The 54,418-nt window shown below is 68.7% G+C and carries 56 protein-coding genes and 1 pseudogene (1 of these 57 cut by a window edge); 32 read left to right on the forward strand and 25 right to left on the reverse strand.

The genetic code is table 11. The features are described 5' to 3' along the window. Positions 1 to 764: MCP four helix bundle domain-containing protein (locus tag JHD63_RS24945; protein ID WP_198969407.1), on the reverse strand; the 764-nt coding region annotated here is incomplete at its 3' end. 191 nt (positions 765 to 955) lie between these two features. Beyond that, the gene (locus JHD63_RS04015; protein WP_198969409.1) at positions 956 to 1,408 is read right to left on the reverse strand and encodes a CBS domain-containing protein; all 453 of its coding nucleotides are present in this window, start codon (positions 1,406 to 1,408) and stop codon (positions 956 to 958) included. Between the two features lie 95 nt (positions 1,409 to 1,503). Here JHD63_RS04015 and JHD63_RS04020 point away from each other — a divergent pair, with 95 nt between their 5' ends. Together JHD63_RS04020 and JHD63_RS04025 are read left to right on the forward strand one after the other, a co-directional pair. After that, positions 1,504 to 2,802 carry an O-acetylhomoserine aminocarboxypropyltransferase gene (locus JHD63_RS04020; protein ID WP_198969411.1) on the forward strand — a complete coding sequence of 433 codons (1,299 nt, stop codon included), beginning with the start codon at positions 1,504 to 1,506 and terminating at the stop codon, positions 2,800 to 2,802. Between the two features lie 17 nt (positions 2,803 to 2,819). Then, entirely contained in the window at positions 2,820 to 3,629 is an 810-nt protein-coding gene (locus tag JHD63_RS04025; RefSeq protein ID WP_198969413.1) for an alpha/beta fold hydrolase, read from the forward strand. Between the two features lie 214 nt (positions 3,630 to 3,843). Here the strand turns inward: JHD63_RS04025 and JHD63_RS04030 are convergent, their stop codons facing one another. Then, complete coding sequence (locus JHD63_RS04030; protein WP_198969415.1) at positions 3,844 to 5,097, reverse strand: YihY family inner membrane protein; 1,254 nt, start codon at positions 5,095 to 5,097, stop codon at positions 3,844 to 3,846. Positions 5,098 to 5,119: 22 nt separating this feature from the next. Between JHD63_RS04030 and JHD63_RS04035 the strand changes: the two genes are divergently transcribed. Beyond that, complete coding sequence (locus JHD63_RS04035; protein WP_198969417.1) at positions 5,120 to 5,524, forward strand: DUF2069 domain-containing protein; 405 nt, start codon at positions 5,120 to 5,122, stop codon at positions 5,522 to 5,524. Between the two features lie 84 nt (positions 5,525 to 5,608). Here JHD63_RS04035 and corA read toward each other — a convergent pair whose 3' ends face one another. Genes corA through JHD63_RS04055 form a run of 4 tightly spaced genes read right to left on the reverse strand, consistent with a single transcriptional unit; the run spans position 5,609 to position 9,691 of the window. Then, positions 5,609 to 6,586, reverse strand: a complete 978-nt coding sequence (gene corA / locus JHD63_RS04040; RefSeq protein ID WP_198969419.1) for a magnesium/cobalt transporter CorA — start codon at positions 6,584 to 6,586, stop codon at positions 5,609 to 5,611. 59 nt (positions 6,587 to 6,645) lie between these two features. Further along, positions 6,646 to 7,617 carry a tripartite tricarboxylate transporter substrate binding protein gene (locus tag JHD63_RS04045; protein WP_198969421.1) on the reverse strand — a complete coding sequence of 324 codons (972 nt, stop codon included), beginning with the start codon at positions 7,615 to 7,617 and terminating at the stop codon, positions 6,646 to 6,648. A gap of 23 nt (positions 7,618 to 7,640) precedes the next feature. After that, the gene (locus JHD63_RS04050) at positions 7,641 to 8,570 is read right to left on the reverse strand and encodes a dihydrodipicolinate synthase family protein (protein ID WP_198969423.1); all 930 of its coding nucleotides are present in this window, start codon (positions 8,568 to 8,570) and stop codon (positions 7,641 to 7,643) included. Beyond that, a complete protein-coding gene (locus JHD63_RS04055) occupies positions 8,567 to 9,691 on the reverse strand; it encodes a mandelate racemase/muconate lactonizing enzyme family protein (protein WP_198969424.1) in 1,125 nt (374 codons plus the stop codon). Before JHD63_RS04055 ends, JHD63_RS04050 begins: the two co-directional genes overlap by 4 nt. A gap of 115 nt (positions 9,692 to 9,806) precedes the next feature. Here JHD63_RS04055 and JHD63_RS04060 point away from each other — a divergent pair, with 115 nt between their 5' ends. Beyond that, the gene (locus JHD63_RS04060; RefSeq protein WP_198969426.1) at positions 9,807 to 10,697 is read left to right on the forward strand and encodes a LysR family transcriptional regulator; all 891 of its coding nucleotides are present in this window, start codon (positions 9,807 to 9,809) and stop codon (positions 10,695 to 10,697) included. A 70-nt stretch (positions 10,698 to 10,767) separates the two neighbouring features. Continuing rightward, positions 10,768 to 12,204, forward strand: a complete 1,437-nt coding sequence (locus tag JHD63_RS04065; RefSeq protein ID WP_198969428.1) for an FAD-binding oxidoreductase — start codon at positions 10,768 to 10,770, stop codon at positions 12,202 to 12,204. Position 12,205: 1 nt separating this feature from the next. On the opposite strand, the gene JHD63_RS04070 is transcribed toward JHD63_RS04065, so the two are convergent. Continuing rightward, on the reverse strand, positions 12,206 to 12,817 hold the full coding sequence (locus JHD63_RS04070) for an HD-GYP domain-containing protein (RefSeq protein ID WP_198969429.1): 612 nt from the start codon (positions 12,815 to 12,817) through the stop codon (positions 12,206 to 12,208). A 177-nt stretch (positions 12,818 to 12,994) separates the two neighbouring features. On the opposite strand from JHD63_RS04070, the gene JHD63_RS04075 reads away from it, so the two are divergent. The 3 genes from JHD63_RS04075 to JHD63_RS04085 all read left to right on the forward strand — a co-directional run bounded on the left by JHD63_RS04075 (position 12,995) and on the right by JHD63_RS04085 (position 14,867). Beyond that, on the forward strand, positions 12,995 to 13,840 hold the full coding sequence (locus JHD63_RS04075) for a thymidylate synthase (protein WP_198969431.1): 846 nt from the start codon (positions 12,995 to 12,997) through the stop codon (positions 13,838 to 13,840). Positions 13,841 to 14,000: 160 nt separating this feature from the next. Continuing rightward, positions 14,001 to 14,273: a hypothetical protein gene (locus JHD63_RS04080; RefSeq protein ID WP_198969433.1), complete on the forward strand. Its 273-nt coding sequence runs from the start codon at positions 14,001 to 14,003 to the stop codon at positions 14,271 to 14,273. A 105-nt stretch (positions 14,274 to 14,378) separates the two neighbouring features. Further along, entirely contained in the window at positions 14,379 to 14,867 is a 489-nt protein-coding gene (locus JHD63_RS04085) for a dihydrofolate reductase (protein WP_198969435.1), read from the forward strand. A gap of 63 nt (positions 14,868 to 14,930) precedes the next feature. On the opposite strand, the gene parC is transcribed toward JHD63_RS04085, so the two are convergent. Together parC and JHD63_RS04095 are read right to left on the reverse strand one after the other, a co-directional pair. Next, the gene (parC, locus tag JHD63_RS04090; RefSeq protein WP_198969437.1) at positions 14,931 to 17,279 is read right to left on the reverse strand and encodes a DNA topoisomerase IV subunit A; all 2,349 of its coding nucleotides are present in this window, start codon (positions 17,277 to 17,279) and stop codon (positions 14,931 to 14,933) included. 131 nt (positions 17,280 to 17,410) lie between these two features. Next, positions 17,411 to 19,375 carry a DNA topoisomerase IV subunit B gene (locus JHD63_RS04095; protein WP_198969439.1) on the reverse strand — a complete coding sequence of 655 codons (1,965 nt, stop codon included), beginning with the start codon at positions 19,373 to 19,375 and terminating at the stop codon, positions 17,411 to 17,413. A gap of 204 nt (positions 19,376 to 19,579) precedes the next feature. On the opposite strand from JHD63_RS04095, the gene JHD63_RS04100 reads away from it, so the two are divergent. The 6 genes from JHD63_RS04100 to JHD63_RS04120 all read left to right on the forward strand — a co-directional run bounded on the left by JHD63_RS04100 (position 19,580) and on the right by JHD63_RS04120 (position 24,675). Continuing rightward, positions 19,580 to 20,815: an MFS transporter gene (locus JHD63_RS04100; protein ID WP_198969441.1), complete on the forward strand. Its 1,236-nt coding sequence runs from the start codon at positions 19,580 to 19,582 to the stop codon at positions 20,813 to 20,815. Next, a complete protein-coding gene (locus tag JHD63_RS24530) occupies positions 20,812 to 20,946 on the forward strand; it encodes a hypothetical protein (RefSeq protein ID WP_255519249.1) in 135 nt (44 codons plus the stop codon). Before JHD63_RS04100 ends, JHD63_RS24530 begins: the two co-directional genes overlap by 4 nt. Beyond that, a complete protein-coding gene (locus JHD63_RS04105; protein WP_198969503.1) occupies positions 20,946 to 21,482 on the forward strand; it encodes a class I SAM-dependent methyltransferase in 537 nt (178 codons plus the stop codon). The genes JHD63_RS24530 and JHD63_RS04105 overlap by 1 nt, the downstream gene beginning before the upstream one ends. 128 nt (positions 21,483 to 21,610) lie before the next feature. Further along, positions 21,611 to 22,507 carry a 4-hydroxy-tetrahydrodipicolinate synthase gene (gene dapA, locus JHD63_RS04110; RefSeq protein WP_198969443.1) on the forward strand — a complete coding sequence of 299 codons (897 nt, stop codon included), beginning with the start codon at positions 21,611 to 21,613 and terminating at the stop codon, positions 22,505 to 22,507. 58 nt (positions 22,508 to 22,565) lie between these two features. Continuing rightward, positions 22,566 to 23,675 carry an outer membrane protein assembly factor BamC gene (gene bamC / locus JHD63_RS04115; RefSeq protein WP_198969504.1) on the forward strand — a complete coding sequence of 370 codons (1,110 nt, stop codon included), beginning with the start codon at positions 22,566 to 22,568 and terminating at the stop codon, positions 23,673 to 23,675. A gap of 223 nt (positions 23,676 to 23,898) precedes the next feature. Then, entirely contained in the window at positions 23,899 to 24,675 is a 777-nt protein-coding gene (locus JHD63_RS04120; RefSeq protein ID WP_198969444.1) for an MBL fold metallo-hydrolase, read from the forward strand. A 290-nt stretch (positions 24,676 to 24,965) separates the two neighbouring features. Here JHD63_RS04120 and JHD63_RS04125 read toward each other — a convergent pair whose 3' ends face one another. Continuing rightward, positions 24,966 to 26,417: an amidase gene (locus tag JHD63_RS04125; protein ID WP_198969446.1), complete on the reverse strand. Its 1,452-nt coding sequence runs from the start codon at positions 26,415 to 26,417 to the stop codon at positions 24,966 to 24,968. A 130-nt stretch (positions 26,418 to 26,547) separates the two neighbouring features. Between JHD63_RS04125 and JHD63_RS04130 the strand changes: the two genes are divergently transcribed. Further along, positions 26,548 to 27,381: an AraC family transcriptional regulator gene (locus JHD63_RS04130; RefSeq protein WP_198969447.1), complete on the forward strand. Its 834-nt coding sequence runs from the start codon at positions 26,548 to 26,550 to the stop codon at positions 27,379 to 27,381. Next, positions 27,279 to 27,665: a PaaI family thioesterase gene (locus JHD63_RS04135; RefSeq protein ID WP_198969505.1), complete on the forward strand. Its 387-nt coding sequence runs from the start codon at positions 27,279 to 27,281 to the stop codon at positions 27,663 to 27,665. Before JHD63_RS04130 ends, JHD63_RS04135 begins: the two co-directional genes overlap by 103 nt. A gap of 58 nt (positions 27,666 to 27,723) precedes the next feature. Here JHD63_RS04135 and JHD63_RS04140 read toward each other — a convergent pair. The 4 genes and pseudogenes from JHD63_RS04140 to JHD63_RS04155 form a co-directional block, all read right to left on the reverse strand. After that, a pseudogene (locus JHD63_RS04140) lies at positions 27,724 to 27,864 on the reverse strand (integrase); the annotation flags it as partial. Positions 27,865 to 28,025: 161 nt separating this feature from the next. Continuing rightward, positions 28,026 to 28,850 (reverse strand): transposase domain-containing protein, encoded by an 825-nt coding sequence (locus JHD63_RS04145; protein ID WP_198969449.1) that lies wholly within the window; start codon positions 28,848 to 28,850, stop codon positions 28,026 to 28,028. Positions 28,851 to 28,968: 118 nt separating this feature from the next. After that, on the reverse strand, positions 28,969 to 29,259 hold the full coding sequence (locus JHD63_RS04150; protein ID WP_198969451.1) for a hypothetical protein: 291 nt from the start codon (positions 29,257 to 29,259) through the stop codon (positions 28,969 to 28,971). Positions 29,260 to 29,470: 211 nt separating this feature from the next. Then, entirely contained in the window at positions 29,471 to 30,595 is a 1,125-nt protein-coding gene (locus JHD63_RS04155) for a cupin domain-containing protein (RefSeq protein WP_198969453.1), read from the reverse strand. A 58-nt stretch (positions 30,596 to 30,653) separates the two neighbouring features. Between JHD63_RS04155 and JHD63_RS04160 the strand changes: the two genes are divergently transcribed. Then, the gene (locus JHD63_RS04160; RefSeq protein ID WP_198969455.1) at positions 30,654 to 31,178 is read left to right on the forward strand and encodes an FKBP-type peptidyl-prolyl cis-trans isomerase; all 525 of its coding nucleotides are present in this window, start codon (positions 30,654 to 30,656) and stop codon (positions 31,176 to 31,178) included. Positions 31,179 to 31,243: 65 nt separating this feature from the next. On the opposite strand, the gene JHD63_RS04165 is transcribed toward JHD63_RS04160, so the two are convergent. The 3 genes from JHD63_RS04165 to coaBC all read right to left on the reverse strand — a co-directional run bounded on the left by JHD63_RS04165 (position 31,244) and on the right by coaBC (position 33,639). Beyond that, a complete protein-coding gene (locus tag JHD63_RS04165; RefSeq protein WP_198969457.1) occupies positions 31,244 to 31,756 on the reverse strand; it encodes an outer membrane lipoprotein in 513 nt (170 codons plus the stop codon). A gap of 202 nt (positions 31,757 to 31,958) precedes the next feature. Beyond that, complete coding sequence (gene dut / locus JHD63_RS04170; protein WP_198969459.1) at positions 31,959 to 32,405, reverse strand: dUTP diphosphatase; 447 nt, start codon at positions 32,403 to 32,405, stop codon at positions 31,959 to 31,961. Positions 32,406 to 32,415: 10 nt separating this feature from the next. Continuing rightward, positions 32,416 to 33,639: a bifunctional phosphopantothenoylcysteine decarboxylase/phosphopantothenate--cysteine ligase CoaBC gene (coaBC, locus tag JHD63_RS04175; protein ID WP_198969461.1), complete on the reverse strand. Its 1,224-nt coding sequence runs from the start codon at positions 33,637 to 33,639 to the stop codon at positions 32,416 to 32,418. 135 nt (positions 33,640 to 33,774) lie between these two features. Here coaBC and JHD63_RS04180 point away from each other — a divergent pair, with 135 nt between their 5' ends. The 7 genes from JHD63_RS04180 (at position 33,775) to JHD63_RS04210 (ending at position 39,679) form a co-directional block, all read left to right on the forward strand. Next, positions 33,775 to 35,445 carry a CTP synthase gene (locus JHD63_RS04180; RefSeq protein ID WP_198969463.1) on the forward strand — a complete coding sequence of 557 codons (1,671 nt, stop codon included), beginning with the start codon at positions 33,775 to 33,777 and terminating at the stop codon, positions 35,443 to 35,445. Beyond that, entirely contained in the window at positions 35,442 to 36,299 is an 858-nt protein-coding gene (gene kdsA, locus JHD63_RS04185) for a 3-deoxy-8-phosphooctulonate synthase (protein WP_198969465.1), read from the forward strand. Before JHD63_RS04180 ends, kdsA begins: the two co-directional genes overlap by 4 nt. Next, a complete protein-coding gene (locus JHD63_RS04190; RefSeq protein ID WP_198969467.1) occupies positions 36,296 to 36,586 on the forward strand; it encodes a DUF1330 domain-containing protein in 291 nt (96 codons plus the stop codon). The genes kdsA and JHD63_RS04190 overlap by 4 nt, the downstream gene beginning before the upstream one ends. Before the next feature lie 66 nt (positions 36,587 to 36,652). After that, positions 36,653 to 37,939 (forward strand): phosphopyruvate hydratase, encoded by a 1,287-nt coding sequence (gene eno, locus JHD63_RS04195; RefSeq protein ID WP_198969469.1) that lies wholly within the window; start codon positions 36,653 to 36,655, stop codon positions 37,937 to 37,939. Between the two features lie 30 nt (positions 37,940 to 37,969). Further along, entirely contained in the window at positions 37,970 to 38,245 is a 276-nt protein-coding gene (locus JHD63_RS04200) for an FtsB family cell division protein (RefSeq protein ID WP_198969471.1), read from the forward strand. Positions 38,246 to 38,381: 136 nt separating this feature from the next. Then, entirely contained in the window at positions 38,382 to 39,002 is a 621-nt protein-coding gene (gene pnuC, locus JHD63_RS04205) for a nicotinamide riboside transporter PnuC (protein WP_198969473.1), read from the forward strand. After that, entirely contained in the window at positions 38,999 to 39,679 is a 681-nt protein-coding gene (locus JHD63_RS04210; protein WP_198969475.1) for an AAA family ATPase, read from the forward strand. The genes pnuC and JHD63_RS04210 overlap by 4 nt, the downstream gene beginning before the upstream one ends. On the opposite strand, the gene hslO is transcribed toward JHD63_RS04210, so the two are convergent. Both hslO and JHD63_RS04220 read right to left on the reverse strand, forming a co-directional pair. Next, positions 39,673 to 40,662 (reverse strand): Hsp33 family molecular chaperone HslO, encoded by a 990-nt coding sequence (gene hslO / locus JHD63_RS04215; protein WP_198969477.1) that lies wholly within the window; start codon positions 40,660 to 40,662, stop codon positions 39,673 to 39,675. The genes JHD63_RS04210 and hslO overlap by 7 nt on opposite strands. A 142-nt stretch (positions 40,663 to 40,804) precedes the next feature. After that, the gene (locus JHD63_RS04220) at positions 40,805 to 41,329 is read right to left on the reverse strand and encodes a gamma carbonic anhydrase family protein (protein WP_198969479.1); all 525 of its coding nucleotides are present in this window, start codon (positions 41,327 to 41,329) and stop codon (positions 40,805 to 40,807) included. 85 nt (positions 41,330 to 41,414) lie between these two features. Here JHD63_RS04220 and JHD63_RS04225 point away from each other — a divergent pair, with 85 nt between their 5' ends. From JHD63_RS04225 to JHD63_RS04235, 3 genes are all read left to right on the forward strand, one after another. Further along, a complete protein-coding gene (locus JHD63_RS04225; protein WP_198969481.1) occupies positions 41,415 to 42,218 on the forward strand; it encodes a ferritin-like domain-containing protein in 804 nt (267 codons plus the stop codon). 50 nt (positions 42,219 to 42,268) lie between these two features. Next, complete coding sequence (locus JHD63_RS04230; RefSeq protein ID WP_198969483.1) at positions 42,269 to 43,522, forward strand: EAL and HDOD domain-containing protein; 1,254 nt, start codon at positions 42,269 to 42,271, stop codon at positions 43,520 to 43,522. Positions 43,523 to 43,584: 62 nt separating this feature from the next. After that, complete coding sequence (locus tag JHD63_RS04235) at positions 43,585 to 44,865, forward strand: EAL and HDOD domain-containing protein (RefSeq protein WP_198969485.1); 1,281 nt, start codon at positions 43,585 to 43,587, stop codon at positions 44,863 to 44,865. A 124-nt stretch (positions 44,866 to 44,989) separates the two neighbouring features. On the opposite strand, the gene JHD63_RS04240 is transcribed toward JHD63_RS04235, so the two are convergent. From JHD63_RS04240 to JHD63_RS04250, 3 genes are all read right to left on the reverse strand, one after another. Next, entirely contained in the window at positions 44,990 to 45,985 is a 996-nt protein-coding gene (locus JHD63_RS04240) for a Bug family tripartite tricarboxylate transporter substrate binding protein (RefSeq protein WP_198969486.1), read from the reverse strand. Between the two features lie 165 nt (positions 45,986 to 46,150). Continuing rightward, positions 46,151 to 47,050: a site-specific tyrosine recombinase XerD gene (xerD, locus tag JHD63_RS04245; protein WP_198969488.1), complete on the reverse strand. Its 900-nt coding sequence runs from the start codon at positions 47,048 to 47,050 to the stop codon at positions 46,151 to 46,153. 78 nt (positions 47,051 to 47,128) lie between these two features. Beyond that, positions 47,129 to 48,091 (reverse strand): tripartite tricarboxylate transporter substrate binding protein BugE, encoded by a 963-nt coding sequence (locus tag JHD63_RS04250; RefSeq protein ID WP_198969490.1) that lies wholly within the window; start codon positions 48,089 to 48,091, stop codon positions 47,129 to 47,131. A 162-nt stretch (positions 48,092 to 48,253) separates the two neighbouring features. Here JHD63_RS04250 and JHD63_RS04255 point away from each other — a divergent pair, with 162 nt between their 5' ends. Next, entirely contained in the window at positions 48,254 to 49,165 is a 912-nt protein-coding gene (locus tag JHD63_RS04255) for an AEC family transporter (protein WP_198969492.1), read from the forward strand. A 48-nt stretch (positions 49,166 to 49,213) separates the two neighbouring features. On the opposite strand, the gene queG is transcribed toward JHD63_RS04255, so the two are convergent. Next, positions 49,214 to 50,287, reverse strand: a complete 1,074-nt coding sequence (gene queG, locus JHD63_RS04260) for a tRNA epoxyqueuosine(34) reductase QueG (protein WP_198969493.1) — start codon at positions 50,285 to 50,287, stop codon at positions 49,214 to 49,216. Between queG and tsaE the strand changes: the two genes are divergently transcribed. From tsaE to JHD63_RS04275, 3 genes are all read left to right on the forward strand, one after another. Continuing rightward, positions 50,270 to 50,797, forward strand: a complete 528-nt coding sequence (gene tsaE / locus JHD63_RS04265) for a tRNA (adenosine(37)-N6)-threonylcarbamoyltransferase complex ATPase subunit type 1 TsaE (protein ID WP_198969506.1) — start codon at positions 50,270 to 50,272, stop codon at positions 50,795 to 50,797. The two genes, queG and tsaE, sit on opposite strands and share 18 nt — an antisense overlap. Next, on the forward strand, positions 50,794 to 52,197 hold the full coding sequence (locus tag JHD63_RS04270; RefSeq protein ID WP_198969496.1) for an N-acetylmuramoyl-L-alanine amidase: 1,404 nt from the start codon (positions 50,794 to 50,796) through the stop codon (positions 52,195 to 52,197). The genes tsaE and JHD63_RS04270 overlap by 4 nt, the downstream gene beginning before the upstream one ends. 110 nt (positions 52,198 to 52,307) lie before the next feature. Next, a complete protein-coding gene (locus JHD63_RS04275) occupies positions 52,308 to 52,520 on the forward strand; it encodes a glycine zipper 2TM domain-containing protein (protein ID WP_198969497.1) in 213 nt (70 codons plus the stop codon). A gap of 53 nt (positions 52,521 to 52,573) precedes the next feature. Here the strand turns inward: JHD63_RS04275 and JHD63_RS04280 are convergent, their stop codons facing one another. Next, positions 52,574 to 53,224 (reverse strand): DedA family protein, encoded by a 651-nt coding sequence (locus tag JHD63_RS04280; RefSeq protein WP_198969499.1) that lies wholly within the window; start codon positions 53,222 to 53,224, stop codon positions 52,574 to 52,576. Between the two features lie 64 nt (positions 53,225 to 53,288). Between JHD63_RS04280 and mutL the strand changes: the two genes are divergently transcribed. Continuing rightward, positions 53,289 to 54,418, forward strand: partial view of a DNA mismatch repair endonuclease MutL gene (mutL, locus tag JHD63_RS04285; RefSeq protein ID WP_198969500.1) — the 5' portion only. It continues 724 nt past the right edge of the window; 1,130 of the gene's 1,854 nt are visible here — the first part of the coding sequence; the start codon lies at positions 53,289 to 53,291; its stop codon lies beyond the right edge, outside the window.

Below are 54,418 nucleotides of genomic sequence, written 5' to 3' on the forward strand. Positions count from 1 at the left end.
AGGAAGGCGTTCATCTGGCCGAGGGCGCGCTGCAGCTCGCCGAACTCGTCGCGCCGGGTGCTGACGATCTGCTGCGTCAGGTCGCCGGCGGAGATGGCATGGGCCAGGTCCACCGAGCGCGCCAGCGGGTCGCGGATGGAGCGCACCAGCAGCGCGGCGACGGCCATGCCCAGCAGCACCAGCACCAGCGCCCCGGCGCCGCCCGCGATGGCCAGCCGCCGGCCCGCGGCGGCGGCCTCGGCCGCGACCGTCTCCGAGCGCTCCTGCCGGATGCGCACGTAGTCCTCGATGGCCGCGAGATAGGCCAGCGCCGCCGGCCGGTAGGTGCCCTGCAGCTTGCCGACGACCACGGCGCCATCGCCGTCCTCCGCCGCCGCCAGCAGGACGCCCGTGCCCTCCTTCAGTTTGGCGGCCAGTTCGTCGATGCGCGCGAGTTGCGCGCGGCCGGTCTCGGTGTCCTCGGAGGCGCCCAACTTCTCGCGCAAATTCTGCATGGCGGCGGCGGCGTGGGCCTGCTCCTCCTTGAACAAGTCCGCCACCGTCGGGTCGGCGCTGAGCGCGCCGGCCATGGTCTTGGTGATGCTGACTTCCGTCAGCCCGCGCCACTGCAGGGCCTGGGCGATCAGGTCGTAGCGGGCGGCATCGGCATTGCGGGCCTGGGTCTGCCAGTAGGTCAGCGCGGCAATGGCCAGCATGGCCGCCAGCAGCAAGACGAACGCGCCCCAGACCTTGCGGGCGACCCGCATGTTTTCAAAGAAGCTCACGGTGGGGGGGGTTGTCTTGTGGCAAATAGAGGCTGTGGCCCCAATCGTGCCATGCAAGGGACATACCCGCATGCATTCACCGGCCGGAAGGCCGGCGCGACTGTAAGGCGCGCCGGGCGCCGGTGCCAATGCCGAAGCAGGACGGATCCATGCAAAAAATGCATCGGCATTCCTCGCATGGGCGGCGCGCGTCAGCTTGGCTCTTCGGCGCCTTCGGGCCAGTCGCGGATGTAGGCCTTGAGCATCTTGTTCTCGAAGTTCTGGCTGTCCACCACGGCCTTGGCGACGTCGTAGAAGCTGATCACGCCCATCAGCATCTTGCTGTCCATCACCGGCATGTAGCGCGCGTGGCGGTCCAGCATCATGCGGCGCACCTCGTCCAGTTCGGTCTCGGAGGTGCAGGTCAGGGGGTGGTCGTCCATGGCGGAGCGGACCAGGGTGGCGCCGACGCCGCCGCCGTTCTTCACGATGGTCTGGATGACTTCGCGGAAGGTGAGCATGCCCACCAGATCGCCCAGCTCCATCACGACCAGCGAGCCGATGTCGCGCTCGGACATGATGTTGATGGCCGAGGCAAGCGGTTCGTCGGGATTGACGGTGTAGAGCGTATTGCCCTTGACGCGCAGGATGTCGCTGACTTTCATGGGGGTCTCCGTGGGATAGCGCGAATTGAATATAGCCCACAATGCCCCCAACCGCGCACCCGGCGCGCGGACACGTGATTCACGAGGAGACTGCATTGCCCGGCTATTCCGACCCCGGCTTCGACACGCTCGCCCTGCACGCGGGCGCCGCGCCAGACCCTGCCACCGGCGCGCGCGCGGTGCCGATCCATCTCACCACGTCCTTCGTGTTCGATTCGAGTGAGCACGCGGCTTCGCTGTTCAACCTGGAGCGCCCGGGACACGTCTATTCGCGCATCAGCAACCCGACCAATGCGGTGCTGGAGCAGCGCGTGGCGGCGCTGGAGGGCGGCATCGGCGCGCTCGCCACGGCCAGCGGCCAGGCGGCGCTGCACCTCTCGGTGGCCACGCTGATGGGCGCGGGCAGCCACATCGTGGCCTCGACCGCGCTCTATGGCGGCTCGCAGAACCTGCTGCACTACACGCTGCGGCGTTTCGGCATTTCCACCACCTTCGTCAAGCCGGGCGACGTCGACGGCTGGCGCGCCGCCATCCGGCCCAACACCCGGCTGCTGTTCGGCGAGACGGTGGGCAACCCGGGCCTGGACGTGCTGGACATCCCCACCGTCTCGTCGATCGCCCACGAAGCCGGCGTGCCGCTGCTGGTGGACTCCACGCTGACTTCGCCCTGGCTGATCAAGCCCTTCGAGCATGGCGCGGACATCGTCTACCACTCGGCCACCAAGTTCCTGTCGGGCCATGGCACCGTGGTCGGCGGCGTCGTGGTCGACGGCGGCAGCTTCGACTGGGACCGGTCCGGGCGCTTTCCCGAGCTGACCCGGCCCTACGACGGCTTCCACGACATGGTGTTCGCCGAGGAAAGCACCGTAGGCGCCTTCCTGCTGCGTGCGCGCCGCGAGGGGCTGCGCGACTTCGGCGCCTGCATGAGCCCGCACACCGCCTGGCTGATCCTGCAGGGCATCGAGACGCTGCCGCTGCGCATGGAGCGCCATATGCGCAACACCGAGAAGGTGGTGCAGTTCCTGGCCGGCCACCCGCTGGTCGGCCGCGTGGGCCATCCGCTGCTCGAAAGCCATCCCTCGCACCAGCTCGCGCAAAAGCTGCTGCCGCGCGGCGCGGGCCCGGTGTTCAGCTTCGACCTCAAGGGCCATCGCGGGCAGGGCCGCGAGTTCATCGAAACGCTCAAGGTCTTCAGCCACCTGGCCAACGTGGGCGACTGCCGCAGCCTGGTCATCCACCCGGCCAGCACCACGCATTTCCGCATGAGCGACGAGGCGCTGGCCGACGCCGGCATCACCCAGGGCACGATCCGCCTGTCCATCGGCCTGGAAGATGCCGACGACCTGATCGACGACCTCAAGCGCGCCCTCAAGGCCGCCGAGAAGGCCGCATAAGCACACGGAAAGAGCGCATGAAGATCGACGTACAAGGCCACGCCCTCTACGCCTACACCGGCGGCAAGGCCTTCGACCCCGCCCAGCCCACGGCCATCCTGATCCACGGCGTGCTGGGCGACCACAGCGTCTGGGCGCTGCAGAGCCGCTACCTGGCGCACCACGGATGGAACGTGCTGGCGCTCGACCTGCCCGGCCACTGCAGGAGCGAGGGCGAGGCGCCCGAGAGCGTGGAGAGCGCCGCTCAGTGCATCGCCCACCTGATGGATGCGGCCGGCCTGCACAAGGCCGCGCTGATCGGCCACAGCTGGGGCAGCCTGATCGCCATGGAAGCGGCGGCACGGCTGGGCGTGCGCGTGAGCCACCTGGTGCTGGTGGGCACGGCCTTCCCGATGAAGGTCTCGCCCGCGCTGCTGGAGTCGGCGCTGAACACGCCCGAGCAGGCCATCCGCATGGTCAACACCTTCTCGCGCGCCACGCTGGCGCCACCGGGCGGTGCGGGCAGTTGGGTGTTCGGCGCCGGCATGGCGCTGGGCCGGCGCGTGCTGGCCAGCAATGCGCGCACCAACCTGCTGCACGCCGGCTTCAAGGCCTGCGACGGCTACGCGGGCGGCACGGCGGCGATGGCCGCGCTGCAGTGCCCGGTGCTGTTCGCGCTGGGCGAGCAGGACCAGATGACGCCGCCCAAGGCCGCGCAGGGCCTGATCGAGGCCGCCCGGGCCGCAGGGCGCGAGGTGCGCATCGCGAGCCTGCCCAGCGGCCACCACCAGATGAGCGAGGCGCCGGAGCAGACGCTGTTTGCGATCCGGGACTTTCTCGCACGATAGGCGCGAGCCCCGGGGCGCCGGAAAGCTGCTCTTGCTGACATCGGCGCCTTGCTGGCGCTGGGCGCATTGAAGAAAACACCCGGGGGTGGGCGCAGCACCGCCTATGAACCGGGGGATTCATCAAAATAGATAGCATCGAGCCCTAGAGTGGCGTGCTTTCCATGCATAAAGCAATAGGAACTTCAGATGGTTCCAGGGCTTTTAGCTCTGCTATCTATAGCACTTCAGCCAGCATCAACCGCTCCAGCCGGGCGTTTTCCCACAGTGGCTCGAGCGTGGGCGCGCGCGGCAGCAGCAGCCGGTGCACCAGGGGCGCGAGCGGGGTGCGCGCCGGGTCGGCCAGCAGCACGTTGCGCGAGGGCGCGTCGTCGGCCTGCTCGCGCAACTGGCCGGTCCAGTCCAGGGCGCTCAGGGTATCGAGCACAGGCCGCAGCTGCAGGGCGTCGATCCGCAGCGCCTGCGCCAGCTCCAGCGTGGTGCGCCCGGCGATGCCCGCCTGCTGCGCCTCGCGCAGTTGCTGCAGCACCTCGATCGCCAGCTGGAACTGCCAGCCGTGCGCCCCGGCGCGCCGGGCCACGCCGGCCAGCAGGCTGGGCAGGTAGGCGGCGATGACCGCGCCCAGCAGCACGATGACCCAGGCCATGTACATCCACACCAGCAGGATCGGCAAGGCCGCGAACGCGCCGTACAGCACCGAATAGGTCGGCACCGCCGCCACGTACAGGCCCAGCAGCTTCTTGCCGCCTTCGATGCAGAAGGCCACGAACAGGCCGCCGATCCAGGCGTGTCCCCACTTCACCCGGGTGTTGGGCACGTAGTGGTAGAGCGCGGCCATGCCGGCGGCCAGCAGCAGGAATTCGAGCGAACCCAGCAGCAGTTGCAGCCCGCCGGGCAGCCCCTCGACCACGCCGCGCGACTGCGAGACCGCGAACGAGGTGATGGACAGGCTCACGCCCAGCACCAGCGGCCCGAGCGTGATCGCGGCCCAGTAGATCAGCACCCGCTGCCCGAGCGGGCGCGGCCGGCGCACGCGCCAGATGGCGTTGAGCCGCTGGTCGATGGTGAGGATCAGCGCCAGCGCCGTCACCAGCAGGAAGGACAGCCCCGCCACCCCGAGCCGGCTCGCCTTGCTGGCGAACTGGGTCAGGTAGCCCAGCACCTGGCGCGCAATGCCCTCGGGCACCAGGCTGGCGATCAGCCAGCGCTGCAGTTGCTCCTGCACCTGGCTGAACATGGGAAACGCGGTGAACACCGCCAGCGCCACCGTGAAGAAGGGCACCAGCGCCAGCACCGTGGTGAAGGTCAGGCTGCCGGCCGTGAGCGCGAGCTGGTCCTCGCGGAAGCGCTCGCGCAGCGTGAGCGCGGTCACGCGCCAGGGGAAGCGGGAGAGGCCGCGCAGCAGCGTCCTGACCCGTGCGCGCAGGGCATGGATGCGCGAACGGCGCTGCAGGGGCGGGGGCTCTGACATGGTCTCGTATGATGCCATCGCCATGACCCGCCCCACCCCACCCGTACACCAGGCCGTGCGCCGCACCCGCTGGCTCGCCGTCGGCAGCCTGCTGGGCCTGATCGCGCTGTCGCTGGCGTGGGAGCTGGCGCTGGCGCCGCTGCGGCCGGGCGGCTCGTGGCTGGCGCTGAAGGCGCTGCCGCTGTGCATTCCGCTGGCGGGCCTGCTCAAGCACCGCATGTACACCTACCGCTGGGTGAGCCTGCTGGTGTGGCTGTACTTCACCGAAGGCGTGGTGCGCGCCTGGAGCGACCCGCCGCCCGGCAACTGGCTGGCCATGGCCGAGATCGTGCTGTGCCTGCTGCTGTTCCTGGCCTGCGCGCTGCACGTGCGGCTGCGCCTGCGCCACGCGCGGCAGGCCGCTGCGGCGGCGGCGCAGCCGGGGTAGTCCGTTTCTGACGAAAAGTGCCTCCAGCCCAGAATCCACCTGGGCTATAAGCTATATATTCGATAGCAAACCAAGCGCTGCCGCTCAGAGCCAGCCGGCGCGCCTGAAGCGGTAGTACAGATAGCCGCAAGTGCTGACGATCAGGCCCAGCGCCACGGCGTAGCCGTAGCGGAATTTCAACTCCGGCATGTGCTCGAAGTTCATGCCCCAGATGCCGGCGAAGGCGGTGCACACGGCGAAGATGCTGGCCCAGGCCGCCAGCCGCTTGGTGACCTCGCTTTCCTCGATGGTGACCATCGAGAGGTTCACCTGGATCGCCGTGCCGATGGTGTCGCGCATGGCGTCGATCGAGCCGTTGATGCGCCCCAGGTGGTCGCCCACGTCGCGGAAGTACTCCTGCGAGCTGGCGCAGACCTGCGGCGCGCGGCTGCCGTGCAGCTTGCCGGCCGCCTCCAGCAGCGGCGCCACCGCGCGCTTGAGGACCATGCTGCGCCGCTTCAGGTCGTAGAGCTGCTTGATCTTGTCGCGCGCCGCGCCGCCCTGGCCGAAGAGCTGCTGCTCGATGGATTCCAGCTCCACCTCCAGCGCGTCGATCACCGGGAAGTAGCGGTCCACCACCGCATCCATCAGCGCATACAGCACGAAGCCCGCGCCGTTGCGCAGCAGCTCGGGCTCGCGCTCGCAGCGCTCGCGCACGCCCAGGAAACCCTGCTGGCTGCGGTTGCGCACCGACAGCACGTAGTTGGCGCCGACGAAGACGTCGACCTCGCCCACATTGGCGCAGTGCTCGCCCTCGGCCGAGGGCTCGACCAGGTGCATCACCACGAACAGCGAATCGCCGTACTCCTCCACCTTCGGGCGCTGATGGCCGTGGTGCGCGTCCTCCACCGCCAGCGGGTGCAGGCCGAACTCCTGCTGCATCTCGCTCAGTTCCTCGTCCGAGGGATCGCGCAGCGCCACCCAGACGAAGCACCCCGGGCGGCTGATGTAGTCGCTGATGTCCTCGACCGAAATGTCGGCGAGCTTGGCACCGTTTTCGTACGCCACGCAGTTGATCAGCATCGGAACCCCACGAATTCGCTGTGAAAGGAGCCGCCGATGGTGCCACGCCCGCAGGCGCCCTACCGGTCCACGGTGATCTGCGCCGTCTTGATGATGCGCGCCCACTTCTCGCGTTCGGCATGCATGAAGTCGCCGAAGCGCTGCGCGCTGCCGCCGCCGTCCTCGGCGCCGAACTGATCGAGCCGCGCGATCACGTCCGGCATCGCCAGCACGGTGTTGACGTCCTTGTTCATGCGCGCGACCAGCGCCGGGGGCATGCGCGCCGGCCCGACCAGGCCGAACCAGATGCTGGCCTCGAACCCGTCGAACCCCGATTCCGCGAGCGTGGGCACGGCCGGGAAACTCCTGGAGCGCCGCAGGCGCGTCTGGGCAATCGCCGTCATCTTGCCGCCGCCGAGGTACTGCGCGGCGGTGGTCATGCCCTCGAAGCTGTACTGCACGTGCCCGCCGAGCATGTCGGTGACAAGCGGCGTGGAGCCCTTGTACGGCACGTGCAGCACGTCGATGCCGGCGCGCGCCTTGAACAGCTCCAGCGCCAGGTGCTGGGCCGAGCCGTTGCCGGCCGAGCCGAAGACGATCTTGCCGGGCTGGCTGCGGCACAGCGCGACCAGTCCGTCGAGCGTCCTGACCGGCTGGTCGCTGGCGCAGATCAGCATCTGCGGCGTGGCGCCGACCAGCGCAATCGGCGTGAAGTCGCGCTCGGCGGAATAGGGCAGGCCCGGCTGCAGCCCGGGCGCGATGCCGTGGCTGTTGATGTGCGCCATGAGCAGGGTCGCGCCGTCGGGCTCGGCACGCGCCACCTGCTCGGCCGCGATGATGCCGGCGGCGCCGGCCCGGTTGTCGACGAACACCGGAATGCCCCACGTCGCCCCCAGCTTCTGGCCCAGCAGCCGCGCCAGCACGTCGGTGCCGCCGCCGGGCGGAAAGCCGACGACGATGCGCACCGCGCTCCTGGGCATGGTCTGGCCGAACACGCCCGTGGCGCCCAGGCCGGCGGCAAGCGCGGCCCCCGCAAACAGTCTGCGTTGCATGGTTTGTCTCCTTGTGGTGAATCTCAAGCGGCGAGTGCCGCTGCGTTGGGCATGCAGAAGCCGCGGCCGTCGAGGCCCTCGGCCAGCTCCGCGCGCTGCGCGTCCTCGATCTCGACCAGCGGCGGACGCACGGCCGCCCAGCCGGCATCGCCCGTGAAGCGCGCGATGGTCGCCTTCATGGCCGCGATCATCGGCAGCTTCTGGAACACGGCGCGGGTTTCGTTCAGCGCTTGCTGCTTGTCCTCGGCGTCGGCGTCGCTCCAGTGCCGGTAGAGGTCGACGATGGCCGCCGGATTCACGTTGCCGGTCGCGGTGATGCAGCCCGCGCCGCCGCCGCGCAGGGTTGGCAGCAGTACCGTCTCGGTGCCGGCGAAGACGTCGAAGCCCCCGGGCTGGAACTCGCGCAGCAGGGCCTCGGTATTGCTCCAGTCGCCCGAACTGTCCTTGATGCCGGCCACCGTGTGCGGGTAGGCCCTGAGCAGGCGCTCGACCAGGCCCAGGCTGATGCCGACCTGCGCCACCGGCGGAATGTGGTAGAGGTAGACGCGCAGGCGCGCGTCGGCGACCGCATCGATCACCCGCGCGAAGCTGCGAAAGAGCCCTTCGTCCGACACCCCCTTGTAGTAGAACGGCGGCAGCATCAGCACCCCGGCGCAGCCCGCGGCCACGGCATGCCGCGTGAGCTCGATGGTGTCGCCGAGCGCGCAGGTGCCGGTGCCCGGCATCAGGCGCCCAGGCGCTATGCCCTCCTCCAGCAAGGCATCCAGCAAGGCGCGCTTTTCCTGCACGGTGAGTGAATTGGCCTCGGAATTGGTGCCGAAGACCGACAGCCCCACGCCCTGATCGAGCAGCCAGCGGCAATGCCTGACGAAGCGCGGCCGCGATGGCGCCAGATCGGCATCGAAGGGCGTGAGCACCGGCGACAGCACGCCGCGCAGCTTCTGCGCGCTCATCGCAGCACGCCCCATCGGCCGTACTGGCGCACCGCCTGCTCGTCGAAGCCAAAGCCCAGGCCCGGGCTCTGGTGCAGCACGACGCGGCCGTCGCGGTGGTCGAGCTGCCGGTCGATCAGGCGGCGGAAGTTCAGCACCTGGTCGTCGCGGAAGAATTCCACGTAGCGCGCGTTGGGCGTGGCGGCCACCAGCGGCGCATGCACGTCGTGGAACCAGTGCGGGCACATCACCACGCCGTAGCTGGCGGCGGTGGCGGCAATGCGCCTCCACTCGGTGATGCCGCCGCACACCAGTGCATCGGTCTGCAGGATCGAGGCGGCGCCCTTGTCGAGCAGTTCCTTGTGGTACCAGCGGCCGTAGCCGATCTCCGCCGTCGCCACCGGGACACGGGTCAGGCGGCCCAGCTTCGCATGGCTGTCGATGTCGTCGGGGCCGAAGGGCTCCTCGATGAAGTACGGGTCGTAGGCCTCGAAGCGGCGCATGTACTGCATCGCCTGCGTGGTGTCGGTCCAGCCGTTGTTGCAGTCCATCATCAGTTCGACGTCCGGCCCGACGGCGTCGCGCGCGGCCTTCAGCCGCGCCTCTTCCTCCTTGGGCGACAGGCGGCCGGTCTTCATCTTCACGGCCGTGAAGCCCTGCTCGACGTAGCCGGCCATCTCCTGGCCCAGCATGGCGGGCGTCTTGCCTTCGAGGTAGTAGCCGCCGCTGGCATAGGCCGGCACCGATTCGAGCTCGACCGCGCCCAGGTACTTGTGCAGCGGCAGCGCATGCGTCCTGGCGTTCAGGTCCCACAGCGCCGTGTCCAGCGCGCTGATGGCGCGCATGACGGTGCCCGAACGCCCCTGCAGCAGCGACTCCTGGTACATGGCGGCCCACAGCCCCTCGACGGCGTAGGAGTCCTTGCCGAGCAGCACCGGCGCCAGCAGTTGCTCGACCGCGGTGGTGAACAGCGCACCGGCGGCGCTGCCCACGTAGCAAAAGCCGATGCCCTCCACGCCATCATCGGAGCGGACCTTGACCAGCCCGTAGTGGCGCGTGCTGACGCTGCGCCCGGAGAACGAGGTGACGCGATCGAGCGCAACGGCGGCGGCGCAGAAATGGATGGATTGAATCTTCGGCAAGCTGATCTCCTGTGGTTGTCGCAGGAGATTCTGGGATCGTGCAAAGCAAAGAAAAATGCTTGTTTTGTATCTTCTGAAGAAGTAAATTATTTCTTTTATTGCAGGAGCGGCCGGTATGGATTCGCGTTTTCTGCAGAGCTTCGTGTCGGTGGTGGAGCTCGGCTCCATCGCCGAGGCGGCGCGCCATCTGGACATGACGCCGGCCACCATCGCGCAGCGCGTGCGGGCGCTGGAGGCGGACATCGGCAGCCAGCTCATCGTGCGCTCGGGGCGCACCGTCCGGCCGACGGTGGCCGGCACGCGCATCCTGGCGCGGGCGCGCAGCGTGCTGCGCGAGCTGCGCGACCTGCGCTCGGCCGCCTCCGACACAGAGCTGCCCGCCGGGCCGCTGCGGCTCGGCGCGATTCCCACCGGCCTGACCGGCATCCTGCCGCTGCTGCTGAAAGACTGGGTGCGGCGCCATCCGCAGATCGGGATCTACGTCGAACCCGGATCGAGCACAGCGCTGCATGGCCGCGTGATGGCAGGCGAGCTCGATGCCGCGATCCTGGTGCATCCGAGCTTCGATCTGCCCAAGACCAGCAGTTGGCACGCCTTGCGCCGCGAGCCGCTGGTGTTGCTGACGCCCGCGCGCATGAAGGTCGCCTCGGCGCTGGACACGATCGCGCGCGAACCCTTCATCCGCTACGACCGCCAGGTGGTCGGCGGCAAGATGGCCGACGACTATCTGCGACTGCTCGGCGTTCGCCCCAACGCCCGCGTCGAACTCGATGGCATCGAGTACATCGCCAAGCTGGTGGCAGAAGGGCTGGGCGTTTCGGTGCTGCCCGATTGGGCCGTGATCGGCACGCCCCACCGGGACCTGAAGAAATGGCCGCTGCCCCCGCCCTGCCCGGCCCGCACGGTGGGCCTGCTCTGGCAGCGCGCGACCGTGCGGGCGCCGCTGGTCGATGCGCTGGTGCAGATCGCGCGGCCCCATTTCGGGCGTCACGGCGACGCCGAATAAGTCCGCGCGCCAGCGCGGGGACTTGGTCGGCATTGCCTTAAGCTTGCCGTCCTGAACGGAGAGACCTTCCATGATTCCCGCCCTGCTCGAAGCCCTGCGCACCATCGTCGGTGACGCCCACGTGCTGACCCATCACCACGAGCCCGCCCTGGACCTGACCGCCTGGGAACAGGACTGGCGCAGGCGCGTGCGCGGCAAGGCGCTGGCGGTGGTGCGCCCGGGCAGCACGGCCGAGGTCGCGGCCGTGGTCAAGGCCTGCGCCGCCGCCGGCACGGCGCTGGTGCCGCAGGGCGGCAACACCGGTCTGGTGGTGGGCGGCACGCCCGACGACAGCGGCACGCAGGTGGTGCTGGCGCTGACGCGGCTCAATGCCGTGCGCGCCATCGACGCGGCCAACCTCACCATGACGGTGGAGGCCGGCTGCATCCTGCAGAACCTGCAGGATGCGGCCGCGCAGGCCGGCCTGCTGTTCCCGCTGAGCCTCGCTGCCGAAGGCAGCTGCACCATCGGCGGCAACCTGGCCACCAATGCCGGCGGCACGCAGGTGGTGCGCTACGGCAACGCACGCGAGCTGTGCCTGGGCCTGGAGGTGGTCACGGCGCAGGGCGAGGTCTGGGAGGGCCTGACCGGCCTGCGCAAGGACAACACCGGCTATGACCTGCGCGACCTGTTCATCGGCAGCGAGGGCACGCTGGGCGTCATCACCGCGGCCACCCTGAAGCTCTACCCGCAGCCCGCGGCCTCGCTCACCGCCTGGGCCGCCGTGCCTTCGCTGGCGCACGCGGTCACGCTGCTGGGCCTGGCGCACCGGCAGCTCGGCGCCGGCCTGACCGGCTTCGAGGTGATGGGCCAGTTCGCACTGAGCCTGGTCGGCAAGCACATGCCGCAATTGCGCGTGCCCTTCCTGGGCGACGAGGCCGCGCCTTACTGCGTGCTGCTCGAAAACTCCGACAGCGAATCCGAGGCGCACGCGCGCCAGCGCTTCGAGCAACTGCTGGAGACCGCCTTCGGGCAGGGCTGCGTCGGCGACGCCGTGGTGGCAGAGAACCTCTCTCAGGCGCAGCAGCTCTGGCACGTGCGCGAGAGCATCCCGCTGGCGCAGGCCGAGGAGGGCCTGAACGTGAAGCACGACGTGTCGATACCGGTGTCGCGCATCCCGGACTTCGTCGCCGCCACCGACGCGCTGCTGCAGCGCGAGATCCCCGGCGTGCGGCTGGTCAACTTCGGCCACCTGGGCGACGGCAACCTGCACTACAACGTGCAGGCCCCGGCCGACGGCGATGCCAAGGCCTTCCTGCGCGATTGCGAGGAGCGCGTGAACATGCTGGTCTACGAGTCGGTCGCCGCCTTCGGCGGCTCGATCTCGGCCGAGCACGGCGTGGGCGCGCTGAAGGTGGACAAGCTGCCCCACTTCAAGCCCGCGGTGGCGCTGGACATGATGCGCGCCATCAAGCGCGCGCTGGACCCACAGAACCTGCTGAACCCGGGGCGGGTGGTGGTGGCCTGATTCAGGCCGCGCGGATAGGGCTGCGCTCGACCACGGCGTGGAAGCGCGCCAGCATCCAGGGGTCGTTCTTCACGCCGGATTCGGCCTCCAGTATGTCCATGACGGCGCGGTGGCTGCGCGGCGGATGGTAGGGGCGCAGCGTCGACAGCGCCTCGTAGGCATCGGCCAGGTGCAACATGCGCGCCAGCGGCGGAATGGCCTCGCCACGCAGGCCGTCCGGGTAGCCGCTGCCGTCGACGGCTTCGTGGTGGTGGCGCACGACGGTGCCGATGCGCGCCAGGCTGTCCAGGCCGGAGGCCAGCAAGATGCGCTCCCCGATCACCGGATGGGCCTGCATCCTGGCCCAGTCCTCGCCCTGCGGCCGGCTGGGGCTGTGCAGCACCACGTCGGGCACGCCGATCTTGCCGATGTCGTGCAGCAGGGCGGCCAGGCGCAGGCATTCGAGCTCCGCGGCCGACAGCGCGCACTGTCGGCCGAGTTCCACCACCAGCGCGCTGACCCGGTCCGAATGGGTCCAGATGAGCGCATCCCGCGCTTCCAGCGCCTGGACCAGCACCTTCAGACAGAGCTGGACCTGCCCGGCTTCGTCCGGGGCTTTTTCATCGATTGCCATCATCCGCGTGTCATTCCGCCAGTGCCCTTGGGTGCGCAAGAAATGGGGATGCTATGCCATCGCGATTGCCATTGCCGCTGCCGTTGCCATTGCCGGCAGCCATGCGCATGTCCGCGCCTAAAATCAGGCGCATCCGCCGTCCGTCCACCGCCGCGTCGCCACGGCGATCCGCCTGCCATGCCATCCTCCACCGAATCCCGCCCCGTCCGCACCCAGTACGAGGACTTCGTGCGCCACGTCCTGGCGCATGGGGTGCAGAAGGGCGACCGCACCGGCACCGGCACCACCAGCGTGTTCGGCTACCAGATGCGCTTCGACCTGCGCGAGGGCTTCCCGCTGGTCACCACCAAGAAGGTGCACCTGCGCTCCATCATCCAGGAGCTGCTGTGGTTCCTGAGCGGCTCCAGCAACAACCACTGGCTGAGGGAGCGCGGCGTCACCATCTGGGACGAATGGGCGCGCGAGGACGGCAGCCTGGGCCCGGTCTACGGCGTGCAGTGGCGCAGCTGGCCGACGCCCGAGGGCGGCCACATCGACCAGATCGCGCAGGTGATCGACACGCTCAAGACCAACCCCGATTCGCGCCGCATCATCGTCAGCGCCTGGAACGTGGCCGAGCTGGACAAGATGGCGCTCATGCCCTGCCACGCCTTCTTCCAGTTCTACGTGGCCCCGCCGCAGGCCAGCGGCGAGCGCGGCAGGCTCAGTTGCCAGTTGTACCAGCGCAGCGCCGACATCTTCCTGGGCGTGCCCTTCAACATCGCCAGCTATGCGCTGCTGACCCACATGGTGGCGCAGCAGTGCGACCTGGACCTGGGCGACTTCATCTGGACCGGCGGCGACTGCCACATCTACAGCAACCACCGGGAACAGGTGGCGCTGCAGCTCGCGCGCGCGCCCTACCCTTACCCGACGCTGCACATCAAGCGCCGGCCGGACTCGATCTTCGACTACGCATACGAGGACTTCGAGGTGCTGGACTACCAGTGCCATCCGGCGATCAAGGCCCCGGTGGCGGTATGAGGCCACAGGGCTTGAGCGGCGCTGCCACCGCTTCGCCCCTGATCGCCAATATCCAGTCCCTGCGGTTCGTGGCGGCGTTCTGGGTGATGCTGCACCACATGCGCCCGCCCATCGCGCCATTCGCCGTCACCGGCGCGGCACGGCACGGCCGATTGCCGACATGGGCTTCGCGGGCCTGGACCTGTTCTTCGTGATCAGCGGCTTCATCATGGTGGAGACCACGCGCCACATGCCTTCCGGCAAGGTCGCTGGCGGGCTGCGCTTAGTCGGCGTTCGCTTTGCGCGCATCTACAGCGGTTGGTGGCCCTTCTTCTTCGTCTACTGGGCGGCCTACGCGACGACCCACCACCTGCGCCCGGAAAGACGCTGCTGCCCGGCTCGGCCTACCTGGCGCCCGTCGGCATCGCCGCCGCCACGGGGGCGACTCTGCTAGTCTCGTGGTGCACCACCGCTGGCTGGAGCGCCCGCTCTACGGCTTCATCAAAGGCAGGCTGGGCTGGCACCTGGGGCGATCGAAACTTCCAACCCGCCAAGCACCATGAAGGTCAACCTGATATTCGCCCGCGCCGCCAACGGCGTGATCGGCAAGGACAACGCCATGCCCTGGCACCTGCCCGAGGACATGGCGCATTTCCGCGCGCTGACCCAGGGCCATCCGGTGATCATGGGCCGGCGCACCTGGGACTCGCTGCCGGCGCGCTTCCGCCCCCTGCCGGGGCGCGCCAACATCGTCGTCACGCGCCAACAGGCTTGGAGCGAAAAAGGCGCGAATCCCGCATCCAGCCTTGGTTACGCGCTACGGTTATGTGAGCACGACGAGGAGGTGTGGGTGATCGGCGGCGCGCAGATCTACGCCCAGGCGCTGCCGCTGGCCGAGCGCGTGGAGGTGACCGAGATCCACCGCGACTTCGACGGCGACGCCCATGGGCCCACACTCGGCCCCGAGTGGCGCGAGACGGCGCGCGAGGCGCATGTGGCCGCCAGCGGCCTGCCCTTCAGCTTCGTGCGCTACGAGCGCGGCCTGTAGCCAGGCCGCCGCCGCGGCCCGGGCCGCGCAAGCTGATGCGGGGATGATGAAGGGTGGCCCGCCCTACTCCACCCGCAGCACGGCCTGCGGCTTGAAGCCCAGGTCGGCGACCTTGCCCTTGCGGCCGCGCGCGGCGCGGGCGTTGTTCAGGCTGCGGATCTCCAGCGTCTCCTCGCGCGGCTTGCCGCCGCGGCCCAGGCCCTCGATGCGCACGCTGCGGGTGTAGGCCGCCGCGCCGGCCAGGGTGTCCTTGGGTTCGAGGTCGATCAGCGTCAGGCCGCGGCCGCCCTTCTCCATGAGCTTCAACTCGCGGATCTCGAAGGTGAGGATGCGCCCGCCGGTGCTGGCGCAGGCCACGTGCGTGGCGGGCGCCAGCGTGCTGCCGGGCAGCATGGCCAGGCTCGGGCGGCACAGGGTTTCGCCCTCGCCCAGGGCGACGAAGGCCTTGCCGCCTTTCTGGCGCGACACCATGTTCTCGACGTTGGCGATGAAGCCGCAGCCGCCCGAGCCGGCCAGCAGCAGCGCCGCGCCCGCGGGCCCGGCGAAGTAGTGCGCGATCTGCGTGCCCGATTCGAGTTCGATCAGCGTGGTCACCGGCTGGCCGTCGCCGCGCGCGTTGGGCAGCGCGGCCACCGGCACCGAGTACACGCGGCCGTTGCTACCGAAGGCCAGCAGCAGGTCCACCGTGCGGCATTCGAAGGTGCCGTACAGGCCGTCGCCGGCCTTGAAGGCGAAGCCCGCGGCGTCATGCCCATGGCCGCCGCGCGCGCGCACCCAGCCCTTCTGCGACACGACCACGGTGACCGGCTCGTCCACCACGCGCACCTCGGCCACGGCGCGCTTGTCGGCCTGGATCAGGGTGCGGCGCGCGTCGGCGAACTGCTTCGCGTCGGCTTCGATCTCCTTGACCATGAGCCGGCGCAGCGCGGCCGGGCTGCCGAGGATTTCCTCGAGCTTCTTCTGCTCGTCGCGCAGCGTGGCCAGTTCCTGCTCGATCTTGATCGCCTCCAGCCGCGCGAGCTGGCGCAGGCGGATTTCCAGGATGTCCTCGGCCTGCCGGTCGGACAGGCGGAAGCGTTCGATCAGCGCGGCCTTGGGCTCGTCGGCCTGGCGGATGATGGCGATCACCTCGTCGATGTTGAGCAGCACGGTCTGCCGCCCTTCGAGGATGTGGATGCGGTCCAGCACCTTGTCCAGGCGGTGCTGCGAGCGGCGCTGCACCGTCTGCTGGCGGAATTCGATCCACTCCAGCAGCATCTGCCGCAGCGACTTCTGCACCGGCCGGCCGTCGAGCCCGACCATGGTCAGGTTGATCGGCGCGGAGGTCTCCAGCGAGGTCTGCGCCAGCAGCGTGCCGATGAGTTCGGCCTGCGGCGTCCTGCCGGTCTTGGGCTCGAACACCAGGCGCACCGGCGCGTCCTTGCTCGACTCGTCGCGCACGCCGTCGAGCACGCCCAGCAGCACGGCCTTCAACTGCGCCTGCTCGGCCGAGAGCGCCTTCTTGCCGGCCTTGACCTTGGGGTTGGTCAGCTCCTCGATCTCCTCCAGCACGCGCTGCGCGCTGACGCCCGGCGGCAGCTCGGTGACGACCAGGTTCCACTGGCCGCGCGCAAGCTCCTCGATCTTCCAGCGCGCGCGCACCTTGAGGCTGCCGCGGCCGCTGCGGTAGGCGTCGGCGATGTCCGAGGCGGCGCTGATGATCTGGCCGCCGCCCGGGTAGTCGGGGCCCGGCACCAGCGCGAACAGTTCCTCGTCCGGCATCTGCGGCGTCTTGATCAGGGCCACGCAGGCGTCGGCGATCTCGCGCAGGTTGTGGCTCGGGATCTCGGTGGCCAGGCCCACGGCGATGCCCGAGGCGCCATTGAGCAGCGTGAACGGCAGGCGCGCGGGCAACTGCCGGGGTTCTTCGGTGCTGCCGTCGTAGTTGGGAATGAAGTCGACCGTGCCCTGGTCGATTTCCTCCAGCAGCAGGCGCGTGATCTTGGCCAGGCGCGCCTCGGTGTAGCGCATGGCCGCGGCGCCGTCGCCGTCGCGGCTGCCGAAGTTGCCCTGGCCGTCGATCAGCGGGTAGCGCTGGCTGAAGTCCTGCGCCATGCGCACCAGCGCGTCGTAGGCGGCCTGGTCGCCGTGCGGATGGAAGCGGCCCAGCACGTCGCCCACCACGCGCGCGCTCTTGACCGGCTTGGCCCCGCTGGCCGCATTGGCGCCGGTGAAGCCCAGGCCCATGCGCTCCATGGAATACAGGATGCGGCGCTGCACCGGCTTCTGGCCGTCGCAGACGTCGGGCAAGGCGCGGCCCTTGACCACCGACAGCGCGTACTCCAGGTAGGCGCGCTGGGCGTAGGCCCCGAGGTCGGGGGATTCGTCGGGATCGCGCGGGCGGGCGAGGTCGAGGGGGGCTTGGTCGCTCATCGGGTGGCAATCAGGGGAAAAATGCGCCAGTGCTGGCCGCGCACTTCAAAAAACATAGCATGAAACCCAGGATATTCCTGGGCTGCAGTCCTATTTGGCTCAAAATCAGGACTCTGGCATGGCGGACAGGCTCAGACGTCGATCTCCACCGCATCGCCGTGCAGCTCCATCAGCTCGCGGCGCGCGGCCGCCTCGCCCTTGCCCATGAGCTTGGTGATGAGCTGCTCGGTCTGCAGGAAGTCCATGGCCCCGAGCTGCACCGGCAGCAGGCGGCGCGTGTCGGGGTTGAGCGTGGTCTCCCACAACTGCTCCGCATTCATCTCGCCCAGCCCCTTGAAGCGGCTGATGGTCCAGGCGTTTTCCTTGACGCCTTCCTTGCGCAGCTTGTCGAGCGTGGCGCTGAGTTCGCCCTCGTCCAGCGCATAGACCTTGGCGGCCGGCTTCTTGCCGCGCGCCGGCGCGTCGATGCGAAACAGCGGCGGCCGCGCCACGTAGACGTGGCCGGCCTCGATCAGCTTGGGGAAGTGGCGGAAGAACAGCGTGAGCAGCAGCACCTGGATGTGCGAGCCGTCCACGTCGGCGTCCGACAGGATGCAGACCTTGCCATAGCGCAGGCCGGATAGGTCCGGCGTGTCGTTCGGGCCGTGCGGATCGACGCCGATGGCCACCGCGATGTCATGGATCTCGGTGTTGGCGAACAGCCGGTCGCGCTCCACCTCCCAGGTGTTGAGCACCTTGCCGCGCAGCGGCAGGATGGCCTGGCTCTCCTTGTCGCGGCCCATCTTGGCGCTGCCGCCGGCGGAGTCGCCCTCGACCAGGAAGACTTCGTTGTGGGCGATGTCGCGGCTCTCGCAGTCGGTGAGCTTGCCGGGCAGCACGGCCACACCGGAACCCTTGCGCTTCTCGACCTTCTGGCCGGCCTTCTGCCGGGTCTGCGCGGCCTTGATGGCGAGTTCGGCCAGCTTCTTGCCGTAGTCCACGTGCTGGTGCAGCCACAGCTCCAGCGCCGGACGCACGAAGCCGGACACCAGCCGCACCGCATCGCGCGAATTGAGCCGCTCCTTGATCTGGCCCTGGAACTGCGGGTCCAGCACCTTGGCCGAGAGAACATAGCTGGCGCGCGCGAACACGTCTTCGGGCAGCAGCTTCACGCCCTTGGGCAGCAGCGCGTGCAGCTCGATGAAGCTCTTGACCGCGTTGAACAGCCCGTCGCGCAGGCCGCTTTCATGCGTGCCGCCGGCGCTGGTCGGGATCAGGTTGACGTAGCTCTCGCGCACCGGCGCGCCGTCTTCGGTGAAGCCCACGCACCAGGCCGCGCCCTCGCCCTCGGCAAAGCTCTCGTGCTGGCGGTCGGCGAAGCCCTCGCCCTCGAACAGCGGGATCACCGGGTCGGCGTTGAGCGTCTGCATCAGGTAGTCGCGCAGGCCGCCCTTGTACTGCCAGGTCTGCGTCTCGCGGGTCTTCTCGACCAGCAGCGAGACCGTGACGCCGGGCATCAGCACCGCCTTGCTGCGCAGCAGGTGGGTGAGTTCGCCCATGGGCAGCGCGGCGGATTCGAAGTACTTGGCGTCGGGCCAGACCCGCACCGTCGTGCCCTGCTTGCGGTCGCCCTCGCCCGAGGGGCGCGTGACCAGCGGCTCGACCACGTCGCCACCGCTGAACACCAGGCGCGCGGCCTGGCCTTCGCGGTAGGAAGTGGCCTCCAGCCGGGTGGACAGCGCATTGGTGACCGACACGCCGACGCCATGCAGGCCGCCCGAGAAGCTGTAGGCGCCGCCCGAGCCCTTGTCGAACTTGCCGCCGGCATGCAGGCGGGTGAAGACCAGCTCGATCACGGGCGCGTTTTCCTCCGGGTGCAGGCCGAACGGGATGCCGCGGCCGTCGTCCTCGACGCTGACCGAGCCGTCCGCATGCAGCGTGACCTTGATCTTCTTGCCATGGCCCGCCAGCGCCTCGTCGGCCGCGTTGTCGATCACCTCCTGCACGATGTGCAGGGGGTTGTCGGTGCGGGTGTACATGCCCGGGCGTTGTTTGACCGGCTCCAGTCCCTTGAGGACGCGGATGGAGCTTTCGGAATAGACGGGTGGAGTTGCCATGGGTGCGGATTGTAGTGAGCAGATACTGGATGCTCGTACAGCCTCGACCAGGAACCATCGCCGGCACCGCGAACGCGGGACCCGCGCGCGGCGCGGGGCGGCCGGACATTGATGCGCAGCCATCATCGGTTCGGGCCGAAAATGTCACCAATCCGGGTACACGCCCCTCTGCCGCACTGCAGCGCATCTGGCTACATTCAAGTGATGTCCGCAACCGTCCCCGCCCCGTCCCTGTCGCTCGGCCGCGTGCTGCTCTGCGGCGCGGCCATCGTCACCCTGTCCATGGGCGTGCGCCACGGTTTCGGCCTCTGGCTGCAGCCGGTGACGCAGGAGATGGGCTGGTCGCGGCAGAGCTTTTCCTTCGCCATCGCGGTGCAGAACATCGCCTGGGGCGTGTTCGGCATCTTCGCCGGCATGGTGGCCGACCGCTTCGGCGCGTTCCGGGTGCTGATCGCGGGCGCCGTGCTGTATTCGCTCGGGCTGGCCGGCATGGCCCTGTCGCCCACGCCGCTGCTGTTCGCCCTGAGCGCGGGGATCACCATCGGCGCGGCCCAGGCCGGCACGACCTATGCCGTGATCTACGGCATCCTGGGCCGGCAGATCCCGGCTGAAAAGCGCTCCTGGGCCATGGGCTTGACCGCGGCGGCGGGCTCCTTCGGCCAGTTCCTGATGGTGCCGGTGGAGGGCCAGCTGATCGCCCAGCTCGGCTGGCACCAGGCGCTGCTGGCGCTCGCGGCGATGGTGCTGCTGATCGTGCCGCTGGCCTTCTGCCTGCGCGAACCCGGGTTCGGCAAGGGCAGCGTGCGGCCGGCGCGCGAGCAGACCATCACCCAGGCGCTCGGCGAAGCCTTCCGCTACCGCAGCTTCCTGCTGCTGACGGCCGGCTACTTCGTCTGCGGCTTCCAGGTGGTGTTCATCGGCGTGCACATGCCCAGCTACCTGCGCGACCAGGGCCTGCCGCCGCAGGTCGCCAGCTACGCGCTGGCGCTGATCGGGCTGTTCAACGTGTTGGGCACCTACATCGCGGGCTCGCTCGGCCAGCGGCTGGCCAAGCGCCACATCCTGTCCTTCATCTATGCGGCGCGGGCGGTGGCGATCACGGTGTTCCTGCTGGTCCCGGTGACGCCCATGAGCGTCTACATCTTCTCCGCCGTGATGGGCACGCTGTGGCTGTCCACCATACCGCCCACCAACGCGGCGGTGGCGCAGATCTTCGGGGTGCAGCATCTGTCGACGCTCAGCGGCTTCATCTTCCTATCGCACCAACTCGGCTCCTTCCTCGGGGTGTGGCTGGGCGGTCTGCTGTATGACCGGACCGGCAGCTACGACGTGGTCTGGAAGATCTCGATCGCGCTCGGCGTGTTCGCCGCGCTGGTGAACCTGCCGGTGCGCGAGGAGCCGATCCGCCGGCCGCTGGCCCGCACGGAGCCGGCCCGATGAGGCTGCAGCGCCGCGCCACGCAGGTGGCCGCCTATGCCGCGGCCCTCGCCGCGCTGGGGGCGGTGTTCGCGCTGTACATCCGCCCCGACTTCCTGGTGCTGCTGGCAGACCGGGTGTGGGCCTGCTTCTGATGCCGGAGCCGGCGGCGGCGCCCTCGGACTGGATCCTGCGCTGGGCGCATCTGGTGCCGGCGCGCGGGGCGGTGCTCGACGTCGCCTGCGGCAGCGGCCGGCACCTGCGCTGGTTTCATGCAAGAAATCATCCTGTAGCCGGCGTGGATATTAGGCATGACGCTATTAATAGCGTAGCAAATCTCGGTGAAATGTTGCAGGCCGACATCGAGGCCGGCCCGTGGCCTTTCGCCGGGCGCCGCTTTGCCGGGGTGGTGGTCACCAACTATCTCTGGCGCCCCTTGCTGCCCGCCATCGTCGAGTGCGTCGCGCCGGACGGCGTGCTGCTGTACGAGACTTTCTCCGCCGGCAACGCGGCCTACGGCCGGCCGTCGCGGCCGGAATTCCTGCTGCGGCCGGGCGAACTGCTGCAGGCCTGCGCCGGCCTGCGCGTGGTCGCCTACGAGGACGGTTTCCTGCCTCTGCCCTCGCCGCGCTGCGTGCAGCGCATCGCCGCCGTGCGCCTGGCGGATGACGCGACGCCCGCGCTGGTGTGAAGGCGGGAACCAAGCCGCGCGGCCGCGGCTCCATCGCGGGCGGCGCCCGGCGCGACCCCTCCAACGGTGCCGGCCCGGCCGGCAGCTAAAATCCGCGGTTACTCGACAGACAGGCACCCTCCCAGGACATGACCTCCCCTACCGGCCCCATTACAGGCAGCATCGTCGCCCTCGTCACCCCCATGCACGACGACGGCAGCGTGGACTATCCCGCGCTGCGCAAGCTGATCGACTGGCACATAGCGCAGGGCACGGACTGCATCGGCGTCGTCGGCACCACGGGTGAATCGCCCACGGTGGACGTGGAGGAGCACCGCGAGATCATCCGCGTCTCGGTCGAGCAGGCCGCCGGGCGCGTGCCGATCATGGCCGGCTGCGGCGCCAATTCCACCCGCGAAGCCATCGAACTCGCCAGCTATGCCAAGGCCGTGGGCGCCGACTGCCAGTTGCAGGTCGTGCCCTACTACAACAAGCCGACGCAGGAAGGCCAGTACCAGCATTTCAAGGCCATCGCAGAGGCCGTGGGCGACCTGCCCACCGTGCTCTACAACGTGCCCGGCCGCACCGTCGCCGATATGGCGCACGACACCGTGCTGCGCCTGGCTCAGGTGCCGGGCATCGTCGGCATCAAGGAAGCCACCGGCAACATCGAGCGTGCGCAGTGGCTGATCCGCGAAGTCCCGAAGGGTTTTGCCGTCTACTCGGGCGACGATCCGACCGCCGTGGCGCTCATGCTGTGCGGCGGCCAGGGCAACGTCAGCGTCACCGCCAACATCGCACCGCGCCTGATGCACGAATTGTGCGTGGCCGCCATCGCCGGCGATGCGCGGCGCGCCCTGCAGATCCAGATGCAACTGCTGCCGGTGCACAAGCACCTGTTCGTCGAAGCCAACCCGATCCCGCTCAAGTGGGCCATGGAACGCCTGGGCCTGTGCGGCGGAGCGATGCGCCTGCCCATGACGCGCCTGACGCCGGCCAACGAACCCGTGGTCGAACAGGCACTGCGCGCCAGCGGCCTGCTCTGATGCTCCGCATCGCAGCGCTCCCACCTTCACCAACGCAAGGGATTTTTCCGTGACCCGCATTGCACCCGTCGTCCGCAACATCGGCTTGCTCGGCCTGGCCCTGGCCCTTTCGGCGTGCTCGATCCTCGAGAACGACAAGATCGACTACAAGAGCGCCACCCGCGCCAAGTCCACGCTGGACGTGCCGCCCGACCTGACCCAGCTCACGCGCGACACGCGCTACGCCATGCCGGCCGGCGCGCCGGTCTCGGCCAGCGGCTTCGAGGCGGCGCAGGCCGTCACCTCGCCCGCCGGCAGCGCCAACGCGGCGGCGTCGAGGATCGGCGACGTGCGCATCGAGCGCGACGGCAATACCCGCTGGCTGGTGGTGGACCGCCCCGCCGACAAGCTGTGGGACCCGGTGCGCGACTTCTGGATGGAGAACGGCTTTCTGCTGACCATCGACCAGGCCAACCTGGGCATCATGGAAACCGACTGGGCCGAGAACCGCGCCAAGCTGCCGCAGGACATCATCCGCAGAACGCTGGGCAAGCTGATCGACTCAGCCTACTCCACCAGCGAGCGCGACAAGTTCCGCACCCGGCTGGAGCGCACCGCCGACGGCAAGACCGAGATCTTCATCAGCCACCGCGGCATGCAGGAGGTCTACGTCGACAAGGTGCAGAAAGACCAGACCGTGTGGCAGCCGCGCCCGGTCGACCCGGAACTGGAAGCCGAATTCCTGCGGCGCCTGATGGTCAAGCTCGGCGGCGCCACCGAAGTGCAGTCCAGGCAGATGCTGGCCAGCGCGCCGGAGGTGCGCAACACCGTGCGCGTGGCCAGCGACAACGGCACCCCCGTGGTGCAGCTCGACGAGAACTTCGACCGCGCCTGGCGCCGCGTCGGCCTGACGCTGGACCGCACCGGCTTCACCGTCGAAGACCGCGACCGCAGCCAGGGCCTGTACTTCGTGCGCTATGTGGCGCCCAACCCGGACAAGAAGGACCAGGGCTTCCTCGGCAAGATCTTCAACCGCAACCCGGATGCCGCGCCGCCGGTCAAGTACCGGATCGCCGTGCGCGGCCAGGGCAACGCCACCACGGTGTCGGTGCAGAACGCCAACGGCGCGCCCGAAACCTCGGCGGACGCCGGGCGCATCGTCAAGATCATTGCCGACGATCTGAAGTGAGGCCACGCCCAGGCCGCGCGCTTCGCGTCTTCGCCAACCCCCTCAAAGGGGGCACATCCTGCGGCCCGGAAAATCCGGTTCCGCGGATGTCTGCGCATGGCCTGCCCCGCAGTCTTCTGCACCTCCGTGCCCCATGCGCTGCGGGTGGTGCGCGGGCGCCGTGGACAGTTGAGATGATCGCGCGCCGGCTGCGTGAACGGCCCTTGCTCTTGCGGTAGCGGCCATGCTGCGCTTGCGCAACCTGGGTAGCGGCAGTTCCGGCAATGCAACGGTCATCGAGGCGCGCTGCGGCACTCAGGCCACGCGCCTGCTGATCGACTGTGGGCTGGGCATGCGCCACCTCGCGCAGCGCCTGGACGCCGCCGGCCTGGCACCGGAGGCGCTGGACGCGATCTTCATCACACACGAACACGCGGACCACATCGGCTGCGCGCAGGCGCTGGCCTTGCGCCATCGCATCCCGGTCTGGATGAGCCACGGCACCCACGTCGCGCTGGGCCTGCCGGATTTCGATGGCCTGCTGCACATCGCGCACGACCTGCAGCCCATCGCCCTCGGGGCCCTCGAACTGCGCCCCTTCACCGTACCGCACGACGCGCGCGAGCCGCTTCAGTTGCGCTGCTCCGACGGCGCCTCGCATCTGGGCGTCCTGACCGACCTGGGCCACGCGAGCAACCACGTCGTGGCGCAACTGCAGGGCTGCCACGCGCTCATGCTCGAATCCAACCACGACCCGGATCTGCTCGCCCAGTCGCGCTATCCGGAATTTCTCAAGCGCCGCGTGGGCGGGCGCTATGGCCACCTGGCCAATGCCGCGGCAGCGGACCTGGCGCAGCAACTGCGGCACCCCGGCCTGCGCTGGGTCGTGGCCGCCCATCTGAGCGAACGCAACAACCGCCCCGAACTGGCCCGCGCCGGCCTGGCCACGGCCCTGGGCTGCGAGCCGCAGGACATCCACGTGGCAGCGCCGGTCGCCGGCACCGATTGGCTCGAGGTTTGACAGCGGCCCATGAAAAATGTCCGCTGTCAAGTACCCAAAGCATTTCGGCAGCGACGCAAAAGTCGAGTGCAGCCAATCACTTGGAGTGCCGGCGCTCCCACAGCTTCCCCCCGTGCTGGTGAGGCCAGGAGTCACATAGGAGCCTTGCCGCAGCCGGCGATAGCGTGTCCGGGCAAGTTGAACGCTGCAGCGGACATCGCCGATCCGGCTCAACGGTCTACTTGCGAAGCAGATTGTCCGATCGGCTGCACTCAGCGACGTTCTGACAAGGGCGCGACTGGGCCGGTCCGTTATCCACGAAGATCCAACCACGGTTTCGCAGCTTCAAGCTCATAGGCCAGCGCGAACAGCATCGATTCTCCGCCGAGACGCGCCGCGAACTGTGTGCCGATCGGCAGCCCATGGCTGCTGCGTCCCAAGGGAACGGACATCGCAGGCGTGCCCGCCACGTTGTGGATCGGGGTGTAGCCGACGTAGCGCAGAAGGCGCTCCCACAGAAGTGGGCCCGGAACCTGCGGCCCCAGGAAGCCAAGAGGAGGCGGCTCGTCGGCGACGACTGGGCTCAGCAGCACGTCGATGGCCGAGAACAGGGCGTCCATGTTCTCTCTCACCTGCGCGAACGTTGTTCGCGCCCGTGCAGGCGCTTGCGGCGGCAGGCCGCGGGCGTGCTGCGCCAGGTAGAGCGTCCACGGCTCCAGCGCCTGCTGCGGATCGGCGTTGCGGCTCTCCGCAACTCTCAACATGTGCTCGGCGCCGCCGCTCCATGCGGTCATGAAGCCGTCCATGAATTGCTCGCCGTCCACAGGCAATCGCACATGGGCGACGTGATGACCCAGCCTCTCGCAAAGCGCTGCGGCTGCCAGGGTCGCTTGACGCACGTCGGCACTGGGCTGCCGCCCGAAGACGTCCTCGATGCAGACGCCGATGCGCAACCGCTGAGGTGAAGCTCGCTCGACCACGGGCGTGGCTGGCAGCGGCGCTTGAGCGTCGCTGCGCTGGTTCCAGGCGAACAATCGCGCGCTGTCGCGTATGGAGTGGCTGACGCAATTCTCAACGCCGCTGTCAGTGTCCGCCGACCCGACCATGCGCCCTCGGCTGGGCTTCATGCCGAAGAGTCCGCAGCACGAAGCGGGGATGCGGATCGAACCTCCGCCATCGCTCGCATGCGCCATCGGCAGCATGCCAGAAGCCACGGCCACGGCAGCCCCACCGGACGATCCACCGGGCGAGCGGCTCACGTCCCACGGATTGCGGGAAGGCCCGAACAGCAGTGGTTCCGTACTCGCGTCGAGCGCGAATTCGGGCGTGTTGGTCTTGCCCAGGACGATCAGTCCCGAATCTTCAGAGCGCAGCACCAGCGGCGCGCTCGTCGCCGCCACGTTGTCACGCAGCAGTCGTGAGCCCGAGGTCCGCCGCAGGCCCTTCACGTCCAGTAGGTCCTTGATGGCATAGGGTACGCCTGGAAACGGCCCCGCTCCGGACGCATTGACCAGACGCGCGCGATCCCGCGCCCTGTCGAAGTCCGGCGTCACCAGGGCGTTGAGGCGGGGATTGAGTCGCTCGATGCGGGCAATGGCCGCATCCACCAGTTCGAGCGGAGAGACACGACCCGAGCGCACGAGGGCGGCTTGGGCGCTGGCGTCCAGCCTGGCAAGTTCGTCGCTGTCCGCGACGGACTGCAAGTTGCGGGCGCCGACGCTGCGGGACGACGCGTCGGCCGATGCGCAGGCGGCGCTCGCCATGGCCGACGCGCTTTTCAGGAGGGCTCTTCTGTCCATACACTCTTTCATTTGGTCGTTTCAGGGACGGGCCCGCGAGCTGCGGGACTCTCAGCAACGCCTATCGTGTCGAACACCCTCCGGCCATGCTTGTATGAACGCGCCATCAACGATCCATGCGAAGAGCTACCATCTGCTGAGTGCAGGTCTCGATGACGGGCTGCGCTCGCCCGTTGATCTCTTCTCCTGGAGCGTGCGCGGAACCGTGTCCGGCCTGGTGAACCATGCGAGCTACATCGCCAATAGCCGCGACGCTCGCTCGTGCGGCGCAGCCCGTACGCCGACCGCTCGGCGCTTCGGCGAACTGGTCGCGCTCGACGCGAATCCGGTGGCGCGCCTTCTTCTTGGCGCGCAGAGCCAGGAATCGTTGCAACTAGGGTGGAACCGCTACAACCGCAAGGCCCCGCTGGCCGTCGACACGGAATGGACGGCTGAACCCGAGGCCCTTCGCCGCCAGCTGAGAAGCGGCGTGGACGACGATGGTTTTCGGCGCGACACGATCTCCGCCTGCCTTGAAGGCTTGCGCGAATCCGCGGCCCGTTCGAAGACCCCGTCGGCTCGAACGCTCTTGGCGGTGTGGTGCGCATTGGGCGAGGCGGATCGCGCCGTCGGCGATGCAATCGACTGCCTCTACGAAGAACCCGCTGCGGACATGGCCGCAAGTGCCCTCTGGCTGGGCTGTAGCCCGCGGACCCTGCAGCGCCGCTTGAGCAGAGCTGGCCTGAACTTCAGCGTCTTGAAGCAGGCCGTGCGCATCGACGTGGCAGGAATGCTCATGCGAGCGCCGGTGGCGCATTCGCTGACAGTGATCGCTCAGACGGCCGGATTCTTCGACTCCGCGCACTTCGCGCACGCTTGGCAGCAGTCCTGCGGGCTAGCGCCATCGGCCTACCGCCAGCTTGCCGCGGACATGCACTCACTCCGATAGCTGCGCGTGAAGGCGTGCTGGCCTACCTGGTGGACAACGCGCTGACCTATGCCGGAGGCTCGGTGCTGCCCGACCCCGACAGCCCACTGGAGGCCAGCGTCTTGACGTCCGAGTTCAAGATCAACTATCTGCGCCCCGCGCACGATGGCGAGCGTCTGGTGGCCGTGGCCACAGTGGTTGGTAGCGGCCGGACTCAGGCGGTATGCCGCTGCGACGTGTTCGTCGAGAAGGACGGCCAGCGCAAGCTGTGCGCCGCGGCGCAGGGCACGATCCGCAAAGCATGATGAACATCGCCCCCAGCGTTCAGGTCGTTCTGGAGCAAGCCGCATCGAAGCTCCTGCTCCATGAGGGCACCAGCGTGTACCTGAGTTCGACGGCCAGGGCCTGGGGTTGTGCCGCATCGACTGCGGACTTGGTGAGCTCGATTCTTGCCATGACGACTCCTCGGTGAGAACCGATTCCCAGGAGCCAGATGGGGGCCAGCAGAAGGGAAACCGGGTCAGGGTTGAGAAAGCACCGTCATATGTTGGACTCGCCTAAGTGATTGATAAACCTGCTGTATCTGGCTTCGGCGTAGTCCAGCGAAGTTCGGCGCGGGAGTCATGGTGAAATGAAAAACGCCCCGATCGGCCAATGCCAGTCAGTTAAGAGCTGACTGGCATTTTCTTTGTGGGGAACTTGCTGCGAGAGCGCTTGACCTCGCGCGGGAATGACCGCCCGGCGCGGCGAGGCGGGAGCACGAAGTAGCGGGCTTGCTCCAACAGCCGCTGCAAGAGCGCAGGCAAGGAGCCGGCGCGCGCCAGGTGCACCGTGTTGATCGTCCCCACGATGGCATGGCGCGCTGTATGGAAGCTGCTGCGGGTGGGCTCGACACCCGCGTGCCGGGCCATCAGGCGCATCCATCGGCGCAGCAGTGTGTGGGCAATCAAGATGCCCCAGACCTCCTGCCTGACCAGTTCAGGCTGCTTGCTGCGCAGCACGGCTTGACCTTGCTGCAGTGATTGCTTGATCTCCCGAAACCCCAGCTCGATCTCCCAGCGCTGGCGGTACAGCTGCGCCAGCGACGCTGCGGCAAACCGCTGAAGATCGAGCATCGAGGTGATGAAGCGCCTGATCTTGCCGCCAGCGCTGAGCTCGATCAGACGGGCCTGCCAATGGCTGGGCAGTTCTGGGTGCAGCTTCCTGGCACGCGGTGACACGGGCATGCGGATCAGCCAGTCGCCTGCGCCCAAGGTCTGGGCCATCTCCTGCACGACTTGCCACAGCGGCATCTGACGGAACAAGGCCAGACCAATCACCAGCCACACGGCATGTTGCGCCGGCAGCTTGCGGCGCCGTATCGAAGCCTTGCCCGTGGCTTGCAAGGCTTGTTCGATCCAGCCCGGGTCGATCAGGGCGCTCAACTCGGCTATCCCATTGGCAGGCAGTGCCTCCAATGTCTCGTTCAGGGTGGTTTGCAGCAGGCTCAAAGTAAAAAGGGAACGTGGTCCATACGTTCCCTTTTTACCTGCCTTCAGCTTCGCTTGGGCTTATCTGACTGGCATTGGCCTCGCGGTGACTATTTTCATGGAGGCGATGAAAGAGCGCTTACTTCTTGGCAGCATCCGCGGCCGCGTCGGCCGCCTTCTTGGCCGCCTCGCTGGCAGCATCCGCGGCGTTGTTGGCTGCGTTGGCTGCGTTGGCCGCATCGGCTGCGGCTGCGGCGGGGGTGGCATCGGCACCAGGGCCAATGGACGCGCCGGGCACTGCGGGGGCCGGGGCCGGAGCGGGCGCCTCTACCGGAGCCGGCGGCGGCACGGGTGCGGGTTCCTCCTTCTTGCCGCAGGCAGCGAGGGCCACGGCAGAAACCAGAGCGGCGAGTACGAGCGAGTTCTTCATGTCGGAATTCCTTTGGAACAGATCAAATTTCGAAAACCGCCGGCGCTGTGTACCGCGAAGCGGGCGCACACAGCACAAAAACGTCCGGCCCATTTTCAGCACTAACCGGACATCGATTGTAGAGGCTCGTGTCCGGGGGCCACGGCCTGACACAGTCCATTTCACTTGGACATCAGGCATTTCCCTGACTGCATTGATTCACCGCAATGGCTCATGCACCAGCCTCGTGCAGCCATCCCGCCTCACCCCAGGATGAGAGCAGCTCACGCGCCTCGGCGCTGGCGGCGGCCACTTCACGGGCATTCAACGCCCGCGCGTCGGCCAGGCGCTGCATCAGGCGGGCATCCCGGCCGGCCGCGCGGTAGCTCTCGCCATTGATGAAGACATGGCGCGGGTCGTAGAGCATGCGGGTGCGGCGGTCCAGCCGCACAGCCGCCGGCAGGGCCGGTGCGGCGCCCTGGTCGAACCACACCTGGGGCTTGGGTTCCGTCAGGTACTCGCCCAGGGCGCGCGGCAGGGCATCGCGATCGCGCAGCAAGTCCTCCAGCGCCGAGCGGGCGAAGGCCTGGAGCGCCTGCGGCACCGCGCCCGGCGCGGACACTGCCGGCTGGCCGGCGTCGCCATAGAGCCGCTCGCTGCCGTCGGCCGCGTCTTCGGCAAGCCGCTGCAGCAGTTCCTGCGCCAGTTCGTTCGCGCGCGGCGCGCGAAAGCCGATGGAGCAGGTCATGCATTCCCCCTGCGCCACACCGTCATGCGCATAGCGCGGCGGCAGGTACAGCATGTCGCCAGGCTCGAGCACGAACTCCTGCTCGGGCGTGAAATGCGCCAGGATCTTGAGCGGCACGTCTTCCTGCAGGGTCAGGTCCTTCTGCCGGCCGATGCGCCAGCGGCGCCGGCCATGCGTCTGCAGCAGGAACACGTCGTAGCTGTCGAAATGCGGGCCCACGCCGCCGCCGTCGGTGGCAAAGCTGATCATCACGTCGTCCAGCCGCGCATCCGGCACGAAGCGGAACTGCTGCAACAGATCGTGCGCGCCTGCGTGGTGCAGGTCCACCCCCTGCACCAGCAAGGTCCAGTCGGGTGCCGCAAGAGGGGGCAGCGCGCGCCGCGCAAACGGGCCGCTGCGCATCTGCCAGCGCCCCCCGGCGGCGCGAATCAGGCGCGACTCGACCTCGTCGCGGGCGGCCAGGGCCAGCAGTTCGGCGCGGGCCGGCAGCCACGATTGCGGGTCGGGCACGGCCTGTCGCACCAGCAGGGGCTTGCGCTGCCAGTGGCGGCGCATGAATCGGTCGGGGCTGAGGCCGCCCAGCAGGGCCAGCGGCAAAGAGGTTTCCATGGAATAGGTTTGGCCGCGGGTGACGGCAGAAGCGGAGTCGAACTGCGACAATTCTCGTATGGAAATCTCGGAACAATGCGTGGTCGCCCTGACCTGGAAACTGACGGACACCCTGGGCGAGGAACTCGACGTGCTGGACAGCCCGGTCGAATTCCTGGTGGGTGGCGACGATCTGCTCAAGAAGATCGAGGAGGCGCTGCAGGGCCACGTGGCCGGCGACCGGCTCAAGCTGCACATCGAGCCGGAAGAGGCCTTCGGCGACTACGACGACAAGCTGCTGTTCCTGGAGCCGCGCGCCAGCTTCCCTCCGGAACTCGAAGAAGGCATGACCTTCGAGGGCAGCGCACTGCCGCCAGGCACCAACCCGGAGGCCCCGCGCGACGCGCTCTACACCGTGGCAGACATCTACCCGGACCACGTGGTGCTGGACGGCAACCATCCACTGGCCGGCATCGCCATCCGGCTCGAACTGAAGGTGGAGGGCGTGCGCCAGGCGACCGAGGAAGAGATTGGCCGCGGCTCGGCCGGCACCGGATTCTTCCGCATACAGGCGCAGGCGCCGGGCAGTTCAACGCTGCACTGACCTCCCCGCCCCGGAATGCAGACAGGGCCGCCGCGGCAGCCCTGTCTGCAGGATTCATGCGGGCTTCAGAAGCGCTGGATCTGGCCGTCCTGGATGCGCACCCGGTCGCCGATACGCAGGTCGCCCGGCGAGGGCACGTCGAAGGCGCGCATGCTGCCATTGTCGGTCTGCACCGAGATCCGGTAGGTCTGCACGATCGGACCGCGCTGATTGCCCTCGATCTGATTGCCGGCCACCGCGCCGCCCATGACACCGATGCCGGTGGCCAGCGCGCGGCCACCGCCGTGACCGATCTGGTTGCCCACGACCGCGCCGAGCAAGCCCCCGATGATCGCGCCGGCGCCCGATGGCGCACGCGCCTGCTCGGATTGCATCACCTCGATGTTGCTGATGCGGCCATATTCCAAGTAAGAGGACTGCTGGTAGGCCGGATAGGGCGCGGGACGCGCCACGGGCGCCGGATAGGCGGTCGGGTACGGGGCAGGCCGCGCATAGTACGGATCGGTCACGCAAGCCGACAGCGAAACCACGGCGACGAGGCCGAGTGCCAGGGAAAGGCTGCGGGGAAGTGAGGTCATGCTGAACTCCTGTCCTGTGAGAGGTAATGTGCCGATTCGTCAGGCAGGCCCGACGCAGTTCGATGAAATTGGGCCTGCCTGCATCGCGCCACACGAGCCGGTAATCGCCCAAGGACCCGTGGGATGTACAACGCAGCAATGGTAGGAATCCGCCGACGCGCCGCCGCGAAGACGGTGCAAACAAGCGTTACCAGGTGCGTCCTCAGCTGCGGCCCGTGGAGCCATAACCGCCTTCGCCGCGCGGCGAGGCGGGGAAGTCCTCCACCACCCGGAAACGCGCCTGCACCACCGGAACGATCACCAGTTGCGCGATGCGCTCCATAGGCGCGATGGTGAATGCCGTATCGCTGCGGTTCCAGGCGCTGACCATCAACTGGCCCTGGTAGTCGCTGTCGATCAGGCCGACCAGGTTGCCCAGCACGATGCCGTGCTTGTGGCCCAGGCCCGAGCGCGGCAGGATCAGGGCGGCGTAGGCCGGGTGGGCCAGGTGGATGGCGATGCCGGTGGGCACCAGTTGCCAGGCGTTGGGTGCCAGTTCCAGCGGGGCGTCCAGGCAGGCGCGCAAATCCAGCCCGGCGCTGCCGGGAGTGGCATAGGCGGGCAACTGGTCCGCCATGCGCGGGTCGATGATCTTGACGTCGAGTTCCATATTTGAAGGTTCAGGTTGCTGCGCCAATGTCCATCCGGCGCGCGATCTCCGCCACCAGCCGGCGCGCCAGCGCCAGCTTGGAGGCGCGTTCGGTCGGCTGCGCACCCCCCGCATCGACCAGCAGCAACTGGTTGTCGTCCTGGCCGAAGGCGGCGGGGCCGATGTTGCCTACCAGCAGCGGGATGCCCTTGCGCTCGCGCTTGGCCTTGGCATGCGCCGCGAGGTCGTGGCTCTCCGCGGCAAAGCCGACGCAGAACAGCCGGCCGCTGCGCGCCCGCTCGCTCTGCGCCAGGGTCTGCAGGATGTCGGTGTTCTCGACGAACTCCAGCGCCGGCATGGCGCCAGTGCCGTCCTTCTTGATCTTCTGTGCGCTCGGCGCGGCGGGCCGCCAGTCCGCGACGGCCGCGGTGGCCACGAACACCGTCGCCTGCGGGGCCGCGGCCGTGGCGGCATCGAGCATCTGGCGCGCCGACTGCACGTCGACGCGGCGCACGCCGCGCGGCGTCGGCAATGAAACGGGTCCCGCCACCAGCGTGACCTCAGCCCCCGCCTCGCGGGCTGCGCGTGCAACGGCAAAGCCCATCTTCCCGGAGGAATGGTTGGTGATGCCCCGTATCGGGTCGATGGCCTCGAAGGTCGGCCCCGCCGTGACCAGGACGTGCTGCCCGGCCAGCAGCTTGGGCTGACAGTGGGCGATCAGGTCTTCCAGCAACTCTGCCGGCTCCAGCATGCGCCCGTCACCGGTTTCGCCGCAGGCCTGCGGGCCGTTGCCCACGCCCAGCACCACGGCACCGTCGGCCGCGAGCTGGGCCAGGTTGCGCTGGGTGGCCGGGTGCAGCCACATTTCGCGGTTCATGGCCGGGGCCACCAGCAGCGGCACGCGGGCCACGGGCCGGGCCAGGCACAGCAGGCTCAGCAGTTCGTCGGAGCGGCCCTGCACCAGCCGGGCGATGAAGTCGGCGCTGCAGGGCGCGATCAGGATCGCATCGGCCTCGCGCCCCAGCTTGATGTGGGGCATGTTGTCGGGCTCGCGCGCATCCCACTGCGAGCGGTACACCGGCCGCTGCGACAGCGCCTGCATGGTCACCGGCGTGATGAACTGCTCGGCCGCCTCGGTCATCACCACCTGCACCGTGGCACCGGCCTTGACCAGCAGGCGGCAGAGTTCGGCCGATTTGTAGCAGGCGATGCCACCGCTCAGGCCGAGGACGATGTGTTTGCCGGAAAGGTCCATGCGCTGCGCTCGGGGAAGGAGGGAAACCAGGGGAGCGGGCAATGTAGCAGACCGTCGCGGCGGCCGGAGCGCGCCGGGGCCGACCTCTATAATCTCGCTTTACCACCTCCCGGGAAGCAAGGCTCCCGACCCGACATGACCAAATTCGTCTTCGTCACCGGCGGTGTGGTGTCCTCCCTGGGCAAGGGAATCGCCTCAGCCTCCCTTGCCGCGATCCTCGAATCGCGGGGCCTCAAGGTCACGCTCATCAAGCTCGATCCCTACATCAACGTGGATCCGGGCACCATGTCCCCCTTCCAGCATGGCGAGGTGTTCGTCACCGACGACGGCGCCGAGACCGACCTGGACCTGGGCCACTACGAACGCTTCATCGAAACGCGCATGAAGCGCACCAACAACTTCACCACCGGCCGGATCTACCAGTCGGTGCTGGAGAAGGAGCGCCGTGGCGACTACCTGGGCAAGACGGTGCAGGTGATTCCGCACATCACCAACGAGATCCAGGAATACATCAAGCGCGGCGCCGGCTTTGGCGCGGCCGAGGCGGTGGACGTGGCCATCGTCGAGATCGGCGGCACCGTGGGCGACATCGAGTCGCTGCCCTTCCTGGAGGCGGCGCGCCAGATGAGCCTGAAGCTCGGCCCCAACAACACTGCCTTCGTCCACCTGACCTACGTGCCCTGGATCGCAGCGGCGGGCGAACTCAAGACCAAGCCGACCCAGCACACGGTGCAGAAGCTGCGCGAGATCGGCATCCAGGCCGACGCCCTGCTCTGCCGCGCCGACCGCCGCATTCCCGAGGACGAGCGCGCCAAGATCTCGCTGTTCACCAACGTGCCCGAATGGGGCGTGATCTCCATGTGGGACGTGGACACCATCTACAAGGTGCCGCGCATGCTGCACGAGCAGGGCCTGGACGGCCTGATCTGCGACAAGCTGCGCCTGAACACGCCGCCGACCAGCCTCAAGCGCTGGGACGACCTGGTGTACGAAACCACCCACCCTCAGCACGAGGTGTGCATCGCCATGGTCGGCAAGTACGTCGATCTCTCGGACAGCTACAAGTCGCTCAACGAGGCGCTGCGCCACGCCGGCATGAAGAACCATGCGCGGGTGAAGATCGAGTACGTCGACTCCGAGACCATCTCCCCCGACAACGTGGCGCGGCTAGCGAAGTTCGACGCCATCCTGGTGCCCGGCGGCTTCGGCAAGCGCGGCGTGGAAGGCAAGATCTGCGCGGCGCGCTTCGCCCGCGAGCACAAGCTGCCCTACCTCGGCATCTGCCTGGGCATGCAGGTGGCCACCATCGAGTACGCGCGCCACGTGGCCGGCCTGAAGGACGCCAACAGCACCGAGTTCGAGCCGGAAACGCCCTGCCCCGTGATCGCCCTGATCACCGAGTGGAAGGACGCCGACGGCACGATCAAGACGCGCTCGGCCAATTCCGACCTCGGCGGCACCATGCGCCTGGGCGCACAAAGCTCGGACGTCACCCCCGGCACGCTGGCGCATGAGATCTACGGCGACGTGGTCACCGAACGCCACCGCCACCGCTACGAAGCCAACGTGAACTACCTGGAGCCGCTGCGCCAGGCCGGCCTGGTGATTTCCGCCCTGACGCAGCGCGAGCAACTGACCGAGATCGTCGAACTGCCGCGCTCGGTCCACCCCTGGTACATCGGCGTGCAGTTCCATCCGGAATTCAAGTCCACGCCCTGGGACGGCCACCCGCTGTTCAATGCCTTTGTCAAGGCTGCGCTGCAGCACCAAGGCGCGGATAAGAAAGCACTGAAGGTCGTTGCATGAAGCTTTGCGGATTCGACATCGGGCTCGACAAGCCCTTCTTTCTGATCGCCGGGCCCTGCGTCGTCGAGTCCGAGCAATTGCAAATTGATGCAGCCGGGACGCTGAAGGAAATTACCTCCAGCCTTGGCATTCCCTTCATTTTCAAGAGCAGTTTTGACAAGGCCAACCGAACCAGCGAAACGGCATACCGGGGCCTTGGTATGGACAAAGGGCTTGAAATTCTTGCGAAGGTCAGGCGCGAGATAGGCGTCCCTGTTCTCACGGATATCCACCGCGAAGACCAGATCGCTCAGGTTGCGTCGGTGGTGGACGTGTTGCAGACTCCGGCCCTTCTGTGCCGGCAGACCGATTTCATCCATGCCGTGGCTCTGTCTGGCAAGCCCGTGAATATCAAAAAGGGGCAATTCATGGCGCCCGGTGACATGAAGAATGTCATCGTCAAAGCGCGCGCCGCTGCGAAAGCTGCTGGGCTGAGTGAAGACAACTTCATGGCCTGCGAGCGTGGTGCGAGCTTTGGCTACAACAACCTGGTGTCGGACATGCGCAGCTTGGCCATCATGCGCGACACTGAAGCGCCAGTGGTGTTTGATGCAACGCATTCGGTGCAGCTGCCCGGTGGTCAAGGCACCAGCAGCGGCGGCGTTCGTGAGATGGTCCCGGTCCTGGCCCGCGCGGCCGTCGCTGTGGGTGTTTCAGGTCTGTTCATGGAAACCCATCCCGACCCTGCCAATGCGCTGTGCGACGGCCCCAACGCCGTGCCGCTCAAGCACATGAAGGCCTTGCTCGAAACCCTGCTGGCGCTCGATGCGGTGACCAAGCAGAATCCCTTCCTCGAGGAGACCTTCTCAGCATGAGCAGCGGCTACATCATCGCCCACGTCGACGTCACCAACCCGGCCCAGTACGAGGACTACAAGAAATGGTCCAGCGAGGCCATTCGCATGCACGGCGCCGAGGTCTGCGTGCGCGGCGGCCAGGTGCAGGTGCTGGAGGGCGACTGGTCGCCCGCGCGCGTGGTGGTCCTCAAGTTCCCGAGCTTCGAGGCGGCCAAGGCCTTCAGCGCCTCGCCCGAGTACGAGAAGGCGCGCGCGTCGCGCCAGGGCGCCGCGGTGATGCGCATGATCGCAGTAGAAGGCCTCTGACCGCGGCCGCAGTGGCCGGGCGCAGGCTTTCCGTTTTTTTGGCATCCAAGGAAAAGAGAAGAACGCATGAGTGCAATCGTTGACATCGTCGGCCGCGAAGTGCTGGACAGCCGCGGCAACCCCACCGTCGAATGCGACGTGCTGCTCGAATCGGGCGTGATGGGCCGCGCCGCCGTGCCCTCGGGCGCCTCCACCGGCAGCCGTGAAGCCATCGAGCTGCGCGACGGCGACAAGAGCCGCTACCTGGGCAAGGGCGTGCTCAAGGCCGTCGAGCACATCAACACCGAAATCTCCGAAGCCGTGCTGGGCCTGGATGCCTCCGAGCAGGCCTTCCTGGACAGGACCCTGATCGACCTCGACGGCACCGACAACAAGGGCCGCCTGGGCGCCAATGCGATGCTGGCCGTGTCCATGGCCGTGGCGCGCGCCGCGGCCGAGGAGTCGGGCCTGCCGCTGTACCGCTACTTCGGCGGCATGGGCGGCATGCAACTGCCGGTGCCGATGATGAACGTCATCAACGGCGGCGCGCACGCCAACAACAGCCTGGATCTGCAGGAATTCATGATCATCCCGGTCGGCGCGCCCAGCTTCCGCGAGGCCGTGCGCTACGGCGCCGAGGTGTTCCATGCGCTGAAGAAGATCATCAACGAGCGCGGCATGAGCACGGCCGTGGGCGACGAGGGCGGCTTCGCGCCCAGCGTCGAGAACCACGAGGCAGCGATCCAACTGATTCTCGAAGCCATCGACAAGGCCGGCTTCACCGCGGGCGAGCAGATCGCCCTGGGCCTGGACTGCGCCGCCAGCGAGTTCTACAAGGACGGCCAGTACGTGCTCGAAGGCGAAGGCGGCCTGAAGCTGTCGGCCGCCCAATGGACCGACATGCTCGCCGCCTGGTGCGACAAGTACCCGATCATCAGCATCGAGGACGGCATGGCCGAGGGCGACTGGGACGGCTGGAAGCACCTGACCGAGCGCCTGGGCCGACGCGTGCAACTGGTGGGCGACGACCTGTTCGTCACCAACACCAAGATCTTCAAGGAAGGCATCGACAAGGGCATCGCCAACTCGATCCTGATCAAGATCAACCAGATTGGCACGCTGACCGAGACCTTCGCCGCCATCGAGATGGCCAAGCGCGCGGGCTACACCGCCGTCATCTCGCACCGCTCGGGCGAGACCGAAGACAGCACCATCGCCGACATCGCCGTGGGCACGAACGCCGGCCAGATCAAGACCGGCTCGCTCAGCCGCAGCGACCGTACCGCCAAGTACAACCAGCTGCTGCGCATCGAGGAAGACCTGGGCGACATCGCCCACTACCCCGGCCGCGCTGCCTTCTATAACCTGAAGTAGCACACCGCTCCAACCGAGGGCCAGCGTCTCATGGTGAATCGGGTCGTCCCCATCGTGCTGATCGCCGTGCTGGCGCTGCTGCACAGCCAGCTCTGGTTCGGCCGTGGCAGCGTGCCCGACGTCAAGCAGATGCAGCGCCGCATCGAGGCGCTCAAGGAGTCCAACGCGCAGGCGCAACGGGTCAATGAGCGGCTGACCTCCGAGGTCGAAGACCTGAAGGCAGGCCTGGACATGGTCGAGGAGAAGGCGCGCAGCGAACTGGGCATGGTCAAGCCCAACGAAATCCTGGTCCAAATCGCCAGATAGGGCACACCCCCAGGCTGCGCGCTTCGCGTCTTCGCCTCCCCCCTTGCAGGGGGCACATCCTGCGGCCCGGCAAAGCCGGTTCCGCGGATGTTTGCGCATTGCCTGCTGTGCTGGCGCAGCACCATCCCGATCTTGTATGGCCGAACTTTTCACCGCTGAAGCCTTCACCCTCTGGGGCGCGCCGACCGCGTGGGTCGAGGTGCTGGCGTTCGGGCTGGCGCTGTGGATGGTGCGCATGAACATCCGCGAGATCCACTGGGGCTGGCCGCTGGCCATCCTCAGTTCGGTGCTGTACTGCGGCGTTTTCTGGCGCAGCCGGCTGTATGCGGATGCCTCCCTGCAGATCTTTTTTGCCGTGATCGCCTTCTGGGGCTGGACGCAGTGGCTGCGCGGCCGGCGTGGCGATGGCGCGCCGCTGGCGATTGCCCGGCTGTCCTGGCGCGGGCGCGCGATCGCGGCAGCGCTCACGCTGCTGCTGTGGCCCGCCATCGGCGGCTTCCTGCACCATTTCACCGACAGCGACGTGCCCTGGTGGGACGCCTTTCCCACGGCGCTGAGCCTGGTGGGGCAGTTCCTGCTGGGACGCAAGTTCATCGAGAACTGGCTGGCCTGGCTGGTGGTGAACCTCGTGAGCGTGGGCCTGTTCGCCTACAAAGGCCTGTGGCTCACGGTGCTGCTCTACCTGCTGTTTGCCGTGCTCAGCCTGGTGGGCTGGCGCGCCTGGCAGCGCCGTGCGGCGGCGCCGCAGGCCGCATGAGCATTCCGGCGATCGCCCTGCTGGGCGCCGAGAGCACCGGCAAGACTTCACTGGCCATCGCGCTGGCCGCGCACCTGCGCGGGCTCGGCTGGCGCGTCGCGCTGGTGCCGGAGGTGCTGCGCGGCTGGTGCGAGCGCGAGGGCCGCACGCCGCGCCCCGACGAGCAGCGCGCCATCGCCGAGGAGCAGGCGCGGCAGGCCAACGACGCGCGCGATGCCGACGTGATCGTGGCCGACACCACGCCGCTGATGACCGCGGTCTACAGCGACCTGCTGTTCCAGGACTGCTCGCTCTACCCGTTCGCGCTGCAGCACCAACGCCGCTACGCCGCCACCCTGCTCATGGGCCTGGACCTGCCCTGGATGGCCGACGGGCTGCAGCGCGACGGCCCGCAGGTGCGCGAGCCGGTGGACGCGCGGGTGCGCGCGGCGCTGCAGGGCGCCGGCCTGCCCTTCCAGGTGATCCATGGGCAGGGACGGCAGCGGCTGGACCAAGCCCTGAATGCTATCAATTACATAGCATATAGCCCAGACAAAACCTGGGCTACAGCCACTTTTTCTTCAGAAAACGGCCCTTCGGGCGGCTGGAGCTGCGAAGCCTGCAGCGACCCGGACTGCGAGCACCGGTTGTTCACCCGGCTGCTGGCCGGGCGGGCGGGCGGGCAGCGTCCCTACTGAACCACGCTGCTGGCCGGCGGCAACTGCGTCGGGCCCTTGAAGATCTGCGCGGTGTCCACCGGGTCGAAGCGGTACTGCTGGCCGCAGAACTCGCAGCCGACCTCGATCTCGCCGCGCTCCTCGATGATGCTGTCGGCCTCCTCCGCCCCCAGGCTGCGGATCATGGCCGAGACGCGCTCGCGGCTGCAGGTGCAGGCAAAGCGCGGGCCGCTGCCGCCCTCCTGCGGCACGAAGCGCAGCAGCTTCTCTTCCCAGAACAGGCGGCGCAGGATGGTGTCCACGTCCAGCGTCAGCAGCTCTTCGCGCGTCAGGCTGGCCGCGAGATGGGCGATGCGGTTGTAGTCCTCGTTGCGGCCGATCTCGGCCTCGTTCTCGGCGCTCACCATGCTGCCTTCGAGGTTGCGCTCGCCCTGCAGCGGCATGCGCTGCACCAGCAGGCCGGCGGCCACCTGGTCGTCGGCCGCCAGCACCAGCGTGGTGTCGAGCTGTTCGCTCTGCAGCATGTAGTGCTCCAGCACCTTGCTGAGTTCCTCGAGTTTCTCGTGCCGGTCGCCGAACAGCGGCACCACGCCCTGGTAGGGCTGCTGGCCGGGGAACTTGTCCTTCGGGTCCAGCGTGATCGCGCAGCGGCCCTTGTTGTGCTGGTTGACCATCGCGCTCAGGCGCGCTTCGGCCGGCACCACGCCCATGACCGACGCGGTGGCGCGCAGGCTCAGGTCGGACTGCACCTCGGCCACCAGCAGCTTGACCGGGCCGTCGCCGAACACCTGCAGCACCAGGGCGCCGTTGAACTTGATGTTGGCCTGCATCAGCACGCCGGCCGCGGCCATCTCGCCCAGCAGTTCGGCCACGGGCGCGGGATAGGCACCGGTGGCGGTGTTGGCGGCCCGGCGGTGCAGGATCTCGGTCCAGGCATCGGTCAGGCGCACGATGGCGCCGCGCACGGGCAGCCCGTCGAAGATGAATTTGTGGAGTTCGGACAAGCGGGCTTCCTGCAGGGCAAAAACAAACGGGCGGCCGAAGCCGCCCCGTGCTCAAGGTTCCGATTGTAGAAAAGGCGCGATGCGGGCCATGCCGCCCCTTGGCAAGACCCTGCGCGGCTCCTGGCGCTGGCCGCGCGCTTGCTCAGGCCACGCGATGCAGGCCGCTGCGGAAGCGGCGCGCATTGTCGACGTAGTGCCGCGCGCTCTGCCGCAGGCCTTCGATCTGCTCAGGGCTCAACTGCTTCACGGCGCGCGCCGGGCTGCCCAGGATCATGGAGCCGTCGGGGAATTCCTTGCCCTCGGTCACCAGCGCGCCGGCGCCGACCAGGCAGTGGCGGCCGATGCGGGCCTTGTTGAGCACCACGGCGCCGATGCCGATCAGGGTCTCGTCGCCGATGGTGCAGCCGTGCAGCATGACCTGGTGGCCCACCGTGACGTTGTCGCCGATGGTGAGCGGCACGCCATGGTCCGCATGCAGCACGCTCAGGTCCTGGATGTTGCTGCCGCGCCCGACGCTGATCCGGTCGGTGTCCCCGCGCAGCACGGCGCCGAACCAGACGCTCGCGTCCTCGCCCAGCTCGACGTCGCCCAGCACCTGGGCACTGTCGGCCACCCAGGCCGACGCGGCGATGCGGGGCGTGACGCCGTCCAACTCGTAGATTGCCATCGCTTGTGTCTCCTTGCAAAACAGCATTGTAGAAAGACCGGAAAACTAGAATCTGGGTCTTTCGCCCTGTACCGCCTGCCACTCCATGCCCACACTCCGCCACCGCGCCCTGTCCGTCCTGCAGCAGCCCGACCCGGACCGCAAGGCTGAACTGGCGCGCGCGATCGCGTCCGGGCTGCCGAGCGGCTCGGCACTCGCGCTGGAGGAGCCCGCGGGCCTGCCCGGCCGGCCGCAGCGGCCCGCGCTGGCCGGCCATACCCAGGTCAAGCAGCGCTCCATCGCCACGCCGCAAGGGCGCGCCATCCTGCTGCATGCGCTGGCGCATATCGAGCTGAACGCGATCGACCTAGCGGCCGATGCGGTGTGGCGCTTCGCCGGCATGCCCGATGCGTTCTACGAGGACTGGGCCCAGGTGGCGCGCGAGGAGGCGCTGCACTTTCAGCTGCTGCGCGACCACCTGCAGGGCCTGGGCTACCGCTATGGCGACTTCCCGGCCCACAACGCGCTGTGGGAGATGGCCGAGCGCACCCGCCACGACGTGCTGGCCCGCGTTGCGCTGGTGCCGCGCACCATGGAGGCACGCGGCCTGGACGCCTCGCCCGCCGTGCGGCAAAAGCTGGTGTCGGTCGGCGACGAGGCCGGCGCGGCCATCATCGACATCATCCTGCGCGACGAGATCGGGCACGTGGCCGTCGGCAACCGCTGGTACGGCTGGCTGTGCGCGCAGCGCGGCCTGGAGCCGGTGGCCACCTACGCCGAACTGAGCCGTACCTACCAAGCCCCACGCCTGCGCGGCCCCTTCAACCTGCCGGCGCGCAAGGCCGCGGGTTTCAGCGAAACCGAACTGCAGGCGCTGGCCGCGGGGCAACCGGCGGGCCTCTGTTCATAGAATGGTCCGATAACGCGCCCCCATGCGCGACGATCCCTATGGAGAACGACATGCCGCATTCCCGAGCGGCCGCGAGCGCGGGCCCTTGCGCTGCGCCCTCGGTCCTCATCGCCCGCCAGGCCATCGTCAACCCGCAGCAGGCCGTGGTGGGCTATGAGCTGTTCGATCGCTCCCAGAGCGCAGGCTCCCACACCGCCGCCAGCGACGTCTCGCTGATCTTCCATGCGTTGTCGCATGCCGGCCCGGAGAATCTGATCGGCCGCCTGCAGATCTTCCTCAACTGCACGTACCACAGCCTGGCCGGGGGGCACCTGGACCTGATAAGGCCGGACAAGGTGGTGCTGGAGCTGCCGCCGCTCGAGCATGCGGATGCCGAAGACATCGCCAACCGCGCCCCCATGCTGGCCAGCCTGCGCGAGCGCGGCTTCCAGCTGTCCTTCACGCCCTCGGTGCTGTACGCGGCGTACCGCCCCTGGCTGCCGCTGGCCGACTACATCAAGTTCGACATGGCGCAGATGGCAGCAGCGGACCTGTCCGAGCACGTGCTGCGCGCCCAGGCCCATTCGACGGCCGAGCTGGTGGCCGAGAAGGTCGAGACCGCCGCCCAGTTCGAGGCCGCGCGCGCGCTGGGCTTCGGAATGTTCCAGGGCTACTGGTTCGACCGGCCCTCCGTGGTCGAGACACGGATGGTTTCGCCCTCGCAGCTCGCCGCGATCGAGCTGCTGAACCTGGTGCGGCGACAGGCCAGCACCGACGAGATCGAAACCGTGCTGAAGAAGGACACCGGCTTGGCCTTCAACCTGATGCGGCTCGTCAACTCCTCGGGCTTCGGGCTGGCGCGCAAGGTCCACTCCTTCCGCCAGGCGGTGATGCTTCTGGGCCTGAACAAGCTGTTCCGCTGGGCGGCCCTGCTGCTGCAGGCCTCCAGGAACGGCACGCCACCCTCCGTCGGCGGCATGGCCGTGGTGCGTGGGCGGCTGATGGAACTGCTCGCCGGCGAGCGGCTGCCGCCGCAAGAGCGCGACGACGCCTTCGTCACCGGCATCTTCTCGCTGCTGGACGTGATGCTCGGCATGTCCATGGAAGACGCGCTGCGGCTGCTCGACCTGCCGCAGCCCGTGGTCGACGCCCTGCTCCACCACGGTGGCCTGCTTGGCACCTACCTGCAACTCGCCGAGGCCTGCGAGAGCGGCGACGAGCAGGCCTTCACCCAGGCCGCGGACGCGCTCGGCCTCAATAGCCAGGAGATCAACTGGGCCCACGTGCAGGCGCTGGCCTGGTGCGACGAACTGATCCGCCCGTAGGGCTTGCTCCGTAGAATCGGCATGGTTAGAAAAGTCCCTCCCACACTGCCCGGCACGCCTCCATGACCTCCGAGATATCGTCCAGCATCGAAGCAGCCCCGAGGCCCGACCAGGGCGAGGGCGGCCCCACCCTGTCCGGCATGATCGCCCGGCAGGCCATCGTCGACCACCGGCGCGCGGTGTTCGGCTACGAACTGTTCGACCGCTCCACGCAGGTCCAGGGACACACTGCGGCCTCGGACGCCGCGCTGCTGTTCAACGCGCTGGCCGGCGCCGACGCGGAGATGCTGGTGGGCCGCAAGACGGTATTCATCAACTGCACCCACGAGAGCCTGGCCGGCGCGCACCTGGAGCTGATCCACCCCGAGAAGGTGGTGCTGGAGATCCCGACGCTGCCGGGCGACCCGCCGGAGCAGATCGCCGCGGGCGGCCAGGTGCTGCAGGAACTGCACGAGCGCGGCTTCCGGCTCGCCTTCAACCAGTCCGTGCTGAAGAAGGCCTATCTCTCCTGGCTGCCGCTGGCGGCCTTCATCAAGCTGGAGATGAGCGCCTTCAGGCCGGAGATGGCCGAGCCGCTGGTGCAACTGGTGCGCAAGCACACCAGCGCGCAGATCATCGCCGAGAAGGTCGAGACCGACGAGCAGCACCGTCTGATGGCCGGCCTGGACGTGCCGCTGTTCCAGGGCTACTGGTTCGCCAAGCCCACGCTGGTGCAGAGCAAGACCGTGCGCCCGGCGCAGGCCACCATCGTGCAGCTCATCGACCTGGTGCGCAGGCAGTCCGAGATCGCCGAGATCGAGGACGTGCTCAAACGCGACCCCACGCTTTCCTTCAACCTGCTGCGCTTCATCAACTCCTCCGGCTTCGGGCTGAACGTGGAGATCACCTCGTTCCGGCACGCCGTGATGATCCTCGGCATGAAGAAGCTGTTCCGCTGGGCCGCGCTGCTGCTGACCACCTCCAGCGGCGGCTCGCCGCCGGCGCTGGGCAGCACCGCCGTCGTGCGCGGCCGCCTCATGGAGCTGCTGGCCGCCGAACTCATGCCGGCCGAAGAATGCGACAACGCCTTCGTGGTCGGCGTGTTCTCCCTGCTCGACAGCATGCTCGGCATGCCGATGGACCGGGCGCTGGAATCCATCGCGCTGCCGCAGCCCGTGCAGGACGCCCTGCTGCGCCGTACCGGCGTGTACGCCCCCCTGCTCACGCTGACCGAAGCCTGCGAGAGCGGCGACGAGAGGGTCTTCGCCGACACGGCCAATGCGCTGGCCCTGTCCAACCACCAGATCAACTGGGCCCACCTGAATGCGCTGATCTGGGCCGAGAAAACGGAAGCACCGGGCTGAAGCGCCGCCCTGGGTGTTTCAGCATCAAAAAGAGCGATAGCCCAGGTAGGACCTGGGCTATCAGCTATACATTCAATAGCAAAATGCCGGCTCAGCGCAAGCGGGCCATGCCGCGAGAACCCCGCTACTCGGCCTTGATGCCCGCGGCGGAAATGATGCGCGCGTTGGCGGCGGACTCCGCCGCGATCTGCTTGGCGAAATCGGCCGCGCTGCCGCCGGCCGGCACGTTGTCGGCGGCCACCAGCCTGGCGCGTACGTCCGGCTGCGCCAGGGCGGCATTCACCTCTGCATTCAGGCGCTCCAGCAGCGCGGCCGGCGTGCGCGCCGGCGCGAAGATGCCGAACACCGAGGACTGGTTGGCCGCGGCGAAACCCAGCTCCGCCAGGGTCGGCACCTGCGGCAGATTGTCGAGCCGCGCCGGCGCACCCACCGCCAGCGGCCGCAGCTTGCCGGACTTGATCTGCGCGTCCAGCGCCGGGCCTGCGTTGGTCGACAGAATTTCGAACTGGCCGCCGAGCGCATCGCTCATCTGCTGGCCGCCGCCCTTGTAGGGCACGTGGGTGATGGAGACCTTGGCGCTGGCCATGATCTGCTCGAGCATGATGTGGCCCACCGAGGCCTGTCCCGACGTCGCCCAGCGCACCGCCCCGGGCCTGGCCTGCGCCTGGGCCAGCAGGGTGCGGAAATCCGGCGCGCTGCTGGCCGAGGTGGCCAGCAGCAGCACCGGCGAAACCATCACCCGCGCCACCGGCGCAATGTCGCGGAACGGATCGAACGGCGAGCGGCCCAGCAGCGGGTTGAGCGCCAGCGGGCTGATCGACGAGAAGCCCAGGGTGTAGCCATCCGGCGCTGCCTTGGCCACCGCATCCATGCCGATGCTGCCGCTCGCGCCGGCTTTGTTGTCGACCACCACCGTGGTCCCCAGTTGCGCGGCCAGCCGCTCGGCCAGCGCGCGCGCCACGCCGTCGCTGACGCCGCCCGCCGGGTAGGCCACCACCAGGCGGATCGGCTTGCCCGCGGGCCAGGCCGGCGCCGGGGACTGGGCATGGCCCCACAGCGGAGCCAGGGACAGCAGCGAAAGGGAGGCCACGAGGGCGCGGCGGCGGTTGGTTTGGTGCATGGAAAGTTTCCTCTTCGGATCAGTTTTCTAGGTTGCAAAGCACAAAATGCCGCGGAGCAGGCCCAGCGCAGACATCCGCGGAACCGGCTTTGCCAGGCCGCAGGAGGTGCCCCCTCGAGGGGGAAGGCGAAGACACGCAGTGCGAAGCCTGGGGGTGTACTGCATCTACCCCCGCGGGTGATGCCGCGCATGCAGCGTCTTGAGCCGCTCGCGCGCCACGTGGGTGTAGATGGTCGTGGTGGAGATGTCGGCATGGCCCAGCAGCAGTTGCACGGCGCGCAGGTCGGCGCCGTGGTTGAGCAGATGGGTGGCGAAGGCGTGGCGCAGCGTGTGCGGCGAGAGCTTGCCGCGGATGCCCGCGGCCAGCGCATGCTTGTGCACGATCAGCCAGAAAGCCATGCGCGTCATGCCGGCGCCGCGGCCGGTGATGAACAGGTCCTCGCTCTGCCGCCCCGCCAGGATCGCCGGCCGGCTCTCGGCCATGTAGCGCGCCAGCCAGTCGCGCGCCACCAGGCCGAAGGGCACCAGGCGCTCCTTCGCGCCCTTGCCGGTGACGCGCACGATGCCGTCCTGCATCGACAGCTCGAACACGCGCAGCGCCACCAGCTCGCTCACGCGCAGCCCGCTGGCGTAGAGCAGCTCCAGCATGGCACGGTCGCGCAGGCCCAGCGGGGTGCCGGTGTCGGGCGCGGCCAGCAGGGCCTCGACCTGGGCTTCGGTGAGGGTGCTGGGGTTGCGCATCGGCGCGCGCGCGGCCAGCAGGCGCAGCGTCGGGTCGGTGCTGATGGCGCCTTCACGCAAGGCCCAGTGGAAATAGCGGCGGAACACCGTCAGGCGGCGGTTGGCGGTGGTGATCCTGGTGACCGGGTGCTGGACGGCGAAGTAGGCCTGCAGATGCTGCTCGCCCGAGTCGTCGAGCGCCAGGCCCTGCTCCTGCAGCCAGGCGGCATAGAGCGTGAGGTCGCGCCGGTAGGCGGCCAGCGTGTTGCGCGAGAGCCCGTCCTCCAGCCACAGCGCGTCGATGAAGGCGTCGATGCGGTGCTGGCTGGGCGTGGCGGCGGTCATGCGCCGACGATAGCAAAAAGGCCGCCGGCAGATGCTCGGCGGCCTGGATGGCGAAGCCCCGCGCGCGGCGGGCGCGGCTCACTCGAGCGTGAGCTTCTGCTGCGTCACGACCTTCTTGTAGACCTCGTACTCGTCCTTGATTTCCTGGGCGAACTGCGCGGGCGTGTTGCCGACGACGATGGAGTCGGTGTCCTCGATGCGCTTGCGCACGGCCGGGTCTTCCAGCACCTTGCGCACCGCGGCATTGAGCTTGTCGACGATGTCCTGCGGCATGCCCTTGGGGCCGAGGATGCCGTAGTAGGCCATGCGGTTGACCGGCTCCAGGCCCACTTCCTTGAAGGTCGGCACGTTGGGCAGCACGGCCAGGCGCTGCGGCGCCGACACCACGATGGGCACCAGTTTGCCGGCCTTGACGAAGGGCAGCGTGGAGGGCAGGTTGTCGAACATGATCGGCACCTGGCCGGCCACCGTGTCGTTGAGCGCCGGGCCCGCGCCGCGGTACGGGATGTGGGTGACGAAGGTGTGGGTGAGGCTCTTGTACAGCTCCATCAGCAGGTGGCCGATGCCGCCCGCGCCGGAGGACGCGTAGGAATACTTGCCCGGCGATTTCTGGAGTTCGGCGACGAAGTCCTTGTAGTTCTTGGCCGGGAAGCTCGGGTTGACCGCGATGATGTTGGGCGTCGCGGCGATGTTGATGATGGGCGTGAAGTCGGTGACCGGGTTGTACGGCACCCTCGGGTTGATCGCCGGGTTGGCCGCCGTGCTCGACACGGTGGCCAGGCCCAGCGCGTAGCCGTCCGGCGCCGACTTGGCGGTGTCGTTGGCCCCCACGATGCCGCCGCCGCCGGCCTTGTTCTCGACGATGACGGGCTGGCCCAGCACCTTGCCCAGCGGGTCGGCGATGACGCGGGCAATGATGTCGGTGGTGCCGCCGGGCGCAAACGGTACGACCAGCCGGATCGGCTTGCTCGGGTAGCCCTGCGCAAAGGCCGTGCTCGTGACAGCGGCCATGGCAAGCACCACCAGGTTTCGACGTTGCATGGACAAACTCCTCTTGGATTGGAAACAAGCGGCCAATGCTAATGGCCGGGACTGGCGTATCCGCCCCGCGCGGCCCCCCAATTCGCCAGGGTAAACCCGCACTCCTGCGCGCACGCACCGGCCCGTCCGGGCGCCGCCGCACCGGCTGCTATCCTGCCCGCCGTGAACTACGCGCTGCTGCTTTTCCCCGACTTCTCGCTGATCCTGCTGGGCTACCTGATCTGCCGCTTCACCCCGCTCAACCGCGACGTCTGGGGGCCGGTGGAGGCGCTGGTCTACTACTTCCTCTTTCCGGTCCTGCTGTTCCACTCCATCGTGCGCAGCCCGCTGGACCTGCGCGCGGCCTCGGACCTGATCACGGCCGGCCTGCTGCTGGGCCTGGTGGCGGTGCTGCTGGCCTATGCCCTGCCCCATCTGCCCTGGCTGGGCCGGCGCCTGGACCGGCGCGACGCGGCGGCCAGCGCGCAGGTGGCGTTCCGCTTCAATTCCTTCATCGCGCTGGCGCTGGCCGAGCGGCTCGGCGGGCCGCAGGGGCTGCAGATGATCGCGGTGCTGATCGGCCTGTGCGTGCCGCTGTTCAACGTCGCCGCGGTCTGGCCGATGGCCCGGCACGGCGGCCACCGCGTGCTCGGCGCCATCGTGCGCAACCCGCTGATCATCGCCACCACGCTGGGCCTGGCCTGCAACCTGCTCGGCCTGCGCATTCCGGACTGGATGGCGCCCACTTTCGTGCGCATCGGCAATGCCTCGCTGGCGCTGGGCCTGATGTCGGCCGGTGCCGGCATGCAGTTCGCGGCCATGGCCGGCGGCGCCCTGCTGGGCGCCTCGGTGCTGGCGATCCGGCATATGGTGCTGCCGCTGGTGGCCATCGTGCTGGTGCGGCTGCTGCGCCTGGACGGCCCGCAGGCGGTCGTGCTCATGAGCTTCTCGGCGCTGCCGACCGCCTCGACCTGCTATGTGCTGGCCCAGCGCATGGGCTACAACGGTCCCTATGTGGCGGGGCTGGTGACGCTGTCCACCCTGCTCGGAGTGGTGAGCCTGCCGTTCGCGTTCTGGCTCGCGTCACGCTATTGATTTAATAGCAATAAGCCCAGGTATTACCTGGGCTTCAGGCACTTTTCCTCAAGAAAACTCCAGCGCCCAGGCCACATGCTCGCGCACCAGCGCGTCGGGGTGCTGCGCATGGCGCTGCAGCGCGGCGCGCTCGGCCTGGCCGCCCGCGCCCGAGCGCAGCGCATTGCCCAGGGCCACGGCCACGTTGCGCAGCCAGCGCGCGTGGCCGATGCGGCGGATCGGGCCGCCCTCGGTGCGGCGCAGAAAGTCCTGCTCGCTCCAGTCCATCAGCGCGGCCAGCGGCTGGCCGAACAGGTCCGGGCGCGCATCGAAGTCGGCCAGCGTGCTGGGCCGCGCGTACTTGTTCCAGGGGCAGGCGAGCTGGCAGTCGTCGCAGCCGTAGATGCGGTTGCCGATCAGCGGCCGCAGCTCCAGCGGGATCGGCCCGGCGTGCTCGATGGTCAGGTAGGAGATGCAGCGCCGCGCATCGAGCCGATGCGGCGCGACGATGGCCTGCGTCGGGCAGACGTCGATGCAGGCGCGGCACTGCCCGCAGTGCGCGCTGACCGGCGCGCTCGGCGGCAGCGCCAGGTCGAGGTAGATCTCGCCCAGGAAGAACATCGAGCCGCCCTCGCGGTGGAGCACCAGCGTGTGCTTGCCGCGCCAGCCCTGGCCGCTGCGCGCGGCGAGTTCGGCCTCCAGCACCGGCGCCGAATCGGTGAACGCGCGGTGGCCGATGGGGCCGACTTCCTGCGCGATGCGCTCGGCCAGCTTCTGCAGGCGGCCGCGCAGCACCTTGTGGTAGTCGCGCCCCCGGGCATAGACCGAGACGATGCCCTCGGTGGGGCGCTGCAGCCGCGCGAATTCGATGCCCTGCCAGCCCTCCGGCGTGGCCCTGGGCAGGTAGTCCATGCGCGCCGTCAGCACGCTGACCGTGCCCGGCACCAGCTCGGCCGGCCGGGCGCGGCGCAGGCCATGGGCCTGCATGTAGTGCATGCTGCCGTGGAACCCCTGCTCCAGCCAGGACACCAACCCCGCTTCGGCGGAGGACAAATCCACCCCCGCCACGCCGATTTGGGAGAATCCCAGCTCGCGCGCCCATTCCTGAATCCGAGAGAAGAGTTGTTGACTGCCGCCGACCATCACCCCGGGATTGTAGAAACCAGCCCTGCCGGCACGCCGCCGGCCGCGCGCGTGCTGCGCTGGCCGAGCGAGGACGACACCGCGGCGTGCGCCCGGCGCCTGGCCGCGCTGCCGGCATTGCGCAACGCCTTCATCGCGCTGCACGGCGACCTGGGCGCGGGCAAGACCACCTTCGTGCGGCACCTGCTGCGCGCGCTCGGCGTGCAGGGCCGCATCAAGAGCCCGACCTACGCGGTGGTGGAGCCCCATGACGCGGCCGATGGGCTGGCGGTCTACCACTTCGACTTCTACCGCTTCGACGACCCGCGCGAATGGGACGACGCGGGCTTTCGCGAGCTGTTCGCCGGCCCCGGCCTGAAGCTGGCCGAGTGGCCCGAGAAGGCCGCCGGCATGCTGCCGCCGGCCGATCTGGACCTGCGCATCGAGTCCGACGCCGATGGCCTGCGCACGGTGCAACTGCATGCCGCCAGCGCCGCCGGCGGCACGCTGCTGGAGGCTGCCGCGGCATGACACGTCACCAGAAACCGTCCTCGTCTCCCACGCGCCGCCGCGTGCTCCAGTCCGGCAGCCTGTTGCTGCTGCTGGGCGTGGCGGAGATCGCCCGCGGCGCCACCATCGTCGCCGTGCGGGTCTGGCCCGCGCCCGAGTACACGCGCGTCACCATCGAGTCCGACGGCGCGCTGGCAGCCAGGCAGTTGTTCGTCCCGAGCCCGCCGCGGCTGGCGGTGGACATCGAAGGCATCGAACTCAACCCGGCGCTGCGCGAGCTGGTGGCCAAGGTCAAGAGCGACGACCCGTTCATCGCCGGCGTGCGCGTGGGCCAGAACGCGCCGAACGTGGTGCGCCTGGTGCTGGACCTGAAGCAGCCCGCCCGTCCCCAGGTGTTCACGCTGCCGCCGGTGGCCGCCTACCAGCACCGCCTGGTGTTCGACCTGTACCCGCAGCAGGAGATCGACCCCCTGGAAGAACTGATCGCCCAGCGGCTGCAGGATACGCAGCGCCAGGCCGGCACGGCAGCGGCGCCGGCCCCCGACCCGCTGGGCGAACTGATCGCGCGGCAGATGGAGCACCCCCGGCCCGTCCCCGGCCTGCCGCCGGCCACGCCCGTGCCGCCGGTGATCGCGCGGGCCACGCCGACCGCGCCGGTGGCGCCCGGCAGCCCGCCGCCCAGCAGCACCCGCACCGACCGCCTGATCATCGTCGCCATCGACCCGGGCCATGGCGGCGAAGACCCGGGCGCCACCGGCGTCAGCGGCACGCGCGAGAAGGACGTGGTGCTGCGCATCGCCCACCTGCTGCGCGACCGCGTCAACGCCACCACGCTCAACGGCAACCCGATGCGCGCCTTTCTCACCCGCGACGCCGACTTCTTCGTGCCGCTCAACGTGCGCGTGGAAAAGGCCCGCCGCGTGCAGGCCGACCTGTTCATCAGCATCCATGCCGACGCCTTCACCACGCCTGCGGCGCGCGGCGCCAGCGTGTTCGCGCTGAGCCAGCGCGGCGCCTCCAGCTCGGCCGCGCGCTGGCTGGCCAACAAGGAGAACGCGGCCGACCTGATCGGCGGCGTCAACGTGGCCGGCGTGCGCGACGCCCACGTACAACGCGCCATGCTGGACATGAGCACCACGGCGCAGATCAACGACAGCCTGAAGCTCGGCTCCTCCATGCTGGGCCAGCTCGGCAAGTTCGCGCGGCTGCACAAGGGAGAGGTGGAGCAGGCCGGCTTCGCCGTGCTCAAGGCGCCCGACATCCCCAGCGTGCTGGTGGAAACCGCCTTCATCAGCAACCCCGAGGAAGAAGCCCGGCTGCGCGACCCGGCCTACCAGCAGCAGCTGGCCGATGCCCTGATGCGCGGCATTGCCGGCTATTTCTCGCGCAACCCGCCGCTTGCGCGCAGCCGCACGCTGTGATCGCCCAGTCCAGACGCCGCGAGACGACAGGCGCCGGTGCCTTTCTCCTACAGGCATCGGCAGAACTGGTTGCTAGAGTGCACCCTCATGATCCATATGAGGTGACCACCATGAAGACAACATTGCTTCTTTCCGCAGCCGCCGCTGCGCTCATCGGCCTCTCCGGCTGCGCCAACAACCGGGAACTGGGCACCGGCACCGGCGCCGTCCTGGGCGGGGTCGCCGGCAATGCCCTGTTTGGCGGCACGGCCGCCACCGTGGGCGGCGCCGCCGCCGGCGCGCTGATCGGCAACGAGGTCGGCCGCCGGCAGGACAACCGCTGACCGCGCGCCCCTGCGCACATTGAAAAGGGCCTTTCACGAGGCCCTTTTTGTTGTCAGGCCGCGCTGCGTTGGCTGCCGCCGGCGCGCCAGGCGCCGAAGATCGCGATCAAGCCAGGGATCAGGATCATGCCCCAGATGATCTTCTCCAGGTTCTCGCGCACCCAGGGCAGGTTGCCGAAGAAATAGCCGGCCACGCTGATCCCCACCACCCACAGCACGGCGCCGCCGATGTTGTAGGCCGTGAAGCGGCCCCGGTGCATGGCCGCCACGCCGGCCACGAAGGGCGCGAAGGTGCGGATGAAGGGCATGAAGCGCGCCAGCACCACCGTGATGCCGCCGTAGCGCTCGTAGAAGGCGTGCGCCTGGTCGAAGGCGCGGCGGTTGAAGAAACGCGAGCTTTCCCACTGGAACACGCGCGGCCCAATGGCGCGGCCGATGGCGTAGTTGCACTGGTCGCCCAGGATGGCCGCGGCCAGCAGCACCGGCACCGCGATGCCCAGTTGCAGCAGGCCGGCGCCGGCCAGCGCGCCGACGATGAACAGCAGCGAATCCCCCGGCAGGAAGGGCATCACCACCACGCCGGTCTCCACGAACACGATCAGGAACAGCAGCGCATATACCCAGGCACCGTAGTGCACGACGAAGGCTTCGAGGTAGCGGTCGATGTGCAGGATGAAGTCGATGGCGAGGGCGATCAGGTCCATGGGTCTCCTTGGGGCGTGCCAGCGGGCGATTATCCGGGCTGGAGCGACCCCCTAAAATCATTCGGTGAACGCCCTCCTCTCCCCGCCTCCCCGCCGCCCGATTCTTGAACTGCCCGACGAGCTGATCAGCCAGATCGCCGCGGGCGAGGTGGTGGAGCGCCCCGCCTCGGTGGTGCGCGAGCTGGTGGACAACGCGCTGGACGCCGGCGCCACGCAGGTCACCGTACGCCTGCTGGCCGGCGGCGTGCGCCTGATCGCGGTGGAGGACGACGGCTGCGGAATTCCGCAGCCCGAGCTTTCCGTGGCGCTCAAGCGCCACGCCACCAGCAAGATCGCCAGCCTGCACGATCTCGAATCGGTCGGCACCATGGGCTTTCGCGGCGAGGCGCTGGCGGCGATCGCCTCGGTGTCGGAGCTGTCGCTGCTGTCGCGCCCGGCCGGGCAGGCCAGCGCCTTCCTGCTCGACGGCCGCAGCGGCGAGCTGCGCCCGGCCGCGCGCGGCACCGGCACCTCGATCGAGGTGCGCGAGCTGTTCTTCTCCACCCCGGCGCGGCGCAAGTTCCTCAAGACCGACGCGACCGAGCTGGCGCACTGCATCGAGGCCGTGCGCCGCCATGCGCTGGCCCGGCCCGACGTGGGCTTTGCCATCTGGCACGAAGGCCGGCTGGTCGAGCAATGGCGCCGCTGCACCGGCACGCCGCGAGAGGCGCAGGATCGGCGCCTGGCCGACGTGCTGGGCGAAGATTTCCTGCAGCAGTCGGTGGCCGTGCAGTATGCCAGCGGCGGCGTCACGGTGCACGGCCGCGCCGGCATTCCGGACGCGGCGCGGGCGCGGGCCGACCAGCAGTTCTGCTACGTCAACGGCCGCTACGTGCGCGACAAGGTGCTGACCCATGCCGCGCGCAGCGCCTACGAGGACGTGCTGCACGGCCAGCGCCAGCCGGTCTACGCGCTGTACGTCGCCCTGGACCCGGCCCGCGTCGACGTCAACGTGCACCCGACCAAGATCGAGGTGCGCTTCCGCGACAGCCGCGAGGTGCACCAGGCCGTGCGCCACGGCGTGGAAAACGCCCTGGCGGCCCCGCGCGCCGGCACCGAGGCCGTGGCCGCGCTGCGGCCCGCCGCCGCGCCGGCGGCCGCGCCACCGGGGTCCGCGCCTGCCTCCAGCCCATTTTTCAAGCCAAACAGGCCTGA

Origin of the sequence: Xylophilus sp. ASV27, from assembly GCF_016428875.1 — a bacterium.
In the GTDB taxonomy this organism is placed as follows: Bacteria; Pseudomonadota; Gammaproteobacteria; order Burkholderiales; family Burkholderiaceae_C; genus Xylophilus.

Excerpts from the sequence above, each read along its gene's own strand:
- JHD63_RS04280 (WP_198969499.1), bottom strand. The coding sequence starts at position 53,224 with ATGGACCTGATCGCCCTCGCCATCGACTTCATCCTGCACATCGACCGC.
- JHD63_RS04050 (WP_198969423.1), bottom strand. The coding sequence starts at position 8,570 with ATGAGCGCGCAGAAGCTGCGCGGCGTGCTGTCGCCGGTGCTCACGCCC.
- coaBC (WP_198969461.1), bottom strand. The coding sequence starts at position 33,639 with ATGGACCTTTCCGGCAAACACATCGTCCTCGGCCTGAGCGGTGGCATC.
- dut (WP_198969459.1), bottom strand. The coding sequence starts at position 32,405 with ATGGAACTCGACGTCAAGATCATCGACCCGCGCATGGCGGACCAGTTG.
- JHD63_RS04065 (WP_198969428.1), top strand. The coding sequence starts at position 10,768 with ATGATTCCCGCCCTGCTCGAAGCCCTGCGCACCATCGTCGGTGACGCC.
- eno (WP_198969469.1), top strand. The coding sequence starts at position 36,653 with ATGAGTGCAATCGTTGACATCGTCGGCCGCGAAGTGCTGGACAGCCGC.
- JHD63_RS04030 (WP_198969415.1), bottom strand. The coding sequence starts at position 5,097 with ATGTCAGAGCCCCCGCCCCTGCAGCGCCGTTCGCGCATCCATGCCCTG.
- JHD63_RS04100 (WP_198969441.1), top strand. The coding sequence starts at position 19,580 with ATGTCCGCAACCGTCCCCGCCCCGTCCCTGTCGCTCGGCCGCGTGCTG.
- pnuC (WP_198969473.1), top strand. The coding sequence starts at position 38,382 with ATGGCCGAACTTTTCACCGCTGAAGCCTTCACCCTCTGGGGCGCGCCG.
- JHD63_RS04270 (WP_198969496.1), top strand. The coding sequence starts at position 50,794 with ATGACACGTCACCAGAAACCGTCCTCGTCTCCCACGCGCCGCCGCGTG.
- JHD63_RS04230 (WP_198969483.1), top strand. The coding sequence starts at position 42,269 with ATGCCGCATTCCCGAGCGGCCGCGAGCGCGGGCCCTTGCGCTGCGCCC.
- JHD63_RS04200 (WP_198969471.1), top strand. The coding sequence starts at position 37,970 with ATGGTGAATCGGGTCGTCCCCATCGTGCTGATCGCCGTGCTGGCGCTG.
- JHD63_RS04125 (WP_198969446.1), bottom strand. The coding sequence starts at position 26,417 with ATGGCGAGCGCCGCCTGCGCATCGGCCGACGCGTCGTCCCGCAGCGTC.
- JHD63_RS04085 (WP_198969435.1), top strand. The coding sequence starts at position 14,379 with ATGAAGGTCAACCTGATATTCGCCCGCGCCGCCAACGGCGTGATCGGC.
- JHD63_RS04240 (WP_198969486.1), bottom strand. The coding sequence starts at position 45,985 with ATGCACCAAACCAACCGCCGCCGCGCCCTCGTGGCCTCCCTTTCGCTG.
- JHD63_RS04165 (WP_198969457.1), bottom strand. The coding sequence starts at position 31,756 with ATGACCTCACTTCCCCGCAGCCTTTCCCTGGCACTCGGCCTCGTCGCC.
- JHD63_RS04160 (WP_198969455.1), top strand. The coding sequence starts at position 30,654 with ATGGAAATCTCGGAACAATGCGTGGTCGCCCTGACCTGGAAACTGACG.
- JHD63_RS04015 (WP_198969409.1), bottom strand. The coding sequence starts at position 1,408 with ATGAAAGTCAGCGACATCCTGCGCGTCAAGGGCAATACGCTCTACACC.
- JHD63_RS04225 (WP_198969481.1), top strand. The coding sequence starts at position 41,415 with ATGCCCACACTCCGCCACCGCGCCCTGTCCGTCCTGCAGCAGCCCGAC.
- JHD63_RS04075 (WP_198969431.1), top strand. The coding sequence starts at position 12,995 with ATGCCATCCTCCACCGAATCCCGCCCCGTCCGCACCCAGTACGAGGAC.
- JHD63_RS04150 (WP_198969451.1), bottom strand. The coding sequence starts at position 29,259 with ATGAAGAACTCGCTCGTACTCGCCGCTCTGGTTTCTGCCGTGGCCCTC.
- JHD63_RS04220 (WP_198969479.1), bottom strand. The coding sequence starts at position 41,329 with ATGGCAATCTACGAGTTGGACGGCGTCACGCCCCGCATCGCCGCGTCG.
- JHD63_RS04045 (WP_198969421.1), bottom strand. The coding sequence starts at position 7,617 with ATGCAACGCAGACTGTTTGCGGGGGCCGCGCTTGCCGCCGGCCTGGGC.
- dapA (WP_198969443.1), top strand. The coding sequence starts at position 21,611 with ATGACCTCCCCTACCGGCCCCATTACAGGCAGCATCGTCGCCCTCGTC.
- JHD63_RS04060 (WP_198969426.1), top strand. The coding sequence starts at position 9,807 with ATGGATTCGCGTTTTCTGCAGAGCTTCGTGTCGGTGGTGGAGCTCGGC.
- JHD63_RS04080 (WP_198969433.1), top strand. The coding sequence starts at position 14,001 with ATGGGCTTCGCGGGCCTGGACCTGTTCTTCGTGATCAGCGGCTTCATC.
- JHD63_RS04235 (WP_198969485.1), top strand. The coding sequence starts at position 43,585 with ATGACCTCCGAGATATCGTCCAGCATCGAAGCAGCCCCGAGGCCCGAC.
- JHD63_RS04095 (WP_198969439.1), bottom strand. The coding sequence starts at position 19,375 with ATGGCAACTCCACCCGTCTATTCCGAAAGCTCCATCCGCGTCCTCAAG.
- JHD63_RS04070 (WP_198969429.1), bottom strand. The coding sequence starts at position 12,817 with ATGGCAATCGATGAAAAAGCCCCGGACGAAGCCGGGCAGGTCCAGCTC.
- parC (WP_198969437.1), bottom strand. The coding sequence starts at position 17,279 with ATGAGCGACCAAGCCCCCCTCGACCTCGCCCGCCCGCGCGATCCCGAC.
- JHD63_RS04275 (WP_198969497.1), top strand. The coding sequence starts at position 52,308 with ATGAAGACAACATTGCTTCTTTCCGCAGCCGCCGCTGCGCTCATCGGC.
- queG (WP_198969493.1), bottom strand. The coding sequence starts at position 50,287 with ATGGTCGGCGGCAGTCAACAACTCTTCTCTCGGATTCAGGAATGGGCG.
- JHD63_RS04025 (WP_198969413.1), top strand. The coding sequence starts at position 2,820 with ATGAAGATCGACGTACAAGGCCACGCCCTCTACGCCTACACCGGCGGC.
- JHD63_RS04250 (WP_198969490.1), bottom strand. The coding sequence starts at position 48,091 with ATGCAACGTCGAAACCTGGTGGTGCTTGCCATGGCCGCTGTCACGAGC.
- xerD (WP_198969488.1), bottom strand. The coding sequence starts at position 47,050 with ATGACCGCCGCCACGCCCAGCCAGCACCGCATCGACGCCTTCATCGAC.
- kdsA (WP_198969465.1), top strand. The coding sequence starts at position 35,442 with ATGAAGCTTTGCGGATTCGACATCGGGCTCGACAAGCCCTTCTTTCTG.
- JHD63_RS04035 (WP_198969417.1), top strand. The coding sequence starts at position 5,120 with ATGACCCGCCCCACCCCACCCGTACACCAGGCCGTGCGCCGCACCCGC.
- JHD63_RS24530 (WP_255519249.1), top strand. The coding sequence starts at position 20,812 with ATGAGGCTGCAGCGCCGCGCCACGCAGGTGGCCGCCTATGCCGCGGCC.
- JHD63_RS04210 (WP_198969475.1), top strand. The coding sequence starts at position 38,999 with ATGAGCATTCCGGCGATCGCCCTGCTGGGCGCCGAGAGCACCGGCAAG.
- JHD63_RS04190 (WP_198969467.1), top strand. The coding sequence starts at position 36,296 with ATGAGCAGCGGCTACATCATCGCCCACGTCGACGTCACCAACCCGGCC.
- JHD63_RS04155 (WP_198969453.1), bottom strand. The coding sequence starts at position 30,595 with ATGGAAACCTCTTTGCCGCTGGCCCTGCTGGGCGGCCTCAGCCCCGAC.
- JHD63_RS04120 (WP_198969444.1), top strand. The coding sequence starts at position 23,899 with ATGCTGCGCTTGCGCAACCTGGGTAGCGGCAGTTCCGGCAATGCAACG.
- JHD63_RS04105 (WP_198969503.1), top strand. The coding sequence starts at position 20,946 with ATGCCGGAGCCGGCGGCGGCGCCCTCGGACTGGATCCTGCGCTGGGCG.
- corA (WP_198969419.1), bottom strand. The coding sequence starts at position 6,586 with ATGCTGATCAACTGCGTGGCGTACGAAAACGGTGCCAAGCTCGCCGAC.
- JHD63_RS04180 (WP_198969463.1), top strand. The coding sequence starts at position 33,775 with ATGACCAAATTCGTCTTCGTCACCGGCGGTGTGGTGTCCTCCCTGGGC.
- JHD63_RS04130 (WP_198969447.1), top strand. The coding sequence starts at position 26,548 with ATGAACGCGCCATCAACGATCCATGCGAAGAGCTACCATCTGCTGAGT.